The following is a 56,451-nucleotide window of genomic DNA, read 5'->3' on the forward strand; positions in this document are numbered from 1 at the left end:
TGCGCCGGGCCAAAGCTAAAAATCACAGCAAAGCAAACGGCCAGAGAAAAAAGCCAAAGCAAAGAAGCAAGGCCGAGATTCGGCAGCATAAGAACCGATAAGCATATGGGTACGGTTTGATGCCGTGAACATGGTCACATTGAGCAAGAGGGTCGCGAGTCGATAGCAACGCGAGTCGCTAAGCGATTCCTAATCGGAACGACAAACTCAGATCGACGCGTAAAGGGCGCATCAGCACAGACGAAAAATCGTCACCAGTCCGTCAGCGATCGGCTCAAGCAGGACTCAGGAATCGATCCGATACGGACATACGCCATCGATGCCGACACACCCAACGCGGAATTCACACGCGAAGCGACAACCGTCAGTTATCGAGCTCAAGCGTCTGCCGCAAAAACGGCACCGTGATCCGCCGCTGCGCCGCCAGCGAAGCCCGATCGAGCTTATCGAGCAACGCGGTCAAACCACCGAGATCGCGATCGACCCGCTTCAGCATCCAGTCCAGCGCCGCCTCTTCCAGGGCCAACCCGCGCCGCTGCGCGCGCTGGCGCAGCACCTCGCCGCGACCGGCGTCGTCGAGCGGGGTCAGCACGATGCGCGTGCATTGCGACAAACGCGAACGCAGGTCGGGCAAGACCAGGGACAACTCGTCGGGATTCTCGCGCGCGGCGTAGATGATCGCGATGCCGGCCTGACGCGCGCGGTTGTGGGTGTCGAACAAGGCGACTTCGTCGTCGCGGTCGCCCGCGATCGCTTCGATGCCGTCCAACGCCAGCAGGTCGTTGCCTTCCAGCGCGTGCAGCGCTTCGCGCAAGCGCCCGGCCGCGGCGGCCAGCGGCACATAGGCGGCGCGGCGGCCGGCGGTTTCGGCCGCGGCGCAGGCGCCGAGCAATAGATGAGTCTTGCCGACGCCGGCCGGCCCGGCCAGATACACCCAGTCGGCGCCGGTGGGATCGGCGTAACCGACGGTTTCGTGGGTGTGCGTCGCCAGCGCGCGCAGCTGCGCGATCGCGCCCGCGGGCGCATCCACATACGTGTCCAGGCTCTGATCCGGCGGATAACGCAGGGACAGCGGCAACTGCGGGACGCTCACTGCGGTGCGCGCTCCGTGGACACGTCGGCGGCGGGCGCGGCGCGGCTGTCGTCGCTCGGCGCCGACGCGGCGGCGCGCGGCGACACCGGGTTGGAGGCCGGGTCGAGCAGGATGGTCGGATGATCGCCGGCGTACAGACGGCTGTGGGTGTAGCGCTCCTGCGCATAGCGCAGCAGCACGTTCGCCACCGCCGCCACCGGCAGCGCCAGCAGCATGCCGAGGAAACCGAACAAGGTGCCGCCGGCGAGCACGGCGAAGATCACCGCGACCGGATGCAGGCCGATGCGGTCGCCCACCAGCTTCGGGGTCAGCCAATAGCTTTCGACCACCTGGCCCACGCCGAACACAGCAAGCACGCCGGCCACGTATTTCCAGTCGCCGTACTGCACCAGCGCGGCGATCACGCCGAGGATGATGCCGCTGGCCGGGCCGAGGTAAGGCACGAAGGTCAGCAGGCCGGCGATGATGCCAATCAAAATACCCAGGTCCAGACCGACCGCCCACAGACCGATGCCGTACATCACGCCGAGCGTGATCATCACCAGGAACTGGCCGCGCAGGAACGCGCCGAGCACGTCGCTCGAGGCCTTGGCAAGACGGCTCGCGGTGGCCAGGTGATCGCGCGGGATCAGCGAGGCGACCCGCTCGACCAGCACGTCCCAGTCGCGCAGGAAGAAGAACGTCAGCACCGGCAGCAGCGCGATGTTGGCGATCATCGCCATCACCGCGAAGCCCGAACGCGACAGATAACCCAGCATCGTGGTCGCCACGCCGCCGGCGCGTTCCCAGTTGCTGCGCACCAGTTCGATCAGGTGGTTGAGGTCGAGCCAGGCGCTGATCTCGAAACCGGTGCGCTGCTCCAGCCACGGAATCGCGGTGGCGGTGAACCAGTCGCGGTAACTCGGCAGCGACACGATCAGGGTGGTGATCTGGCGCTCGATCAGCGGCACCAGGATCAGCAGCACCAGCACCACCAGCAGCGCCATCAGCGCGAACACCAGGATCACCGAGGTGTTGCGCGAACGGCCGGTGCGTTCGAGCCGGTCGACCAGCGGGTCGCCGAGCCAGCCGAGCATCGCGGCGATCACGAACGGGGTCAGCACCGGGGCCAGCACCCACAACAGCCAGCACGCGCCGACGCCAAGCGCCGTCCATTGCAGGCGACGCAGGAACAGCGCGATGTCTTCCAGAGGGGTGCGCTCCATGATCAATGCAACTGGAACACGGGCGGCTGACCTTCCAGACCGTCCAGCTGCACCAGGGTGTCGCCGGCGTCGGTCATGCGCTTGAGGCCGGGCAGGCCGGACAGCAGTTCCAGGTCGTACTCCAGGGAATCGGGGGTGGCGCGGATCGGAGTGATCTTGCGGATCACCGCCAGGCCTTGCAGGTAGCCGGCCAGGCGGATGTAGTCGTCGGCGCTGCGCACGCCGCTGAACACCACGCGGTAAGTGCCCGGCGGACCGGCCACGCTGCGCTTGGCGTAGCGCTTCATCAATGCATCGGCCGCGCCGTCGGCGCCGCCGCTCATGACCTTGCGCGCGTCGGGGTCGCTGTTGGACCAGCTGGCCAGCACCTTGCCGCCGTCGACAAAGCTCCAGTCGCCTTTCCAGCCGCCGCTCTTGACCCGGTAGATCTTGCCGATCAGCTGCATCGGCGGGCTGTAGCGCGCCGAGACGCGCGCGACCGCGGCCGCGTCGCCGCGCCAGATCGCGCCGACGCTGGCCTGTTCGGCCGCGTTGCCGGTCGGCAGGCCGAGCTTGTAACCACGTTCGATCGCGCGATTGAGCGCGGCGCGCGCGGCGTTGGCCTGGGCCAGACCGACCAGGCGCGGACCGCTGCCGTCGTCGATCGCCATCCACAGCACCGGCTTGGGCCGCGGCTGCGGCCAGATCGGCAGGCCGAGGGTCGAGGCCAGGCCTTCGACCTTGGCCTGATCGAAATTGACGATCAAGGTGGTCTGGAAGGTCGGCGCGCCGGTGGACTGGGACACGCCCTCGTCCTGGCGGTAGTCGTAACCGGTGACGTAATCCTTGGCCCGGCGCAGTTCCTGGCCGACACCCGGCCGGCCGGCCGCACCGCGGTCGCCGGACAGCTTGCCCAGCACCTGGGCCAGCGCGCGCGCCATGGCGCCGTTGCGCTCGGCCTCGCCCTGCCCGGCCACCGGCACTTCGGCCGAGTAGGCGCCGTCGGCCTGGGCACGATCGCCCTCGACCCGCTGGGCGGCCGCGGCGAAACTCGCCAGCAGCAACGTTGCGACCATCAAAACCCGGATTGCCTTGCCCATCGCCATCCCTAACTGTTGTTGAAAAGCGCGCATCCCGCCCGCGTCCCAGGTCGCGGGTCGGCCACGGCGCGGATCGTCCGCGTGCGTGGCCCACCCGTCACCGGATGCGCGGACCACCGCCAATGCGATCGTCCCCGCCCCGCCGCCGCGTCCTGCGTCGGTCCGGCGATCGCGCATGCGCGACGCCGACGGTGCTCAAGGTTCGAAATGGTGCCGCAGTGGCGTCGGCGCGTCCATTCGCATGCCTGAACGGCCGAATGGGCGGCGTACAAGCGCGGCGATGAGGGCGGGATTGCGCGAAAGTCCGGTCGACCGGGCCGCGCGTTGCTGGGCTCGTCTCTATTCAAACACGTGCGGAGCAATCGCGAATCTTGTGCCCGTGGGGCCCCTGCCGGGCGGGGTTGGAGCGAGCCGGACGGTTCCGGCTTCTGAAACGACCGGGCGGGTGTGACGGCCGGGCTGCGGTTGCCTGCTAAAATCTCTCGTTTCCTTCCGCGACCGCCGGGGCCGCCGTGACCGCATCTTCTTCCGACACCACCCCCAAGCCGCTGACCTACCGCGACGCGGGCGTCGATATCGACGCCGGCAACGAGGTGGTCGAACGCATCAAACCGCTGGTCAAGCGCAGCTTCCGACCCGAGGTGATGGGCGGCCTGGGCGGCTTCGGCGCCCTGTTCGACCTGTCCGGCAAATACCGCGAGCCGGTGCTTGTCTCGGGCACCGACGGCGTCGGCACCAAGCTCAAGCTGGCCCAGCAGCTGGGCCGTCACGACACCATCGGCATCGATCTGGTTGGCATGTGCGTCAACGACGTGCTGGTGCAGGGCGCTGAGCCGCTGTTCTTCCTCGATTACTTCGCCACCGGCAAGCTCGACGTGGACACCACGGTCGCCGTGGTCGGCGGCATAGCGCGCGGCTGCGAACTGGCCGGCTGCGCGCTGATCGGCGGCGAAACCGCCGAGATGCCCGACATGTACCCGCCGGGCGAATACGACTTGGCCGGCTTCACCGTCGGCGCGGTCGAAAAGTCGCAGATCCTCGACGGCTCGCGCGTGAGCAAGGGCGACGTGCTGATCGGCATAGCCTCCAGCGGCCCGCATTCGAACGGTTACTCGCTGATCCGCCGGATCTTCGACCGCGCCGGCCGTCCGGGCGACGTCGCCGTCGGCGGCGTGCGCCTGATCGACGCGCTGATGGAGCCGACCGCGCTGTACGTCAAGCCGATCCTGGAACTGCTGCGCGCCAACGGCGGCGAACACCGCATCCACGCCATGGCCCACATCACCGGCGGCGGCCTGACCGAGAACATCATCCGGGTGATCCCGGCCGGGCTCGGCCTCGACATCCGCACCGCGACCTGGCAACTGCCGCCGGTGTTCGACTGGCTGCAGCGCGAAGGCGCGGTGCCGCGCGAGGAAATGTGGCGCACCTTCAACTGCGGCATCGGCTTCGTGCTGGTGGTGCCCGAGGACGCGGTCGCCGCGACCCAGGCCGATCTGGCCCGCCTGGGCCTGTCGCATTGGCGCATCGGTGAAGTCGTCGCGCACGGCGAAGGCGAGCGCGTCCACATCGGATGACCACCGCCACGCAGGGACGCATGAGTCCGACCAAGAAGGTCGCCCTGGGCATCGTGCTGGCGGTATTCGCCGCCAGCTGGATCGCGCCCAAGAGCCCGTTCGAGCAGGCCATGCACAGCGTGCTGACCGTGATCGGCCTGCTGTGGCTGTGGCGGCACGACCGCCGCTGGCCGCTGCGCGACGGCCATTTCGTCGCGATCTGCGTGTTCATGACCGCGCACTGCATCGCCGCGCGCTGGCTGTATTCGTACGTGCCTTACGATCAGTGGATTCAGTGGCTGACCGGCGGCTGGTCGCTGGACAAGGCGTTCGGTTTCGAACGCAATCACTTCGACCGGCTGATCCATTTCCTCTATGGCGTGTGTTTCGCGCCGGCGGTGCGCGAGTACTTCCGGCAACGCTGGCCGGCGCTGTCGGCGCGTCAGGCCTTCGTGCTCGCGGTCGCCGCGATCATGTGCACCAGCCTGATCTACGAATGGATCGAATGGGCCATCGCGCTGACCATGTCGCCGGAGGACGCGGAGTCCTACAACGGCCAGCAGGGCGATATCTGGGACGCGCACACCGACATGTTCCTGGCCACCCTGGGTTCGCTGGCGGCGTGGCCGCGCGGCCGCCGCTGAACCCGCCGGCCGCGCCGGCCTGACTCGACGCACGCCGCGGCTTGGCGCAGCATGGCCGCGAGTAGCGCGGTCCGGCCCCAGCCCCGGCCGCGCGCCCGCAACGCGCCACACAGGAGATCCACCGCGTCATGGACCACGCCCCTATTCCAGCCGAGCCGCACGCCCTTCCGGCCACGGCATCGGTCGCCGCCGATCCGTCCGCGCAGGACCTCGCCCATCTCGACACGATCGGAATTCTCTATTACGTCCTCGCCGGCATCACCGCTGTGTTCGCACTGTTTCCGGTGATCCATCTGATCGTCGGCATCAGCATGCTCACTCTCCCGGCGCAGCCTGGACAGCCGGCGCACCAGGCCGCGTTCATTGCTTGGTTGTTCATCGGCGTGGCGGTATCGCTGATCGGCTTCGGCATGATCCTGGCGGTGCTGTTCCTGATGGTCGCGCGCAGGCTGCGGCAACGGCGCGGCTATATGTTCTGCGTGGTCGCCAGCGCCGTGAGTTGCCTGTCGATGCCGTTCGGCACGGCGCTGGGCGTGTTCGCCCTGATCGTGCTGACCAAGGCGCCGATCAAGGCTTTGTTCGAATCCGCGCCCGCCGGCGCGAAGTAACGCCCGATTCGCATCCCGATCGGCGGCGCGAACGCCGCCGACACTTCAACCACCGCATCCAACCCAGGGGATCCTGTGATGTCCGACTACCAGCCCGTTTCGTCGCAACCGTATTCGCCGCCGCCCGCCGCCAATCCCGACGATGCCTCGCATCTGCAGATTCTGGCGATCTTCTACTACGTGTTCGCCGGACTGAATGCGTTTTCGGTGGTGTTGATGGCGTTCTACGGCGTGCTGATGGGCGCGGTGTTCAGCGCCGCGCCGGACAGCGGCCCCAATGCCGACATGGATGCCATGCTGCCGATGGTCATCGGCTTTTTCGTCTTCCTTACCGTGCTTTGCCTGCTGTTCGCGGTGCTGCACTTCATGGTCGGCCAGCGCCTGCGCCAGCGCCGTGGCCACAAGTTCTGCCAGATCGTCGCCGCGGTGACCTGCCTGTCGATTCCGTTCGGCACCGCGCTGGGCGTGTTCACCCTGATCGTGCTCAATCGTCCGTCGGTGCGCGCACTGTTCGGCGAGCGAGCCTGATGAGCGACGGCGCGCCCGCCGCCATCGCATTGTCCGACGGGCAGTTGCGCGCCTGGGTGGAGCAGGACAACGCGATTCATATCAAGGCGGTGAGCGGAGCGGGCGATCCGGTCGAGCTGTCGGATCGCGAGGTCGCCGCGCTGATCGATTTCCTGCGGGCGTATCTGCGCGCGGCCGGCTGATGCCGCGCATCGACAACGACTCGCCCCTTCCGATGAACGTTCCGATCCCCGCGAGCCACGAACCGATGACGATGGAAGACCCGCGCGACGCGTCGCAACTGCGGACGCTGAGCATCCTGTATTACGTTTTCTCCGCCTTCAATCTGCTGCCGCTGCTGATCGGCGCGCTGTATGCGTTCATGGGCATCGGCCTGCTCAACGGCACGTTGCCGGCCGATACCGCGACCCAGGACACCGCATCGGGCTGGGTGCTGCTGGGCCTGGCGGTGGCGATGCTGTTCATCGGAATCGTCGGCGGCATCCTGACCTTGATGGCCGCGCGACGCCTGAGCCAGCGGCGCAGCCTGACCCTGTGCATCGTCGTCGCCGCGATGTCGTGCATGCAGATTCCATTCGGCACCGCGCTGGGCGTATTCACCCTGATCGTGTTAAACCGACCGTCGGTGAAAGCGATGTTCGCGGGGCGAACCTGAGCCCGGGACGATCACCGTTTCACCTTCCGCCGAGGGCGGAATGCATTATTCATAGAGAGGATTACACGATGAGCGCTTGGGGTTTCACCACATTCGACAACGACGACGCGGCCGACTGGCTGGACGAACTGAGCGATCACCAGAGCCTGGCGCTGGTGCGCGAAACCATCGCCGCGGTGCTGGAGCTCGAGCCGGATGAGGAAGTGGACGCGCCCCTGGCGTCCGCGGCGCTGGCCGCGAGCGAACTGATCGCCGCCGCGATCGGCCGGCCCTCGGGCGCGGCGCGCAAGCAGGAAGAGCTGATGATCTGGATCTCGAAAATGCGTCCCTCGCCCGATGCGGCGCTGATCGCCGATGCGCTCGGCGCGATCGATCGCATCCTCGGCCCGCATTCGGAACTGCGCGAATTGTGGGAGGAAAGCGACGACTACGCGGCATGGACCGACGATGTGACGCAGCTGCGGGCGCGTTTGGCGTTTTGATGCGACGGGCATCGTCGATGCCCGATGTCGTCGAGGCCATCACGGAACTAGAGGTCTTTAGGTGAGTGGGGCTTTCGCCCCCGACACTTTTCGATGGGACGAAGTTGTTTTGCGGCGGGCGCGAAACCGGCCGCACGGCCATCCTGGCCAGAAAACGGAGCCGTCGATGGACTCAGTGATCCTGTATTTCGGTCAGGCCGATTGCGAACAGATCGAAGACGCGGTCCGAGCCTTCGAATTCAATCGCGATGGCTCCAGCGAAACCATCCGCTCGGGTGAACGATATTGCTATTTCGAGCGCTACTCGGAACAAGAACAGCTTGCCGAGTACGAATCCGCCGAACGCGAAGCGCTGGTGGCCTTGCTCGGCGGCACGCCCCGTAGCGCCTTTTGCCTGTCCGCGCGGCATGGCGAGAATGCGCGCCTGGCGTTGGAAGTCGCGGGCGACTTGATGCAGCGTTTCCAACCCAGCCTGCTCGATGACGATCACGACGGGCTGTGGCTGGCGCCGGTGGTAAGCGCATGCCTGCAGGCCAGCGCCACGTCCGATCTGTATGACTTGCCGCGGTTCGGTGCTATGTCGCGCGGCGAGGGCTGATCCAAGATCGTCCGCCGGCCCGAACCTGGCCGCCCTCGCCCGCTCGCGCCGGCGTCGGCCCCGGGGCCGACGCACTAGACAGGTTCACCCACTTGTCCCCGCGCTGTAATAACCGGGTTGCGCACGCCGCCCATGCTGGACGCCTGTTCCCCAGTGCGTCCCGCCGCGATGACCTTCCGCCTTGCCCTGTTCGATATCGCCGGCACCACCGTGTCGGATCCCGGCTTCGTCGCCCAAGCATTCGTCGGCGCGATGAGCGCCGCCGGCCACCCCATCGATCACGAGGCCTGCCGGCCGCTGATGGGCTATCCCAAGCCGCTGGCGATCGCGCGATTGCTTCTGGCACAAGCCGATGACCCGCGGATCGCGCCGATCCACGCCGACTTCGTCCAGCGCATGCTGGTGTGCTATCGCGAATGGCCCGGCATCGAGCCGCTGCCCGGCGCCGAGTCGGTGTTCGCGGTGCTGCGCGCGAACGGCATCCAGGTCGCGCTCAACACCGGGTTTTCGCGCGACATCGCCGACGCCATCGTCGAGCGTCTGCAGTGGTCGCGGCGCATCGATGCGCTGATCGCCAGCGACGAAGTCACGCAAGGCCGGCCGGCGCCGGACATGATCCACGCGCTGATGCAGCGCCTGCGCATCGACGATCCGGCCCAGGTGGTGAAGATCGGCGATACCGAAGTCGATATCGGCGAAGGCCGCGCGGCCCAGGTCGGCCTGGTGGTCGCGGTCACCACCGGCGCGTTCACCCGCGCCGAACTCGAACCGTACGCGCCCGACCGCATCATCGACGGCTTGTTCGAACTGCCGGCCCTGCTGGGGCTGGACGTGTCGGACTTGGATCAGTCCACCCGCGACACCCGCCACGCCGCGGCATGAACGCGCTGCGCGCTCCGTCCAGCGAACGCGCGCGCCAGTGGCAGGTCACCCTGCTCGCCGGCGGCGCGGCCCTGGTCACCTACGCCTGCATGTACGCGTTCCGCAAACCGTTCGCGGCCGCGTCGTTCGCCGGGCATCCGCTGTTCGGCGTCGACTACAAAGTCTGGCTGGTGGTCGCGCAGATCCTGGGCTACATGTGCAGCAAGTTCGTCGGCATCGGCGTAATCGGCGGGCTGCGCCGCGAACACCGCGCGCGTCTGCTGCTGAGCCTGATTGGCATCGCCTGGCTGGCGCTGCTGGGGTTCGCGCTGACGCCCGCGCCCTGGAACATCCCGTTCCTGTTTCTCAACGGCCTGCCGCTGGGCATGGTCTGGGGACTGGTGTTCAGTTACCTGGAAGGCCGCCGCACCACCGAGGCGATGGGCGCGATCCTCGCCTCGAGTTTCATCATGGCCTCGGGCGTGGTCAAAAGCGTCGGCAAGTGGTTGTTGCTGTCGGGCGTGAATGAATTCTGGATGCCGTTCGTGACCGGCCTGCTGTTTCTGCCGCTGCTGCTGATCGCGGTGCATTTTCTTGAACGCGTGCCCGAGCCCGACGCCGACGACCGGCGCGAACGCAGCGAACGCCAGCCGATGAGCCGCGCCGAACGCCTCGCCTTCGTACGCGCCTTCCTGCCAGGGCTGGTGCTGATGATCGGCTGCTATGTCGCGCTGACCGTGGTGCGCGATTTTCGCGACAACTTCGAAGCCGAGTTGTTCGCCGACCTGGGCTACGGCGGCAATGCCGGCGTGTTCGCCCTGATCGAAACGCCGATCGCGGTGGCGGTGTTGGCGTTGACCGCGGGACTGACCTGGTTCCGCGACAACCTGCGCGGCCTGATGGCCTTGCACGGGCTGATGTTCGCCGGCCTCGCAGTAGCGGGCATCAGCACGCTCGCTTTCCGCGCCGGCACGCTGCCGCCGTTGTGGTGGCTGGCCCTGGTCGGCTTCGGTCTGTATCTGGCCTACGTGCCGTTCAACTGCGTGTTCTACGAGCGCTTGATTGCGACGTTCCGGGTCGCCGGCAACGTCGGGTTCCTGATGTACCTGTCCGATGCCTTCGGCTACCTGGGCAGCGTCGCGGTGCTGTTGACCAAGGAATTTTCCGGCGTGCAGCTGTCGTGGACCCAGTTCTTCGCCCAGATCGTGCTGGCGCTGGCGGTGATCGGCGGCGCATGCCTGATCGCCTCGGCGCTGTATTTCCATCATCGCGTCACCCGCCGCGTCGCCGCGTCGGCGCTCGCGCCCGTCTGAGTCTTTCGAAGCCATCGCATGAACGCTCCTTCCGCTCTCGTCATCGGCGCCGGCATCGTCGGCCTGTCCATCGCCCGCGCGCTCGCCGTGCGCGGCCACCGCGTCACCGTGCTGGAGCGCTACGATCGCGCGGTCGGCGCATCGGTGCGCAACTTCGGCATGATCTGGCCGATCGGCGTGCCCAACGGCGCGGCCTACGAACGCGCGCTGCGTTCGCGCGCGATCTGGCAAGAACTGATCGAACAGGCGCGGCTGTGGCACGACCCCTGCGGCTCGCTGCATCTGGCCTATGCGCAGGACGAATGGGAGGTGCTGGCGCAGTACGCGCAGGCCAATCGCACCCGGCGGCCGTGCAGTCTGCTCGATCGCGATGCGGCCCTGGCGCGTTCGCCGGCCTTGGTGAGCGAAGGTCTGCGCGGCGCGCTGTTCAACCAAGACGAGATGATCGTCGATCCGCGCGAGGCGCTGCGCACGATCCCGGCGTATCTGCACGAACGCCACGGCGTCGAGTTCCATTGGCGCACGCCGGTGACCGCGGTCGAAACCGGCCGCGCGTGGTCGGGCACGCGGCGTTTCGACGCCGATCAAGTGTTCGTGTGCAGCGGTCCGGAGTTCGAACAGTTGTATCCGCAGCTGTATGCCGCCGCGCCGCTGACCCGCTGCAAACTGCAGATGATGCGTCTGGCGCCGCAACCCGACGGCTTCCGCCTCGGCGCCGCGCTGTGCGGCGGCTTGTCGCTGGTGCATTACGCCGGTTTCCAGCAAGCCGCCGACGTGGCCCCGCTGCGCGCGCGTTACGAAGCCGAATTCGGCGACCTGATCGAACTGGGCATCCATGTGATGGCGGCGCAGAACGGCCACGGCGAGATCACCGTCGGCGATTCGCACGCCTACGCCCACACCCACGACCCGTTCGACGAACAGGCGATCAACAGCAAGGTGCTCGACTACCTCGCCCGCTTCGCGCGCCTGCCCGACCCGCGCGTGATCCAGACCTGGCACGGCATCTACCCCAAGCTGACCGACGGCAGCAGCGAGTTCGTCGCGCAAGCCGCGCCCGGCGTGACCATCGTCAACGCGGTCGGCGGCGGCGGGCTGGGGATGACCTTGAGTTTCGGCCTGGCCGAGGAGATCGTCGATGGCCGCTATGCGGCCGGGAATGGGGAGTCGGGAATCGGGAATCGGAAAAGCGGGTCGCCGGCGGCCGGGTGAGGCCGGGAATCGGGAATGGAGAGTCGCGAATCGTAAGAGCGGTTCGCTGGCGGCTAGAAGCAGGCGTCGGAATCCGGACGAATTCGGCTTTGGCTTCGGCTTTAACCGATTCCCGGCTCCCGATTCCCCATTCCCGACTCTATCCAAGCGTAAGAGGCAGTTCGCCGGCGGCCGCAAGGAAATGCAGGAATCCAGACACGTCGGCGCCGGCTCTAACCGATTCCCGACTCCCGATTCCCCATTCCCGGCCCCAACCATCCAAGCGCGGGCTATGGCGTCCTGATCCGCCATAGCCCGCTGCGCCCGGTCCGCTGGCTCCCCCAACCGGACCAGCCGCTTCCCGCCAGCGGCCGCGCATGGCGCGGCGCTACCGACCGCCTCGACGTCCGTGTCGATGCGGGGCGGGCGGCATTTCCCTATGCCTTTACCGGTCCGTCGCACTGGCGCCCGGCCTCCGTCCGTGAGGCCCACAGGGGAGCCACGGAACGCCTGCGCCTGGTCCGACGGACCTGAACCTCGTTGCCGACCTCGGCGACGGCGCGCCGCCGGGTCCGCGGATCCGCCGCACCGCGCCACGACCGGGAGCGTGCCGTTCGTGACGCGATGCGGTGGAAATCTCCGACGGCTAGCGGCCGCCGCCTTGACCTTCGACGATCGCGCCGGGCATGGCCTCGATGGTCTTGATCAGCAGTTCCTGTTCACGGCTGAACTCGTTTATGCGGTAGCGCTCGCGCAGCTCGCGCACGCCGACTTCGTAGTTGCGCACCGCTTCGGTCGACCAGTTGTGCCGGACTCCGGTGCCGAGGCTGCCGGGATTGGCGATGGCATAACCGTGGAAGCCCGTGTGCTCACGGCACAAGCCGACGCCTGGGTTCGGGTTGAACTGCCAACCGTTGGCCATGAAGGCGAAGTACAAGTCCATGCAGCCTTGTTGGGTATAGGCGACGATGAAGTGATAGTCGTCGTAGCCGGCGCCATCCCAGTGCCGCAGGTAAGCGCCGTAACCGTAGAAACCGCCGCCAGGCGAGACGGTCCGCGGGCCGTTATTGTCGACGGTGAGCCCGCCGACCAGGCGCGCCTGAACCGGCGCGGCGGGAATCGCGAACAGCGCGGTGACCAGCGCGGCGGACAGCAACCAGTGGCGGATCATCGGAATGGCGACCTCGTGAGATGGATCGACCGCGTCGGCCGGCGCGGGTACCGAGTCCGGTCCCCGCGCGCCGACGCGCCCCTGTCGACGATGCCCCGTCGCCACATCGGCCGCGGCGGCCGGGAGGGGCCAAGCGCGGCGAACGGTGCAACGGGGACGCATTCCATTTACCGCCCTGGCACGCGGATTTGCGAGGAACGATCCGGGACGGAATCGGGACACGGCGGGAAGATTTCGCCGCGCCGCGGCCCTGTCATCGCGGCCGATCGCCAACCTGATCACAGCTCATTCGGGCCTGCGTCTGATTCGTGCCGAAACGTTCCCGCTTTGTGCCCGTGAATTGCTTGGACCCGGTGGCGCGCGGTTCGTAGGCTGGCCGCTCCTGATGCACTCGCCACAGGGGGCGATCATGCGTACGACACTCAAGAGTTTGGTTCTGGCCGCGGCATTGGTCTGCGGCAGCGCGAGCGCGCACAACACCGACGGCACCTGCGGCGTGGAAGGCGCGCAGATGGTGGTGGTCGGATCGTTCAGATTCACCTCGCGCGACCTGATGGCCTACGCCGAGCAGAGCCAGGCCGGCGGCGGCGTGTGCACGCCCAAGAGCTGCGGCATCGTCGACGATCATTGGTCGGTCGCGACCAAGCGTTCGTTCGATTACTGCGAACAGATCGCGCCGGGCAGCGTGGCGCTGGTGACCTCGCCGGCCAGCTACAACGACCCGCAGTTGCACCACACCGCCTACAGCTTCGGCCCGGGCACGCCCGATCTGCAGGGCGTGTGCATGATCTGCAGGCTCCCGTCGCCCAGCAGTCCGATCAAGTTGCCGGCGCGCAGCCCGTAACCGCGGGTCGATCGACCCCGCGAACACCGAGTAAACCGCGCCGCCACCCGCTGGTGGGTCAACCGCTGTCGGGGCAGGGAACGCTCACACCAGCGCGTGGCGTCGCGTATAGGCCAGCACGGCGTCGACATGGCGCTGCAGTTCGCCGCGCACCGATTCGTCCAGGCTGCATTCGGCCAGCACGTAATAGCCCGAGCGCAGCACGTCGCGCCAACGCGGCTGGCGCGGCAGCTTGGACAGACTCAGGTAGCGCTCCATAGCACGCGCGCGCAGACGGCCATCGTCGACGGTGACCCGCCAGATTCGGCTTTTCTCGGCCAGTTCCAGCCGGCCCTGGCCGGTGCTGCGTTCCCAGGCTTCGACCACCGCCAGCATCAACTCGACCAGCGCGCGCCGGAACGACTGGCGCAGTTCGTCGTCGTCGGCCAGCGCCGGCGGCTCGGTGCTGAGCGGCTCCACGCTCAGCGCTTCGTGTTCGACGCCGTCGGCCCCGGCCGAAGCGACGCCGGTGGCCGAGGCGGCCGGTTTGAGACCGAGCACGATCAGGCCCTCGCCCTGCCCGCTTTCGCTGAGCTGGGCGCTGAGGGCATCGCGGCGGGCGCCGAGGCGAAAATCGAAGCGCTGCGAGGCCGAGGATTCGTCCAGCCGCTCCAGTGCCTGGGCGAAACGGTGCGCGCCCGATTCGTCCAGCAGTTCGCCGAACGCGCGTCCCGACAACGCGCTGGCGCCGGGATGCTGTAGCAATTCGCCGGCGCTGCGATTGGCCGCGAGCACATGCCCGGCGACATCCAGGATCAGCACCGCGTCGTCGCGGCTGTCCAACGCGGCCTGCAGGCGCGCGCGATCGACGCCGAGATCGGCGGCGGCGCGGCGGTAGTACTCGACCTCCTCGGCCAGACGCGCGCGCCGCGCCGCTTCGGCCACCCGCACCCGGTGCTGGCGGCGCAGGAAGAACACGGTCAGCCCGAGCAAGGCCGCCAGCGCCGAGACCACGGTCAGCCACAGCGCCAGGGTGCGCTGCTTCAGGCTCAGCGCGCGGACTTGGTTCTCGGTGGCCAGCGCGGCGATGGTGCGGTCGCGCTCGGCGGTCTCGAAGCGCAGCTGCAGCCACTTCATCTCGCGGTCGTAGCGCGCCTCGCGCAGCGCGCGCGCGGCGGCTTCGGAATCGCGCAACGCAGCCAGCGCGCGCGGCCATTCGCCCTGGGCCTCGAAGTCGTCGGCCAGTTCGGCCAGCAACGCGGGCCGGTCGCTGTCCTGCGGCGCCAACGCGGCCAGCGCGGCCTGCACCCGGACCTGCGCGGCGCGCGCCTGCCCGCGCAGGCGGTCGCCGCGCGCGGCCTGCAATTGCAGCGGCGCCGGCACCGCGGTGCCGGCCTGCGCGGCGATCGCCAGACCGCTGTCGGTCCAGCGCTTGGCCTGGGTCAGGTCGCCGCGGGCGATCGCGGCGCGGCCGAGTTCGGCGTGTACCCGCAGCAGATAGGTACGGTCGCCGGCCTTGTCGAGCTCGCCGCGCGCCTGTTCCAGCAGGGTCTGGCCGCGGCCGATCTGGCCGGCGTCGAGCGCCAGTACGCCCTGGCTGGCGAGCACGTGCGCGGCTTCGGTGGCGTTGCCGGCGCGCAGGAATTCGGCGCGGGCCTGATCGTAATGGCGCACCGCGGCGTCGGTATCGCCGAAGTCGCGGTACAGGTCGGCGATGTTGTTCAAGGCCGGGCCCGAATCGCGTTCGGGCAGGCTGCGCTGCAGTTCCAGGCTCGACATCAGCGCCTGCAGCGCGCCGCGGTAATCGCCGAGCCGGCGCAGGGTCGAGCCGATGTTGTTCCAGATCTTCGACTGGGCCGGGCGGTCTTCACGATGCTGGGCCAGTTGCAATGCCTGCTTGAACTTGGCCAGCGCCTCGACCTGACATTCGTTGCGGTAGTCGATCACCCCGCGGCGCCGCAGCAATTCGTATTCGAGCGCGCCGCCGGCCTGGCCGCCGGCGCTGGCCTGGGCGCAGTCCAGCGCCGCCGAGGCCTGAACAAAGTCGCTGCGATGCTGGAATTCGATGCTGCGCGCGTACAGCGCTTCCAGCATCGAGGCCTCGCCGCGGCCGGGTTCGATACCGAAACGGCGCTGGCATTCGGCCGGCGCAGGCAGTGGCACCGCGGGCGCCGGCAGGCAGCGCGACGAGGAATCGACGGGCGCGGCGGCACCGGCGCCTGGCGCCATGTCCGACCCCGCCGCGGGGCCCATCGCCGCCACCGCCAACGACCAACTTCCCGCCCACACCGCAACCACCCAACGCTTCGCCCTGTGTTCGCCCACGCCCCGCTCCCGGCTGCCGCAGAGCGCAGCTTTGCCGATCCTGGCGCGGAGCGAAAGCGAGGGTTGCGCTGGTTCCGCCTTGGCCGCCGCTCCAGACCGGCCATTCCGCGCAGGCCGTCACAGTCGCGACGGCCTGCGCGGGCGGTGCGGATCGAACCGATCCGCACCGCTACAGCCTCAACGCTCCAGGCTCAGATGCACCCGATCGGCGAACGCGTCGCCGTTCGCATTGGCATGCTCGAAACGGATTTCGACCTCGGCCCATTGCGCGTCCTTCGGCACCGCGCCAGTGAACTCATAGTTGCGCAGCGCGCCGCTGCCGCCGGCCGGCGCGAGTTCGAACGCGCTGCCGGCGTACAGCGCCTGCAGCCCCGGCCAGTTCGACGCGTTGATCGCGGCCGGATAACCGGCGTCGGCGCGATCGAGCACACGGTCGTAACGCAGATACTCGCCCGGCTTGAACAGATACGACTTGCCGCTGGCGAAATTCAGCGCGCCCGACCAGTACGCCGGCCAGTAACCCGTGCCCGGCCAGGTGCTTTCCGACAGATACGCCGGGTAATAGGCATCGGCGCGATCGCTGTCGAGGTTGTAGCGGATGTACTGATCGCCCTTGAACAGATACAGCTTGGTGCGGCTGACGAACATCGCCGCGTCGAGATCGCGCGCGCCGCCGGCGAATTTCTCCAGACCCGGCCAATGACCGGCGATCGGCAGGGGATAACCCGGATCGGCCGTGCCCGCGGCGAGGTCGTAGCGCAGGTATTGCGCGTCCTTGAAGAAATACACCTTGCCGTTGCCGGCCTCGAACACCGCATCGAGATCGCGCGCGCCGCCGGCGAACCGATCCAGGCCCGGCCATTGCGTCGTGATCGGTTGCGGATAACCGCTGGCGACACGATCGGCGGCGATGTCGTACTTGTAGTAATCGCCGCCGCGGAACACATGCCCGGTGCCGCCGGCGCCGAAGCTCGCCATCCCTCGCAGGTCGTAGAAACGCAGCAGCACCCGCGCGCGATGGCCGCTGGCGGCGCCGAGGTCGGCCGACAGCTTGAAGCGCGCTTGGGTCAGATCCAGACCACGCAGATCGACGCGCTGGCTCAGCGTATTGCTCTTGCCGGTATCGCGACCGATAAACAGATTGCGCCCGGCGCCGGCCAGCGGCGCCGGCAACCACGTGTAGCGCGCGTACTCGACGACCTGCCCGCCGCGGCCCTTGCGCCAACCCGGCACGTCACTGTCGTAGCCGCGATCCTGGCGACCGACGGAATATTCCGCGTCACCGTTGGCGAGCAGATTGACCCCGAACGTCGGCGCGGCCTCGCGCGCGGGACGCTGGATCGGCCGGCCGTCCAGACCCGCGGGAATCGCCAATCCCAGATGCGCGAGGATACTCGGCGCGACATCGACCTGGCGCGGCGCCAACCGCAACGGCTCCAGACCGAGTTTCGGCACCGACTCGCCGCTGAAGGCGATCAGCGTCTTGCGGTCTTCCGGCGTGTTGTGGCCGTGATGAATCGAACCGCCGTGGTCGGTGCCGACGATGATCAGCCAATCTTCGTTGGCATAGTTCGGCCGCGCGCGCAGCGCGGTCATCAGCTTGCCGATGGATGCATCGACGCCGCGGATCGCATTGGTGTAACCGCTCGCATCGCGATTGAAATAGCTGCCGGCATGACCGGCGCCGTCGGGTTCGTTGAAGTCGAGCAGCAGCACGTCCGGACCGGCGGCCTGACCGAGCAGTTGCAGCGCCTTGCTCAACACGTTGGCATCGCTGCCAGCGTCGTAAACCGTGTCCACGCCGGTCCACGGCAGCTGCGTCGCCAACGGCGACCACGCCAGCGCGGCGGCGGTGTTCTTGGTCGGCGCGATGCGTTCGATCCGGCTCAGCACGTCCGGCCAGTCGGCGTAGTTCTTGCCGCTGAAACTGTTGTCGTAAACGCCGTGCTTGTCGCGCTCCACGCCGGTGAACAACGACGACCAACCGGTGCCGCTGATCGCGGTGTCGGCAGTGAGTCCTTCGCGACTGAGGTAGCCGTCGGCGACCAATGCATCGAGATTCGGCGTGGCGACCGTGCCGTAGACATCGCCGCGAAAACCGTCGGTGCCGATGAACAACACCTTGGGCGTCTTCGCCAGGGCCGGCGCAGCGAGCGCGCAGGCCAGGGCTAACGTGGTGAAACGCAAACTGCGACGGGACATTGCGAGGCTCCTGCGGTGAAGGGAGCCGCGAGCCTAGGCCACGTCTGCGCGCGCGCATGTGACCCAAACCGCGCAACGCGCGCGGCCGGGCCGCTGTCTGTCACGTTTCGGTCATCACCATCAACTGGACCCAGTCGCCGGCGAACGAAGTCACCCCGAACTGCACCGGCACGCCCTGCGCATCGACATTGAGCGAATGCACGCACAGCACCGGTCGTCGCGTCGATTGCCCGAGCACGCGCGCGACTTCGGCGCCGGGCAAGCGCGCCATCACCGAAGTGTGCTTGCGCAGATAGTCGTGAACGCCGAATTCGGCCAGGGTGCGGGTCACCGACAACTGCTCGGCGAACACCCGGTCCAGGCCCGGAAAACGCGAGGCCGGAAACCACGCCTCGCTGTGATCCACGGTGCGGCCTTCGACTTCGCTGGAATACACCACGCGATGCACGCGTTCGCCCGAGATCAATCCCAGCGAACGCGCGACCTGACGCGGCGGCGTCTGCAATCCGGTTTCGATCAGGCGGTAACGGCTTTCGACGTTGAGATCGTGCATCGCCTTGCCGAACCGCGTACGGCGGCCGATCGGGTAGTGATACGGATGCTCCTGGACGAAACTGCCGCGGCCGGTTTCGGTGCGCAGGAAGCCGCGTTCCTCCAGCGCTTCGATCGCGCGCCGCACGGTGTGGCGGTTGACGCCGAAACGCTTGGCCAGATCGAACGCCGACGGCAGACGGTCGCCTTCGCTGAGCGCGCCGGAGCGGATCTGCTTGAGCAGGGCGGTTTCGATCTGCTGCCACAGCGGTTGCGCGGCATCGCGTTGGGTCAGGTTCTCGCTCGCGCCAGCGGGCGTCGCTTCGACCTCGGGCGGATCGACCGACACCTTCGCGGCATTGCGCCCCTGCTTGAGCCCGGCCTGCTTCAACTCAGTGTGTTTGAACCCAGTGGCTGTCACACAACCTCCATCTGCGCTTGCTTGACTAGACAGGTCGGGTACCGCACCCGTGGCCATGAGAGCGCGTATGCGTTGCACGGCCATGACAAATTCCGCCCTTCCGCTACCGGACGCCCACCGCGATGCCCGACCTGTTGCTCGACAACGCCCGCCTGGTCCTGCCCGACGCGATCGTGCATGGCCATCTGCGCATCGCCGACGGCGCGATCATCGAGATCGGCGAAGGCCGGATCGCGCACGCCGCGGCGATCGACTGCGACGGCGATTACCTGCTGCCCGGCCTGGTCGAGCTGCACACCGACAATCTGGAAAAGCACCTGCTGCCACGCCCGGGCGCGCATTGGCCGGCCGCCGCCGCGCTGCGCGCGCACGACGCGCAACTGCTCGCCGCCGGCATCACCACCGCGCTCAACGCGATCTCGGTCGGCGAAGAGGACGCCGAGGAAGCGGTCGATCCGCTGCAAGTGTTGACCGCGCTCGCCGCTGCGCGCGCCGCCGACACCCTGCGCATCGAACACGCCGTGCATCTGCGCTGCGAATTGCCTTGCCCCGATCTGGCCGAGCGTTTGCAGCCCCTGCTCGCGACGCCCGCGCTGCGTCTGCTGTCGTTGATGGATCACACCCCGGGTCAGCGCCAGTTTCACGATCTCGAGCGTTACCGTGCCTACAGCGCGCGTCACGGCAACGCCCGCGACGACGACCAGTTCGACGCGCGCGTGCGTCATCTGCAGGATTTGCAGCGCCGCCACGCCGACAGCAACCGACGAAGGGTCATCGCCTTGGCGCTCGAACTCGGGTTGCCGCTGGCGAGCCATGACGATTCAGAACTGATCCACATCGCCGAAGCGGTCGAGGCGAACGCCTGCATCGCCGAATTTCCGGTCAACCTCGCCACCGCGGTCGCCGCGCACGCGGCCGGCCTGCAGGTGTTGGCCGGCGCACCGAACCTCGTGCGTGGCGGTTCGCACAGCGGCAACGTCGCCGCGGCCGACCTCGCCCGCGCCGGCGTGCTCGATGCGCTGTCGTCTGACTACGTCCCCGGCAGTTTGTTGTTGGCCGCGTTCCAGCTTGGCGCTTGGGAATCGATCGGTTTAGCGCGCGCGGTAGCGATGGTCACGCGAACGCCGGCGCGCGCGATCGGTTATGACGATCGCGGCGAGATTGCGACGGGGCAGCGCGCGGATTTGCTGCGCGTGCGCGTGGTCGATGGATTGCCGCAGGTCGAGGCGGTTTGGGTGCGGGGTGAGCGGCGGTATTGAGGGCAGCCTTCGCCCGCACCGCTGCGCTTGTCTCCCTCTCCCGCGTGTGGCGACCGAAGGAAGTGCAGAGCTGAGAGGGCTGGGGTGAGGGCACGAAAGCTATCGATGCATCCACCGCAACCCGTACACCCTCACCCTAGCCCTCTCCCGCAAGCGGGAGAGGGAACCGAGCGCGCTCGAAACAACCTGAACCCGCCTCCCCGAACGACCCACTAGACAGGTACGCCACGCGGTCCGTCCCGCGCGCGCAAGCCTTCATCTGCGACCGTTGTAATGCCGCCATCACGCCGCACCGTGGCGCGCAATGCACGAGACCCCGATGAATACCCCGATCCACACGCCCCTGGCGCTGGCCCTGCTCGCCGCGCTGTCGATGACGACGCTCGCGCCGATCGCGCAGGCCGCAACCGCGCCGGCCGCCAACGCCGATGCTGCCGCGCCCCACGCCGACGACACCCACGCCACCGCCAACCTCGCCGCCAGCGGCGCTCCGCTCGACAGCGGCGCCGGCGACCCGGCCACGCTCGACACGATCTCGGTGGTCGGTCATCGCGAAACCCGTCAGGTCCAACGCATCGGCAAGGCCGAACTGCAGGCCGTCGCGCTCGGCACCAACCCGGTCAAGGTGCTGGAGAAACTGCCCGGCGTGCATTTCGTATCGTCCGATCCGTGGGGCAGCTACGAATGGTCGAACCGCATCGCGATCCGCGGTTTCGCCCAGAACCAACTGGGCTACGCGCTCGACGACATCCCGCTCGGCGATAACAGCTACGCCAACAACAACGGCCTGTCGCCCAATCGCGCGATCCTGCCGGAGAACATCGCCGAACTCGAACTCGCCCAGGGCGCCGGCGCGCTGCGGATTCCGTCGACCAGCAATCTCGGCGGCGCGCTGCTGTTGCACTCCTCGGATCCGCAAAGTCAGTTCGGCGCGCGCGCCAACTTCGCCTACGGTGACAACGCGACGATGCGCGCCTTCGTCCGCGTCGACACCGGCGAGTACAACGGCTTCAGCGCTTACGTGTCAGGCATGAACAATCAGGCCGACCGCTGGAAAGGCGCCGGCGTGCAGGAACAACGTCAGTTCAACGGCAAGGCCGTGTATCAATGGGACAGCGGCCGCATCGCGGCATGGCTGTCGACCTCGCGCCGCAACGAAACCGACGACCCGGATCTGTCGCTCGACCTGATCCGTCGCTGCGGGTACGACTGGGACAATTACGCGCCCGACTGGCAGCGCGCCCTGGCCGCCGCCAACGGCAAGTTCAGCGGCTGCGTGACCACCAAGGACGATGCGTACTACCTCGCGCGCGGCCTGCGCAATGACGATCTGGCCAGCATTTCGGGCGAATTCGATCTCAGCGAAAACCTGCGCTTGGACGCGACCGCCTATTACCACCGCAACGAAGGCCAGGGCCACTGGTTCACCCCGTACATCAGTTCGCCCACGATTCCGATGGCGCTGCGCATCACCAGTTACGACATCGAACGCAGCGGCGTGAACGCGCGTGCGACCTATCAGTTGGAGCATCACACCCTCGAAGGCGGGGTGTGGTTCGAAGACAGCGTGCACGGCGCCGGCCGCAGTTTCGTCAACATCGCCGGGCCGATCGACGATGAGCGTTTCTTCGATCAGAGCGAATTCGCCCAGCGCCTGTTCCGTCAGCGCTTCGACACCCGCACCCGGCAGTGGTTCGTGCAGGACACGATGCGCTGGTTCGATGAGCGCCTGACCGTCAGCGCCGGCTTCAAGGGCCAGGACGTGGTCACTGACGGTACCGTGGTGGTCGCCGGCCGCGCCGGCGGACGCTTGCGCACCCGCGACAACTTCCTGCCGCAGCTCGGTGTGTCGTGGAGCTTGAACGACCACAGCGACGTGTTCGCCAACTACGCCGAAAACCAGGCCGCGTTCCGGCCCGGCGTCAACGGCGCCTGGTCGCTGACCCAGGCTTCGTTCGACCTGAGCCGCGCCAGCGCCAAGCCTGAACAGTCGAAGACTCTGGAACTGGGCTGGCGTTACGGCGACGACCACTACCAAGTGTCGACGACCTTGTACGGCGTCAACTTCGACGATCGCCAATTGGTGATCGTGCCCTGCCCGGGCGTGGTCAGCTGTCCGAACCAGTTCGCCAACGTCGGCAAGGCGCGCACGCTCGGCGGCGAGTTCGCCTTCGTGTGGACGCCGACCGCGCAGTTCCGCTGGCTCGCCAGCTACGCCTACAACGATTCGCAGTACCGGTCGAATTATCTGAGCAGCGGCAAGCTGGTCGAGGTGCGCGGCAAGCAGATGGTGGATACGCCGAAGCAGTTGTTCGCGACCGAAGTCAGCTACGGCGTGGGCGAGGTCGAGTTGCGCCTGGGCGGCAAGTACACCGGCCAGCGTTACTACACCTACAGCAACGACGCCGGCACCGACGCGTTCTGGCTGTGGGACGCGGGGGTGAGCTGGCAGCGCAAGGACGTGGGCCAGATTCAATCGCTGCGGGTCGGGCTCAATGTCTACAACCTGCTCGACAAGACCTACATCGCCACGCTCGGCAGCAACGGGTTTCGCGATTACGACCCGAAGGGGACGTTCCAGACTTTGCTGACCGGTGCGCCGCGGCAGTGGTTCGTTTCGGTTGAGGCGAAGTTCTGACGGGGCCCTCACCCCGGCCCTCTCCCGCAAGCGGGAGAGGGAGAAAAGCGTAAAAACCGATCGCCGGCTTTAGCCCCTCTCCCGCTTGCGGGAGAGGGGTTGGGGTGAGGGCCGCCATCCACGCAGCCCAGATCGCCTAAAATACCGGTCCGCTCCCGACCGCAGCCCGCATGCCCCAGCCGCTCCCCCGCATCGCCGTCCTCGCATCGGGCCGCGGCAGCAACCTGCAGGCCGTGCTCGACGCCATCGCCGCCGGCACCCTCGCGGCCGAGGTCGTCGGCGTGTTCTCCGACAAACCCGGCGCGGCCGCCCTGCAACGGGTCGCGCAGCCGCTGCGCTGGTCGGCCAGCCCCAAGACCTACCCCAATCGCGACGCCTTCGACGCCGATCTCGCCAAAGCGGTCGCGACGGTGCGTCCGGACTGGGTCCTCTGCGCCGGCTACCTCCGCATCCTCGGCAGCGCCTTCGTCGAACGCTTCCGCGGCCGCACCATCAACATCCATCCCTCGCTGCTGCCCAAGTTCCGCGGCCTGCACACCCATGCGCGGGCAATCGAGGAAGGCGAACGCGAACACGGCGCAAGCGTGCATTTCGTGATCCCCGAGCTCGATGCCGGTGGCGTGATCGCACACGCCGTGGTCGCGATCGATGCCGGCGATACACCCGAATCCCTGTCGGCGCGCGTACTCGGTGTGGAACATCCGTTGTTGCTAGCGGTGATGAGACTGGCCGTCGATGGCCGTCTGGCTGAACACGGCGCAACCGTGGCCCTCGACGGTCATCCGCTATTTACGCCGCTGCGTTTAGATTTCGCCGGCCGATTGACCCATCCGGCGACCGGCATCGCGGCCTGAACGCCGCGGCCCGCGCGCCGAATACGTCGGGTTCCACCACGCACTCCTAATCCCTGCGCCCTTGCGCGCCCCAGGACTCGCCCGCGTCGTCATGAAGTCCCTCCTGCCCCTGCTTTTGGCCACGCTGACCGGCGCGGCCCTCCCCGGCAGCGCGTTCGCGCTGGAACCGTTCGTGGCCAATTACCAGGTCTTCAACGGCGGCAAGGCGCTCGGCGACGCGACCATGCAGGTCAAGCCCGAGGGCGGCCACTGGCGCATCGACCTCGACATCCGCGCCGAGCACGGCATGATGGGCATGACCGGCGCGGCCGCGCAGCAGAGCACGCTGTTCGATCTGGTCGGCGAGACCTACCGGCCGTTGAGCCAGACCATGGTGCGCAAGGTGTTGTTCTCCAAGCGGATCATCACCGGCACCTACGACTGGACCCAGCATGCCGCGCAATGGACCGGCGACATCAAGGAGCACCGGCGCAAGCCGATCGCCTTGCAGGACGGGGACATGAGCGGCCTGCTGATCAACCTGGCGGTGGTCCGCGACGCCCAGCCCGGCAAGACCCTGAATTACCGGTTCGTGGATTCCGGCCGCCTGCGCCCCCATCAATACCTGGTGAGTCAAGACCTGGAAGGGGTCAAGGTCGACGATATGAGCTTCAACGCGATGCGCGTCAACCGCGTGCAGAGCGGCAACGAGGAAACATCCATTTGGGTGGTCGACGGCGTTCCCACCCCCGTGCGCATCCTGCAGCGCGAAGATGGCCAGGACACTTACGATTTGCGCCTGGTCGAATACAAAGGAGTCAACGGATCATGAGCCACAGCACCGACCGCACCGTAACGGTACGCACCTTCAAGACCGGCCTGGCCGTGCTCGCCGCGGCCCTGGCCGTCGTCAGCGCGCCCGCGCTCGCGGTCAAGCCGTTCAGCGCCGACTACTCGGCCAGCTACATGGGCATGCAGGGCAACGGCCGCATGACCGTCGCCGCCGAGGGCAACCGCTGGAAGTACAGCCTGTCGATCACCAGCCCGCTGGCCGACCTGCAGCAGTCGACCGTGTTCGAGGACAGCAACGGCCAGTTGCGCCCGGTCAGCGGCAGCGATTCGAGCAAGGTGCTGACCAAGAAGAAGTCGATCAACGCCAGCTACGACTGGTCGCGCAGCGTCGCCACCTGGACCGGCGACATCAAGCCCGAGCGCGCCGGTCCGATCAAATTGCAGAGCGGCGACCTCGACGCGCTGCTGGTGAACCTGGCCCTGGTGCGCGACGCCAACGCCGGCAAGCCGATGAGCTACCGCATGGTCGAGGACGGCCGGGTCAAGGAACTGAGCTATACGGTGGTCGGCAAGGAAGCGATCACGGTCGGCGGCAAATCGCAGCAGGCGACCAAGGTCTCGAGCAAGAACGGCGACAAGGAAACCATCGCCTGGGTCGTGCCGGGCATGCCGGTGCCGGCGCGCATTTTGCAGCGCGAGAACGGCAGTGATGCGATCGATCTGCGAGTGCAGGCGGTGCGTTGAGGCACGATTGCTGCGGCGAAAGGCCGATGCACTGGAGAAACAAAAAGCCCCGCAGTCGCGGGGCTTTTTTATTGCCGAAAACGCAGCTCACTCAACCCTGCCAGCGCTCATCCAAGCAAGCGAACCACAGGCTCCCTCTCCCGCTTGCGGCGACCGAAGGAAGTGCAGAGCTGAGAGGATCGGCGTGAGGGAATGAGCGCCGCAGGCGCGAATGCCATTGCTGTTTCTACAAGCAAGAACAAAAGCAGAAGCGCCCTCACCCTAGCCCTCTCAGCTCTGCACTTCCTTCGGTCGCCGCAAGCGGTAGAGGGGATGCTGGGCATTAGGTGCCGTTACCAAGCCGCATCAACCCGCTCTTCACGCCCGACACGCAGCAACCACACGCTGCGCACGATGTCACCCCACGCGGCGAATCTTCGCGCCCAACCCCGACAGCTTCTCCTCGATGTTCTCGTAACCGCGATCAAGGTGATAAATGCGATCGATCGTGGTCTCGCCCTGCGCCACCAGACCCGCCAAGATCAGCGAGGCCGAGGCGCGCAGGTCGGTCGCCATCACCGGCGCGCCGCTGAGCTTGGCGGCGCCGCGGATCACCGCGGTGTGGCCGTCGACGCGGATGTCGGCGCCCAGGCGCAGCAGTTCGTTGACGTGCATGAAGCGGTTTTCGAAGATCGTCTCGTTGATCACGCCCACGCCCTCGGCGATGCAGTTGAGCGCCATGAATTGCGCCTGCATGTCGGTCGGGAACGCCGGGTACGGCGCGGTCACCAGGTCCACGGCGCGCACGCGGCGGCCGCCCATGTCCAGGGTGATGCGGTCGCCGTCGACTTCGATCGTCGCGCCGGCGTCGCGCAGCTTGTCCAACACCGAATCGAGCGTATCGGCGCGGCTGCGGGTGGTGGTGACGCGGCCGCCCGTCATCGCCGCGGCGACCAGGAAGGTGCCGGTTTCGATGCGGTCGGGCAGCACGTCGTGGCTGCCGCCGTGCAATTTTTCCACGCCATGCACGATGATCCGGCCACTGCCGGCGTGCTCGATGTTCGCGCCGAGCGCGTTGAGGCAATCGGCCAGATCGACGACTTCCGGCTCCATCGCCGCGTTCTCGATCACGCTGGTGCCTTCGGCCAGGGCCGCGGCCATGAGCACGTTCTCGGTGCCGGTCACGCTCACCACGTCGAAGACGAAACGCGCGCCCTTCAGACGGCCGTTGCGGTGGGCCTTGATGTAGCCGTTCTCGACCGAGATCTCGGCGCCGAGCGCCTGCAATCCCTTGATGTGCTGGTCGACCGGACGCGAACCGATCGCGCAGCCGCCGGGCAGCGACACTTCGGCCTGACCGTATTTGGCCAGCAGCGGACCGAGCACCAGCACCGAGGCGCGCATGGTCTTGACCAGTTCGTACGGGGCGACATGGCTGTTGACCGTGGTCGGATCGACCGTGATCGTCGCGCCCTCGCTGGTCACGCCGGCGCCCAGCTCGCCCAGCAGCTTGGCGGTGGTCAGCACGTCGTGCAGTCGCGGCACGTTGCGGATCGTCACCGGCGCGTCGGCCAGCAAGGTCGCGCACAGAATCGGCAGGACGGCGTTCTTGGCACCGGAAATCTGGACTTCGCCGTTGAGCGGCTGGCCGCCTTCGACCACGATTTTTTGCATTTTGAGGGCCGGGATTCGAGATTAGGGATTAGAGATTGGACAGAGCAGAGCCGGGCGGACGATTCGAATTCGGCAAGCCGAATCACGAATCACTGATCCGGGCTACTCATGGTACGAGCGAGCCGATCGGATTGAATGAGGTCGCGGTGAAGTCGAGGCAGCGGTCGAACCGCTGTACGAATCCCGAATCACGAATCCCCAATCCCGGCCTCTTCAGGCGTCAACGTCTTCAACGCCAACGCATGAATCTCGCCGCCCATGCGCTCGCCCAGGGTCGCGTAGACCAGGCGGTGGCGGGCCAGCGGCAGCTTGCCGCGGAAGGCTTCGGCCACAACCGTGGCCTCGAAATGGACGCCGTCGTCGCCCTGGACCCGCGCTTGCGCGCCGGGCAGGCCGTTTTCGATCAGGGTGCGGATGGTTTCGGCGTTCACGTATCGGGAGCCTTTGGACTGACGGACCGGCGGGGCCGGACGGTGGGCGGAGCGGCGACCGGGCCGGCCCAGACGCGCTGGACGGGACGGAAGCCTGCTGAATGGGCGATGCCCCGGTCCGGCGCGGATCTGCCGTGGGGCACGGCGCTGGACGGGCGAACCGCTTAGAATTGACGGATTAGCCTAGCGGAAAGCCCTCCGGTCCGAAATGGCGACCTTCGAAACGGCGATTTCTATGACCAGTCCCGCACCGTCCCTGCTCGATCCCAGCGGCGCCACCGAGGCCGGCCTGGCCACCAGCGGCCGGCGCGTGTTCGAGATCGAGGGGCAGGCCCTGGCCGCTGTCGCCGCGCGCATCGATGGCGACTTCACTGCGGCCTGCAAGCTGATTTTGCGTGCCAAAGGCCGCGTGGTCTGCACCGGGATGGGCAAGTCGGGCCACATCGCGCGCAAGATCGCCGCCACCCTGGCCTCGACCGGCACGCCCTCGTTCTACGTCCATCCGGGCGAGGCCGGCCACGGCGACCTGGGCATGATCACCGACACCGACGTGGTCCTGGCCCTGTCCTACTCGGGCGAAAGCGACGAAGTGCTGATGCTGCTGCCGGTGCTCAAGCGCCAGGGCAATGCAGTGATCGGCATGACCGGGCGGCCGCACTCGACCCTGGCCCGCGAATCCGACGTCCACCTCGACGTCAGCGTCCCGGCCGAGGCCTGCCCGCTGGCGCTGGCGCCGACCTCCAGCACCACCGCCTCGCTGGCGATGGGCGACGCGATCGCGGTCGCGCTGCTCGAGGCGCGCGGCTTCACCGCCGACGACTTCGCCCGCTCGCACCCGGCCGGCGCGCTAGGCCGCCGTCTGCTGCTGCACATCACCGACGTCATGCATGCCGGCGACGAAGTGCCCACGGTCGGCGCCGACGCCAGCGTCAGCGAGGCCCTGGTCGAGATGAGCCGCAAGCGCCTGGGCATGACCGCGGTGGTCGACGACGCGCGGCGCCTGATCGGCCTGTACACCGACGGCGACTTGCGCCGCACCCTCGACGACCCCGGCGTGGACCTGCGCACGACCCATATCAAAGAGGTCATGACCCGCTCGCCCAAGACCATCGGTGCCGACGCGCTCGCCGCCGAAGCCGCGCAGATCATGGAAACGCACAAGATCAGCGGCCTGCTGGTCGTGGACACTGAACGCCGCGTGGTCGGTGCCCTGAACATTCACGACTTGTTGCGGGCCAGAGTGGTTTAACGGCCGGGATTGGGGAATCGGGATTCGGGATTCGCAACAGCGGCTCTCTTGGCCCAGCCCGCATCCCTCGATCTGCTTTCGCTCTTTCGAATCCCAAATCCCGAATCCCCAATCCCGTGCCATACAGCCACCTAAACGACTACCCCGCCGCCATCCGCGAACGCGCCGCGCGCATCCGGCTGGCCTGCTTCGACGTCGACGGCACCCTGACCGACGGGCGGCTGACCTTCGACAGCACCGGGCGCGAGTACAAGAGCTTCCATGTCCAGGACGGCCAGGGCTTGGCGCTGCTGCGCAAGGTCGGCATCGCCGTGCATTTCGTGACCGCCCGCGGCGGCGCGATCGCCGCCCACCGCGCCGCCGAACTCGGCGCGACCTCGCACGGCGACGTCAAGGACAAGCTGGTCTGCGTCAAGCTGATCGCCGAAAGCCTGGAGCTCACGCTGGAACAGGTCGCCTTCATGGGCGACGACCTCGCCGATCTGCGGATCCTGCCGCACGTCGGCCTGGCGGTCGCGCCGGCCAACGCGCACCCGTGGGTGCGCGAGCGGGTGCACTGGCGCACGGTCGCGCGCGGCGGCGAAGGCGCGGCGCGCGAACTGTGCGATCTGCTGCTGGCGGCGCAAGGCCACGCCGAAGACGCCCTGGCCGGAGCGCTGGGATGAGCTGGCGCGGCATGCTCACCCTGATCCTGCTCGCCGCCGCCGCGCTCAGCGGCTGGGCGCTGTGGTCGCAACGCGAAAAGCCGGTATCCGGCCCCACCAGCGCGCGTCCGGACTACGTGCTCAACGATTTCGAAGCGGTCGTGCTGGACAAGCAGGGCAAGGAATCGTTCACCCTGCGCGCGCCGAAGCTGACCCGCGATCCCAACGTCAAGACCATGGACATCACCACGCCGGTGTTCCTGATCCCGGCCAAGCCCGGCGCCAACGGCGGGCCGTGGGAAGTGAAGTCGCAGCGCGGCTGGGTCAGCGCCGAGGCCGACGAGGTGCGCCTGCGCGGACAGGTCCATGCCGACAGCACCAACGCCGAAGGCAAGCCGATCAACATCACCACCGAGGAACTGAACGTGTTCCCCGACGCGAACAAGGCCACTTCGGCCGTCCCGGTCAAGATGCTCCAGCCCGGTATTACAATGAACGGCTCGGGATTGCAGGCCGATCTCGAAACCAAGAACGTCATCATTCCCAACGTCAAGGTCCGCTATGAAGCGAAAGCTCGCTAATTTGCTGGCGCTGTGCCTGGTCGCCGTTGCACTGGCGCCGGCGGTAGCGCTTGCGCGCTCTTCGGATCGCAATCAGCCCACCGACATCGACGCCGACAGCAGCAACTGCTCGGTCAGCAACGACACCGCGCCGTGCGTGATGACCGGCAACGTCAAGATCGTCCAGGGCACCTTGGTCATCAACGCCGCCAAGGCTGATCTCAAGCGCAGCAACGGCGAGGTCACCTCCGTGACCATGACCGGCTCGCAGGTCACGATCAAGCAGCAGCTCGACGACGGTTCGCCGTTCGCCGGCCGCGCCAACAAGGTCGACTACGACATGCCGAAGGAAATCATCATCCTGACCGGCAACGCCTTCGTCGACAAAGCCGGCGACACGATCAAGAGCGAACGCATCGTCTACAACTCCAAGACCGGCCAGATCGAGAGCGGCGGCACCGGCAGCCGCGTCAACATGCGCCTGCAGCCCAAGAGCAAGACCGCCGCGCCGGCCAAGGGAGGCGGTTGATGCTGGTCGCCCAAGGCCTGCGCAAGGCTTACCGCCAGCGCGAAGTCGTGCGCGACTTCGGCCTGACCCTCGAAGCCGGTGAAGTGGTCGGCCTGCTCGGCCCCAACGGCGCCGGCAAGACGACGTGCTTCTACATGATCGTCGGCCTGGTGCCGGCCGATGCCGGTTCGATCGTGCTCGACGGCAAGGACATCACCGCCGAGCCGATGTACGCGCGCGCCAAGTACGGCGTGGGCTATCTGCCGCAGGAACCCTCCGTCTTCCGCAAGCTCAGCGTCGCCGACAACCTGCGCCTGGTGCTGGAACTGCGCGACGACCTCGACCGCGCCGGCATCGAACGCGAACTGGGCAGCCTGATGGACGAACTGCAGGTGACCCACGTCGCCGACCAGCTCGGTGCCAGCCTGTCCGGCGGCGAACGCCGTCGTGTGGAAATCGCGCGCGCTTTGGCTGCACGCCCGCGCCTGATGCTGCTGGACGAACCCTTCGCCGGTGTCGACCCCATTTCGGTCGGCGAGATCCAGCGAATCGTGCGCCACCTCAAGAATCGCGGGATCGGTGTCCTCATCACCGACCACAACGTGCGCGAAACCTTGGGCATTTGCGATCGTGCGTATATCCTCAACGACGGCGGCGTGCTCGCGCAGGGGGCTCCGGACGCGCTGCTGGCCAATCCCGATGTCCGTCGCGTCTATTTGGGCGAAACGTTCCGCTTGTAACCTGTTGGTTGCCGGGCGCGTAACGACGCCCGCGACGCGCGACTCGGCCGCCGTCTCTGGTCGCCTATTCAGGTCGCGTCTGCAATCGATGATGAAGCCCCGCCTCCAAGCCTCACTCGGACAACAGCTGGTGATGACGCCGCAATTGCGTCAGGCGATTCGCCTGCTGCAGTTGTCGGCGGTGGAACTGGAGGCCGAGCTCGCGACCGCCGTGGAAAGCAATCCGCTGCTCGACTGGACCGAACCGTCCGCGGCCGAGGACGAGCCGCGCGTGGTCGTGCCCAGCGGCGAGGAAGGCGGCGGCAGCGAGGCCGGCAGCAGCACCGAAGCGCCGGTCGCCGAGCCCGAATGGACCATGGACGACGGCGAGACCTGGTACGAACGGGTCGGCCCCTCCGATCACGACGAAGACTCGCCCGCGGCCGAACAGGTCGCCGATGCCGAGACCCTGCTCGATCACCTGCTGTGGCAATTGCATCTGAGCCCGCTGTCGCAGCGCGACCGCAGCATCGGCGTGGCGCTGATCGAAGCGATCGACGACGACGGCTACCTGCGCGAACCGCTCGATGCGATCGCCGCTTCGCTCGCGCCGGAACTGAGCGTCGGCGAAGACGAGGTGGCCACCGTGCTGCATCAGGTGCAGCGTTTCGATCCGGTCGGCGTGGCCGCGCGTTCGCTCGGCGAATGCCTCAACCTGCAACTGGGCACCTTGCCCGACGACACCCCGGGCAAGGCGCTGGCCGCGCAGATCGCCAGCGGCCCGCTCGAACGCCTGCCGCGCGTCGGCGTGGCCGGGCTGGCCAACGAACTCAAGCTCGACACCGCCCAGGTCGACACCGCGGTGCAGTTGCTGCGCTCGCTCGACCCGCGTCCGGGCGCGCAGATGGGCGCGATTTCCACCGACACCTACGTCACGCCCGACGTGGTGATCTGGCGTCAGCAAGGTCTGTGGCGGGTCGCGTTGTCGGAATCGATGCGTCCGCGCATTTCGATCCATCGCGGCTACGAAGGCATGATCCGCCACGCCAGCGCGTCGGATGCGAGTTACCTGCGCGGCCATCTGCAGGAGGCGCGCTGGCTGCTCAAAAGTCTGGAAGCACGCGGCGATACGTTGCTGAAAGTGGCGCGCTGCCTGCTCAAGCAACAAGCCGCGTTCCTCGAATTCGGCGACAGCGCGCTGCGGCCGCTGACCTTGCGCGAAGTCGCCACCGAAGTCGGCCTGCACGAATCCACGGTCTCGCGCGCGATCGCGCGCAAGTACGCGCGCACGCCGCGCGGCACCATGCCACTGCGCGCGTTCTTCGCCTCGGGCATCGACACCGGTTCCGGCGGCGAAGCGTCCAGCACCGCGATCCAGGCGATGATCCGGCGCCTGATCGAAGCGGAGAATCCGCGCAAGCCGCTGTCGGACGCGCGCCTGGCCGAAACCTTGAAAGCTACCGGCGTGCCGGTCGCGCGCCGCACCGTCGCCAAGTACCGCGAAGCGATGAGCATTCCGTCCTCGCAGGATCGCGTGCGCATGGCCTGAGGCTCAGGCATGCGCGGCCGTTTTCGCACGGCCGTAACTTCGGCTTATCTCGACCAGTCACTGCCCGGCCAAGCGTCGGGCCGCGGCCGCGCGCGCCTCGAAAAACTGCGCAATCTTTATCCGCCAAGGCTTGCAGCGCTCGCTCACCCGATCTCACCGGCCCTGCGCAAACGCCCGACCTTGCCGAGTTGAGCCATTTCAAAACTTTTACATCCCTTGAAAACGCTTGGCCGATCAAGCATTTCCGCCCGGGATAAGACCAAAGGGCTACGCCGGCCTCTTGCGCCGCAGGCTCAGCGTGCGATGCTGGACTCCCTGGTCGGTGGTTCAACGGCCAGGGCGTCACCCGGTTCCGTTTCGGTCCGGCAAGACCGGTCGGAACACGTTTCTGCATTCACCCGCGACGTGAAGGAGGTCCCCGATGCGTATCGAAACCCACGGCCAGCAGATTGAAGTCACCGCTCCGCTGCGTGATTACGTTGAAACCAAGCTGGCCCGTCTGCAACGCCACTACGACCAACCCTTCGACGTGCGAATCCAGCTCAGCCTCGACAAGCCCGATCATCGAGCCGAAGCCACCGTCCTGATCGCCGGACGCACCCTGCACTGCGACGCCGCCACCATCGACATGTACGCCGCGATCGATCTGCTCGCCGACAAACTCGACCGCGCATTGATGAAGCACAAGAGCAAGCAGGTCGATCATCATCGCGGCGAAAGCCTCGCCCGCAGCGGCGAATTCGGCTGACCCTTCCCGTCCTTCCGCGCCCGCTTTCCGCCAGCCACTCAAGCACGCCGCCATGCCGCTTTACGATTTGTTGAGCGCACAGCGCGTTGTCATCCTGGAACGACCCGGCGATCGCAACGCAGTGCTTGATACCGCCGCGCAGCTGCTTTGCGAAGGCCATCCGCAAATGACCGCCGCGCTCAGCAAAGGCCTGCAGGAACGCGAAGCACTGGCCAGTACCGCGATCGGCCATGGCGTGGCCATCCCACACGGCCGCACGCCGCTGTTCGAACACAGCCGTGCGGCCTTTTTGCGACTCGCGCAACCGGTGGATTTCGGCGCGGCCGACGGCCAGCCGGTGGATCTGGTGCTGGCGATGGCCGTGCCCGAGCATCACGTGCAACAGCATCTGCAATTGCTGGCCGAACTGGCCGAACGCTTCGCCGACGAAGCGTTTCGCGAACGATTGCGCGGCGCGCCGAACGAGGCCGAGTTGAGTTATCGGTTGCTGGATTATTGTCGACGTAGCGCGGCTTGAGTTTCAGGCAACTCGACGCACTACAAGATCGCGTTACCCCAACCTACCGATCCCCCCTTTGCAAAAGGGGGGCCAGGGGGGATTCGCTTTTGCTTTTGCTTAGCACCTGACTCAAGAGCAAAAGCGAATCCCCCGCGCTGTGGCATCGACTCGACTTCGAACCCACGCCGGGCGCTCGCCCCCTTTTGCAAAGGGGCATGAGTAACGCGCACGAACGGGCGGATGGGTATCGCGCATCTCAGCGTGAAATCACATGTCTGTCCTCCGCTCCTGGCTGTTCCCCCCCTTTGTAAAAGGGAGGCAGGGGGATTCGCTTTTGCTCTTGCTTGGCGACTCGCCGAAGAGCAAAAGCGAATCCCCCGCGCTGAGGTATCGACTCGACTTCGAACCCACGCCGGGCGCTCGCCCCCTTTTACAAAGTGGGCATCAGTAGCGCGCATGAAGGGGCAACCGGTAGCGAGCACCTGGAGTGAAACAACTTACCTACCTGCCCCGCTCTGGCTGTTCCCCCCTTTGTAAAAGGGGGGTAGGGGGGATTCGCTTTTGCTCTTGCTCAGCACCTCGCCGAAGAGCAAAAAGCCAGTCCCCCGCGCCACGGTATCGACCGATCTTCGAACCCACCCCGCCCGCTCGCCCCCTTCTACAAAGCGGTCATGGGCAACGCGCACTGAGATCTCCCCGATGCGACACCACCGCCCTTTGCTCGTAAACTTGCCCCATGAGCAAAAGCATCCGTGCAGGCGAACTGTTCGAACAGCAGCGCGACCGGCTGGCGCTGCGCTGGCTGGCCGGCCAACGCGGCGACGGGCGGCTGGTCGAGGCGGTCAATACGGTCGCGCGCCGGCCTTCGCTGGCCGGCTATCTCAACGCGATCTACCCGAACAAGGTCCAGATCCTCGGCACCGAGGAACTGACCTGGCTGGACGGGCTGGATTCGCGGCTGCGCTGGGAAACGATCGAGAAGATCATCCAGTTCCGGCCGCTGGCGCTGGTCATCAGCAAGGACCAGCCCTGCCCCGAGGACCTGCGCATCGCCGCGGAGGAAACCGACACCCCGCTGTGGGTGTCGCCGCGGCGCGGCCACGAGCTGCTCAATCATCTGCAATACCACCTGGCCCGCGCGCTGGCGCCGCAGATCACCCTGCACGGCGTGTTCATGGAGATCTACTCGATCGGCGTGTTGATCACCGGCGAATCGGGCTCGGGCAAAAGCGAGTTGGCGCTGGAACTGGTGACGCGCGGCCATCGCCTCGTCGCCGACGACGCGCCCGAGTTCACCCAGATCGCCCCCGACGTGCTCGACGGCACCTGCCCGGACATGCTGCAGGACCTGCTGGAAGTGCGTGGCCTGGGCGTGCTCAATATCCGCCAGATGTTCGGCGACACCGCGGTCAAGAACAACAAGTACCTGCGCCTGATCGTGCATCTGACCAAGCCGATGAGCGAGCCCAAGCCGGCCGGCATCGAGCGTCTGACCGGCGACACCGGCCTGCGCCGGGTGCTGGACCTGGACGTGCCGATGATCACCCTGCCGGTCATGCCCGGCCGCAATCTGGCGGTGCTGACCGAAGCGGCCACGCGCCTGCACAGCCTGCGCATGAAAGGGCTCGACCCGGCCGCGGCCTTCATCGCCCGGCACAGCAACTTCCTGGAGCGCGGCGAATCGTGAGCACGACATCCTCCCAAGGCCCCGGCCCGAACACCGCGCCCGCGCTCGAACCCAGCCTGCTCGAACCCAGTATGTTCACCCTGGTGATCGTCAGCGGCATGTCCGGCTCGGGCAAGTCGGTGGCCTTGAACACTTTCGAGGACCTGGGCTTCTACTGCGTCGACAATCTGCCGGCAGAACTGCTGCCGCAGTTCGTGCAGAACGTGATCAAGGCCGAAGACGGCATGCCGACCAAGCTCGCGGTCGGCATCGACGTGCGCAACCGCCACAGCGATCTGGCCAATATTCCGGAATGGCTGTCGGCGGTCGGCGCGCTCGGCGCCGATCCGAAGCTGGTGTATTTCGAATCCAGCGACGCGGTGCTTCTGAAGCGCTACGCCGACACCCGCCGGCGCCATCCGCTGAGCCAGTTCGGACTGGCCCTGGCCGATGCGATCTCGCTCGAACGCCAAGTGCTCAAGCCGCTGCGCCAGATCGCCGATGCGATCGTCGACACCAGCGAGCTCAACATCCATCAGCTGCGCCGCCACGTCATCACCGAATTCGGCCTCGGCGGCGAAGCGGGCATGTCGCTGTTGTTCGAATCCTTCGCTTATCGTCGCGGCGTGCCGGCCGATGCGGACTTCGTGTTCGATGCGCGCGCATTGCCCAATCCGCACTGGAATCCGGCATTGCGCCCGCTGTCGGGCCGCGACGGCGGCGTGCGCGACTACATGGAAGCGCAGGCCGACGTGAATCTGTACGTCGAACAGATCAGCCAGTTCCTCGACACCTGGCTTCCGCGCCTGCAGGCCGACAGCACCCGCAGCTACGCGACCATCGCCTTCGGCTGCACCGGCGGCCGCCATCGTTCGGTATATCTGGCCGAACGCCTGGCCGAGCACGCGCGCACCCGCGGCTGGAACGAAGTCGCGGTGCATCATCGCGAGCTGGATTGAGGAAAACGCGCGGGTTGCCGCGATCGCGCGGCCCGATAGCTTGAGCGTGCGCACGCGCGTCGCTCGCGCCGCGCTGCGCGCGCTCATGTGCACACGCAACCGCGGGCTGAATCGTCGATAAGCCGTTCGCCCGCCGCGCGCGTCGACTTACGAAATTTTCCCATCGTCATGCCGCGATGCTTGCATGCCGCCACGTAGGGTCGGAATCGCACGGAGACCCGTTCTCCGGCCTTCCCCCGCTACGGAGCCGCGACATGAATCCCATGACCCGCAGCCTCAGCCAGACACTGAGACCGCTGATGAGCGCGTCCCTGCTCGCGCTTGCAAGCCTGAGCCTGAGTTCGACCGCGTTCGCGCAACACAGCCCGACCACCCCGGCCGATGCGTCGATGCAGCGCACCGAGCCGCCGGTCAACGATCAGCGCGGCGACAGTCGCATTCCGCCCGCGCCCGACAACGCGGTCGGCACAGCCACCTTCGCCGAACTCGACGCCAACGGCGACGGCAAGATCAGCCGCGACGAGGCCGCGCTAGACGCGTTGCTGGCGGCCAATTTCTCGGTCCGCGACCTCGACGGCGACGGCGCGCTGTCGCCGAACGAGTACCAGGCCGGGCAGAACAAGCCGGCCGAGCGCGGCAAGGTGGTCGACGAAAAATAACTCCGCGATGCGAGCCCGCGTTGCCCCATCTCCACACAGCGCTGATCCGATCAGCAAAGGATTCCAACTCCGATGAACATTCCCCTGCCCCGTCCGCGTCCGCTCGCCGCGGTGCTGAGCGCGCTGCTCGCCGCCGGCCTGCTGAGCGCCTGCAACAAGCCGGCCGAACCGACCGCCGCCGGCCCCGCCGCGACCGCGCCCAGCGACACCACCGCGCCGGCCACTACGCCGCCCGCCGACACCACGCCTCCGGGCGAGCTGCCGCCGCCGGCCGATACCCCGCCGAACGACATGCCGCCGTCGAATCCGCAACCCAACGATCCGAACGCGCCGCCGCCGGCGGACAGCCAGACGCCGCCCAAGCAGTAACGACGGTTCGATCCACCCCGACGGGCAGCCACATGGCTGCCCGTTTTTTATGCTCGTTCCAAAACCCCGCGGGAAGCCTCTCGGACTGGGCGGCCAGTCCCCATGCATGGACTCGCACATCCAGCCCATATGCATCCGACACGCTGTTCCAGTGGCGCAACAACGCCGCCGACCCGCCCGCCAATCCAGCCATGCCCAGGCGCCACGGCGCATTCACCGGACCGACGCCCGCACGAGAACGCGGCCGGACGCGCAAACACCGCACAGGGAGCTTCCGGCCTGTCACCGTGCTCTGCTAAGTTGGAGCCATGTCCGTCGGCGTCCTGCTCATCACTCATTCCGGAATCGGCAGCGCCCTGCTGTCGGTGGCCAACCGTCTGTTGAATCCGCTGCCGCTGCGCACCGAAGCGCTGGAGGTGCCGTTCGATGCCGATCTGGACAGCCTGCTGCCCGCGGCGAGCGCGGCCCTGCGCCGGGTCGACGACGGCGACGGCGTGCTGGTGCTCACCGATCTGTACGGCGCCTCGCCAAGCAACCTGGCCGCGCGGGTCGCGCGCCTGGGCACGCCGGTACGGCGCGTGTCGGCATTGAATCTGCCGATGCTGCTGCGGGTCATGAACTACGCCGAGCTCGAACTGGATCAATTGCCCGCGGTCGCCGCGGCCGGCGCCCGTAACGGTGTGATACTCGACGATGCCTGAGCGCAAGCCCCCGACCACCACACCGTTGGAAGCCCCCTGTTTGGAAGACCTGAAACCGCATGACGCGACCGCGACAACGCACACCCGCACCGCCACGCACGATGCGTTTGACCATTGCCTGAGGACCCCGACATGATCGAACGCGAACTCACCGTTTCCAACCGACTGGGCCTGCACGCCCGCGCCACCGCCAAGCTGGTGCAGGTGCTGTCGGGTTTCCGCAGCAACGCCACGCTCACCGCCAAGGGCCGCGAGGTCAACGCCAAGAGCATCATGGGCGTGATGCTGCTCGCCGCCGGCCAGGGCACCCACGTCAAACTCCGCGTCGAAGGCGAGGACGAAGCCAACGCCGCCGAGGCGGTGACGGCGCTGTTCGATCGTCGCTTCGACGAAGACAGCTGAGCCGGGGGCGCGCATGCGGCAGCTATTCCAAGGTCACGGCGCATCCAGAGGCAGCGCGCTCGGTCGCGCCCGGGTCCGCCTGCCGCATGCACTGGAAGTCGCCGAGGAGCGCATCGGCGCCGATCAGGTCGAAACCGAACTCGCGCGCCTGCACACCGCGATCGACATCGTGCGCAGCGAGATGCACGCGCTGCGCGATCGCCTGCACGGCGCGCTCGCGCATGAGGTCGGCGAATTCCTCGACCTGCACACGCTGCTGCTCGATGACCCCGAACTGTTGCAGGGCCTGGACGAACTGATCCGCACCGGCCATTACGCCGCCGACTACGCCCTGCGCCTGCAACGCGACCGCATCGCCTCGGTGTTCGAGGCGATGGACGACGCGTATTTCCGCAGCCGCGTGGACGATATCGATCAGGTGATCGGACGCATCCATGCGGCGTTGCATCGCCGCGATCACGACACCTCCGGCGTGGCCGGCGAGATTTTGGTCACCGACAACGTCGCGCCGGCCGAACTGGCGCAGTTGCAGGCGCAAGGGGTCATGGCGATCGTCACCGCCGCCGGCAGCACCCTGTCGCACAGCGCGATCCTGGCGCGCAGCCTGCATCTGCCGCTGATCGTCGGCACCGCGCATGCGCTGCTGAAGATCAACGACGGCGATGCGCTGGTGGTCGACGGCAGCACCGGCACGGTGATCCTCGAACCCAACGCCGAGGACCTGCGCGCGCACCGCGCGCGCACCCGCGAGCTGGCGCGCGAACGCAAGCAGTTGCACCGCCTGCGCCGCGAACCCACCCGCACCCTCGACGGCGTCGACATCAAGCTGTACGCCAACGCCGAATCGCGCGAGGACGTGGCCGAGGCGCACGCGCTCGGCGCGGCCGGCGTGGGCCTGTACCGCACCGAATTCCTGTTCCTGCAGCGCAACGAACTGCCCGACGAGGACGAACAGTTCCGCGTCTACCGCGACGTCGTGCTCGGCATGACCGGCCGCACCGTCACCATCCGCACCCTCGACCTGGGCGCCGACAAGGCCGACAAGACCGGCCTGGCGCTGCGCGACGAACCCAACCCGGCGCTCGGCGTGCGCGGCGTGCGCCTGTCGATGGCGCGCGAAGGCCTGCTCGAAACTCAATTGCGCGCGATCCTGCGCGCCTCGGGCTACGGCCCGGTGCGGATCCTGGTGCCGATGATCAGCTCGACCGAGGAAGTCAGCACGGTCCGCAAGCTGCTCAAGAAAGTCGGCGCCGACCTGCGCAAGCAAGGCCACGAGATCGCCGAGCACACCCCGCTGGGCGCGATGATCGAAGTGCCGGCCGCTGCGATCGCCCTGCCCGGCTTCATCGGCCTGATCGATTTCCTGTCGATCGGCACCAACGATCTGGTCCAGTACCTGCTCGCGGTCGATCGCAACAACGAAGCGCTCAGCGATCTGTACACCCCGCTGCATCCGGCGGTGCTGCGGGTGATCCGCGACGTGATCCGGCTGGCCAAGGCGCGCGGCAAACCGGTCGCGGTGTGCGGCGAAATGGCCGGCGATTCCAACTTCGCGCCGCTGCTGCTGGCGCTGGGGCTGGAAGAATTCAGCCTGCATCCGGCGACCTTGCTGGAACTGCGCCGGGCGATCCGCGGCCTCGATCTGGAATCGCTGCGCAAGCGCGCACCCGCGCTGTTGCGGGCCAAGGACCGCGCCGGCATCGAAGCCTGGCTCAACAAGTCCTGACCTGAGCCCGCCGCGCGATGCGCGCGGCCCTCGCACCGCACGCGACAACCTCCGTGAACGAAAACGGGCCCGAAGGCCCGTTTGCGTTGCATCTCACTGCATCGGCGCTTACTGCCAGGTCACATTGAGATTGCTGAAGTAGATCGAGTAATCGTTGAGGGCCATCGTCGCCGGCACGATGAAATAGCCGGTGTCGCCGCTCGGGAAGGTGTAGTTCTTGCCAGTGAACAGCGCACCGCCGTTGACCACGTCGCTGGCGACCTGGGCGATGATCAAACCGCTCGGGCTGATCGTATGCACGGTGTAACTGATCATGCCGCTGTCGGTGACCGCGATGCGGAAGCGATAGGTCTGGTTGTTGAGCATGTTGCCCTGTCCGTTACAGGGCGACAGGTTGTTGCCGGTGGGCCAGAACGCTTCCACCCGCACATTGAGACCGCACGACGAGGCGCCGATGATGATACCCAGCGCGTGATGGTTGTTGGCCGGGTTGGAAACGTTGTCGATATTGCTCAGATCGATGTTCCAGTGTCCGTGCAGACCGATCGCGATGTGTTCCTGCTGACCGGCGCTGAACAGGTCCGGACTGAACAGATCGAAGCTCATGACCTGGGTGGTCGTGCCGGCCGGCTTGGTGGTCGAGTTGACGAACTTGTAACCGTTGTAGCCGTCACGGAACGATGCGCCGCCCGGGCATTGCGCGCCCGCCGCGCAACGGCGGGTCATGACGTGGCCACCGGTGAAGGTCGGAAATCCGCCGATGAACTGCGCGTTGATCGTCCACTTGGGCACATAGCCTTCGAGGTGATCGAGCGTCCAGCCTTGATTGATCAGTGCGTTCTTGTCGGTCTCGGTAATGACGAACTTGTGCTGCAAATCGTTGTTGGCACCGTTGAACTTGACCAGGCGATACAACGGATGCATCCCGGCGAGCAACTGCGGCGCCAGATTGTCGACCAGCGACTTGGGATAGATGTAACCGGCGATGCCCTGGTAGGTGTAGCCACCGTTGACGACGTTGCTCAGGTCCTGCGGGTACTGGTCGGGGGTGATGTAGACGTGCTCGGTGCTGGGCGCGCCCTTCCAGTAGCGGTGCAGCGGGATCGTATGCGCCTGCGGGGTTTGTTCGATGTAGAACGGGGTGCCCTGGCTGGTGTAGCCGTTGGCCAGCGAGTCGTAGGATTCGGGGTAGTTGGTCGTATAGAAGTAGTCGGTGATGGTCGGGTTGTAGGACAGGTACACGGCGGCGTACGCCGGACGCGGGACATAGGCCGTCGCCGAGGCGAGCAGCGGAGCCCCGAGCAGCAGAGCGGCGGCGATCAACAAAAGCTTGTTCATGACATCGTCCTTAGGCAGTGATTCGAATCGGCGACCGGCCGGTTCGAGATGGATGAGCAGGTGTCTTCAATGACGGTGGGCAACTGGGCGGGTCCCTCCCGGGCAAGGCCTCATCGGCGGCGCGCATCTGGGCTGCCTCACATGACTCGGAAAAGGGGAGCGGACCGGCTCATCGTTCTGGCGAGATTTTTCGCTTGAGGCGCCGACCGGATGAATGCGATCACTCAACGCGTGCCGGCATGGCGATGCGACCGCCGCGAACGTCGGCGTTCTGCGTCGACAGGCAGGCCTGGATCGCGCACGCGGCCCAAGTGCTCGACGCAGCCACCTGCGCGGGGCGCGCAACCGCCCGCGCCCGCGCGTCGTCACCCTGCATAGCGCGCCCGCCTTCTAGACTGGGCTTTGACAGCGCCACAAGAGATAATGGCGGGGTGATCGTTTGACCCCCGCCGGCTTCGTGGCCGCGTCCGTCACCCGCCAGGAAGTACCGCATTGGCCGAAGCCGTCCGCCACGACAAGACCGCACGTCAGCTGCGCCTGCTTTCCGACGCGCTCGACAGCGGTCGGCTGGGTCCGGTGCGGCGGCTGGTCAACACCCTGTCGCCGGCCGAAATCGGCAACCTGCTCGAATCGCTGCCCCCAGGCAAGCGCGTCATCGTCTGGGGCCTGGTCGATCCTGAGGACGACGGCGAGGTCCTGGTCCACGTCGGCGAGGAAGTGCGCGAGAGCCTGCTCGCGGACATGGACACCGACGAAATCGTCGCCGCGGTCGAAGACCTCGACATCGACGACTTGGCCGACCTGGTCGAAGACCTGCCCGACACGGTCATCGACGAAGTGCTCAAGTCGATGGACCGCGAGAACCGCGAGCGGCTCGAGCAGGTTCTGTCGTACCCGGAAGACACCGCCGGCCGCCTGATGAATCCCGACGTGGTGACGGTGCGCGCCGACACCACCATCGACGTGGTGCTGCGCTACCTGCGCCTGCGCGGCGAACTGCCCGAACATACCGATCATCTGTACGTGGTCAGCCGCCGCCATCAATACCTGGGCCGCATCGCCCTGGCCGCGCTGCTCACCCACGAACCCGGCAGCGCGATCAATAAACTGATCGACGACGAACAGCCCGCGATCGACGTCGGCGAAACCGCCAGCGAAGTCGCGCGCCAGTTCTCCGATCACGACTGGATCAGCGCCCCGGTCGTCGACGACAACAACATCTTGCTCGGCCGCATCACCATCGATGACGTGGTCGACATCATCCGCGAAGAGGCCGAACACCAGGCCCTCAGCGCGGCCGGCCTGGACGAGGACGAAGACCTGTTCAGCCCGGTGCGGCGCGCGTTCCGCCGCCGCCTGATCTGGCTGTCGATCAATCTGTGCACCGCGTTCCTGGCCTCCAGCGTGGTCGGCCAGTTCGAAGACTCCATCGCCAAGCTGGTCGCGCTGGCCGCGCTGATGCCGATCGTCGCCGGCATGGGCGGCAACGCCGGCACCCAGGTGCTCGCGCTGATGATCCGCGGCCTCGCCCTGGGCCAGATCGGCGCGTCCAACCTCGGCGTGCTGCTGCGCAAGGAACTCGCGGTCGCGCTGATCAACGGTCTGGTGCTGGGCATCATCCTCGGCGTGGTGGTGCTGATCTGGTTCCGCCAGCCCGGCCTGTCGCTGGTGATCGGCGCCGCGCTGACCATCAACATGCTGACCGCAGCCGCCGGCGGCGTGCTGGTGCCGATCACCCTCAAGCGACTGGGCTTCGATCCCGCGCTGGCCGGCGGCGTCATGCTGACCACGCTGACCGACGTGATGGGCTTCCTGAGCTTCCTGGGGTTGGCGACGCTCATCTTGTTGCATTGAGGCCACCGGCTTCGATCGGCGCGATGTGGTGCAAACGACGACGCGGCCTCGCGAACCGAGCGAATCGCGCTATTGATCGAAACTCCGAACTCATCATTCCGCGCGCGCTCTTCAAAACCGTCATCCCCGCGAAGGCGGGGATCCAGGGCTTCACCGCGACAGCACTCTGAAGTCTCTGGATCCCCGCCTTCGCGGGGATGACGGAAACAAGAACGTTCGAATCATCGCGTCGCGCAATCGTCGCAACCACTCGCACCCGGACCAACGGCATCGCCGCCCGCAAAGCCGCGTACTAAGCTTGCGCGCATGTTTCAATCCGACACTCTCGAACACGCAGTCGACCTGCAGGCGCGCAGCTACGCTCTGCTGCGATGGATGGCCGACGGCATCCAGCGCGGCTTCATCGCATTCGACGCCGCCCACGCCTACGCCGACGATCCCCGCGCCGCCGCCGCATGGATCGAACACCACTACGCCGAATTCCCGCCCGACGCGCGCCCGCGGCGCGAGCATCTGAGCGAATTCTGCAACCTGTTCGCCAGCTATCTGAGCGACGGCCATCGCTTGGTCGCCGAGCCGGGCCTGCGTCGGTATTCGCCGGACGCGCATTGTTTCTGCCAGATGTGCAGCTGGTTCATCCACGCACCGAGCCTGCGCTCGCGCCCGCTAAGCAGCGGCGATCAGCGCCGCGCCGACCGACGCATGCGCGACTGCCTCGATGCCCTGGCTCTCGAACACGAACGCCTGCTCGAAGACGCCGAAGTGAGCGCGTTGATGCGCGACGCCGACCTGCGCGAAGCCCTGGCCCTGTACGCCTACACCGAAACCCTGCTGCGCCGTCTGCAAGGCTGGAGCGTCGAAAACGGCGTACCGCTGGCGCTGTGGCGTCGCTTCGCCTGGACCGCGAACAGCGCGCCGAAGCGCAAGTTCCAACTCAGCGCCGAAGCGATCCTGGCGGCGCAGCGCCTGTTGCATGAACGTCTGGCCGCGCCGGTCTGAATCGGCCGCGCCGTTGCGGATCGCGGCCCATTGCCGCGACTGATCAACGAGAGTCAACCGGCATGCGCTTGAATCGTTGACGCCCCCAACCGATGATGCGGATATCCCGCCCCGGAGGATGCCGATGCGCCGTTGCCGCCCGCTGCGATTCGCCGCCGCGCTGTTGTGCTCCGCTTCGATCGCGCTGATCGCCGCGTGCAGCCATGCGCCGTCGCCGCGAACCCCGCCCCCGGAGCCCACCGCCATGACCGACTCACGCGAACACGGCCGTTTCCTCAGTCGCGAACTGGTGCTCGACCACGGCGTCGTGCATCGCTATCAAGTGTTCGTGCCCTCGCTCAAGGCCGGCGGCGAACGGCCCGCGCTGATCGTGTTCCTGCATGGCTCGGGCGAACGCGGCGACGACAACCGCAAGCAGGTCGAGGTCGGGCTCGGCCCGATCATCCGCGAGCGCATGGACGACTTCCCGGCGATCGTGGTGTTCCCGCAGATGCATACCGACCAGATCGACGCCGACCGTTTCGCCGGCACCGTGCTGAAAATTCTCGACCGCGCCGAGGCTGAGTTCAACGCCGATCCCAAGCGCATCGTGCTGACCGGCCTGTCGATGGGCGGCTATGCGAGCTACGAACTGGCCCTGATGCAACCCGACCGCTTCGCCGCGGTGGTGCCGATCTGCGGCGGCTACGACCCGCCGAAAGCCTACGACGCCGAACGCATCGCCGCGCTGGGCGGCGCCCTGGACCTGGACGCCGCCGCGCGCAAGCTGCGCGGCATCCCGTTCTGGATCTTCCATGGCGCGCAGGACGACGTGGTACCGCCGCGTTACTCGCGCGACATGAGCGCCGCGCTGAAACGCGCCGGCGCCGACGTGCGCTACACCGAATTCCCCGACGCCGACCACAATTCCTGGGACCCGGCGTATTCGACGGCTGAGTTGTGGCCGTGGTTGTTTGCGCAGCGCCGGCCGTGAGTACTTGCTTTGATCGGGTATACGCAGCGCTGTTTCAGCGGGACAAGAAATAATTCATCCGAGCAGACTTGCACATTCGATGCGGTGCCGAGGCAAGCCGAAGACCACTAAAAGGCCGCCTATTGTTTCGCCATGATTCCATCTAACATTTCGTTATCGCCGATCTTTATTCGCTGACGACTAACGCTGGATTGCAGATGAATCGGGGGCATGCAATTAAAGACGCACTGATGATCGGCGGCCAGGTCATGTTGTCCTGCGCATTATCTTCATGCGCCACCACGCAGCCAGCCACGAAGGTTGCAGACGGTGGCCTGTTGCTCGACGCCCTGACCGCCATCACTACCCAGCGCGGCGACGGCTTCGACGACATCGTCAAGGCCTTGCGCAAGAACGGCGAGTTAAAGGCCAGCGAAGGCCCCGTCACGCTGGCGGACGGCACCCGGCTATCGAAGTGGGCAACCCACGAGAAAAACGGCGGCGTCACCAGTCTGACACTGACGGTTGCGCCATCGGACTGTATCGCTCTGAACGAGGTCGTAGCCAAGACCTATGCGAGACTCGCGTTCGCGCACGGCGACGGTTTCGCTTTCGAAGCGATCGGTGTGCGCGGCGGGTTCTCGGCTCACGACCATGACAGGGCTTGCCTGGGGCATCTCACCCTCAACCGCGCTACGCCCGCCGAATCGCAATCCGACGAAGCCGAGCGAGCCACCGGTCGCGTCGCCTTTTCGCGGGTGCTGGATCTGCTTTTATCGAGCGAGCCCGCCGATCTGGAAAAAGCTTCGGCCGAACTGGAACAGTCGCGCAACTCCGGGCTGGAAAGCGCGAACAAAGCCTCCGGCGACGCGCAACTGCTCCGGCTTCGTTCGCATTCCGCGGGCGGCAAAATTTTCGGAATCAGCCTGACCCTGGCGGCGAAGCCGTGCTTCCCGATCGATCAGGCGGCCGCCCGTACCGATGCCCGCGCGTTCCCGAGGCAAGACCAGGCCGTCGTATACGAGGCGCATTCACCGGGAAGCTTTACGACGATCTATCCCCATGCGCTTGATGGCGCTTGCATGGGCAGCTTCGTTCACTATCGCCAGGAGATGAAACGGCGATGAGCTTGCCCGGCGTTGAAAGAGTCCAGCGGAGACGGATGCACACGGTTTACCGGGTGAAGGCGTACCGGCAATCAGCAGCCACCATCACATGCATCTTCGGTGTCACCGCTTGCCTTCGCTTTTATTAAGGGAGCGCGGGGGATTTGCTATCCCCCGCGCCGCTACGCCTTCTTCAAAAACTCAGTCCGCAACACCAGTCCCTTGACCTTGTCGACATTGCACTCGATCTCGTCTTCCTCGTCGGTCAGGCGGATGTTCTTGCACAGAGTGCCGCGCTTGAGCGTCACCGAGGTGCCTTTCACTTTCAGGTCCTTGATCAGCAGCACCGAATCGCCATCGGCGAGCACGGTGCCGTTGCTGTCTTTCACGATCATGTCGATATCCAAGTAAGCCGTCGCATCGCGCCGATGCGACGAAGTCAGCCCTTCAGCAGGGTTTCCAGCACCGCCATCCGCATCGCCACGCCGTTGGCGACCTGAGTCAGGATCAGCGACTGCGGACCATCAGCCACTTCATCGGTGATCTCGACACCGCGGTTCATCGGCCCGGGATGCATCACCACCGCATCGGCGGCGGCGCGGCGCAGGCGCGTCGCGGTCAGGCCGTAATCGCGGTGGTAATCGTCCAGCGACGCGACCAGGCCTTCTTCCATGCGTTCGCGTTGCAGACGCAGCATCATCACCGCGTCCACGCCGTCGAGCGCGGCATCGAAATCCTGGGTGACCACGCAGCCGTCCAGGGTGCCGTCGTCGGGCAGCAGCGAGGCCGGGCCGCACACACGGATCTCGCCGGCGCCCAGCGCGCGCAGCGCCTGCAGGTCCGAACGCGCCACGCGCGAATGCTTGACGTCGCCGATCAGCGCCACGCGCAGCGCGGAAAAATCCACGCCCTTGGCCTGGCGCAGGGTCAGCATGTCGAGCAGGCCCTGGGTCGGGTGCGCGCTGCGTCCGTCGCCGGCATTGATCAGGCAGGTGCCTTCGCGCGCCTGCTCGGCGAGCGCGGCGACCGCGCCGTCCTCGCGATGGCGAATGACGAAACCGCGCACGCCCATCGCTTCGATGTTCTTGAGCGTGTCCAGCGCGGTCTCGCCCTTGCTGGTCGAGGAGGTCGACGCGTCGAAATTCAGCACATGCGCGCCGAGTTGCTGCGCGGCCAATTGAAAGCTCAGGCGGGTGCGCGTGGACGGTTCGAAAAACAGCGTACACACCGCGATGCCGGCCAGCGCGCGGCTGTCGTAGTGGCCTTCGGCGAAGGCCTGCGCGCGGATCAACAAGGCGTCGAGCGATGCGCGCGTGCTGTCGCGCAGGCTCAGCAGATGGCGCGAACCGGCGGGGGAAACGGAGGAGTTCATGGGAGCGGACTGATAAGTGCGGGCGGTTGGATCAGGGCGGAAGCAGGTCGATATCGGTGGCGTCGCCGGGCGAAGCCGCCCAGCGCTCGACGATCACCGCCGCGGCCACCGCATCCAGGGCTTCGGCGTCGCGGCGGCGCTTGCGGCCTTCGGCGCGATCGGCGGCGAAACGGTGCGCGGCCTCGACCGAGCTGGAACGCTCGTCGACCATCACCACCGGCAGTTTGTAGCGCTGGCGCAGTTGCCGCGCGAAGCTCAGCGCGCGCAAGCGCGCGGGCTGATCGCCACCTTCCAGCGTCATCGGATCGCCGACGATCAGTCCGTCGGGGCGCCATTCCTTGAGCACGCGATCGATCGCGCCCCAATCCGGGCCGCCGCCGTGTACATCGATCACCGCCAGCGCGCGCGCGCCATAGCCGAACGCGCTGCCCACCGCGACCCCGATCCGGCGCGAACCGACATCGAATCCGAGCACGGTGCCGTCGCTGCGGATGGTCGAATGGCTCGCGTCCGAGCTCATGCGTGCCCGGCGTAATCGGCCAGATGGGCGAGATCGACGCCGATGCGCCCCGCCGCGGCCTGCCAGCGCGCGTCCAGCGGCAATTCGAACAGCAGCTCGGCGTCGGCCGGCGCGGTCAGCCAATCGTTCTCGGTGATTTCGTGTTCGAGCTGGCCCGATCCCCAACCGGCGCAACCCAGCGCGACCACGGCGTTGTCCGGGCCTTCGCCGGCGGCCATGGCCTCGAGGATATCGCGCGAGGTGGTCAGGTACAGGCCGCTGCCGATGACCAAGGTCGAATCCCAGCGGGTGCCGCCGTCGTGCAGGACGAAGCCGCGCTCGGGATGGACCGGGCCACCGGCCAGCACGACCTGCGCGCGCAGCGATTCGTCGCCGCCGTCCACGCCCATCTGTCCGAACACTTCGCCTAGCGTGTATTCGGACGGACGATTGACCACGATGCCCATGGCACCGTCGTCGTCGTGTTGGCAGATCAAGGCGACGCTGCGCGAAAAATTGGTATCGGCCAGCGCGGACAGCGCGATCAGGACCTGATTGGCAAGGGGAGTCGGCATCACGGGCATGACCCCATTCTAACGTGCCGGGCGCGGCTGCGGGCCGTGAAAACGGGTGCTCGCGCGCAGCTTCGGGTTCGGCCGCGGGCCGATGTCCGCCCCGAGCGGGATCTGGCCCGATCCGGTCGAATCCGGCCAGGCCTTGATAGACCGCGCCCGAGCGGCGCGTGAGCCGGCGTGAGCGACCGGCGTTCAGCCGCGCGGCGGTCCGCGGCCCACCGCCGATCCGCGCCGCCACTGGATTCGCCCGCGCGCCGCGCCGACAATCCAGTGCCGCGCCGGTTCGAGCGCGCTCCTTCGAGGCTTTCAATGTCGGGCTACTGCAACATCGCCCCAAACCATCCCGTCCATGGCGAGTACCACGACCGCGAGTACGGTTTCCCGCAACGCGACGAATCGGACCTGTTCGAGCGCCTGATCCTGGAAATCAACCAGGCCGGGCTGAGCTGGGAAACCATCCTGCGCAAGCGCGAGGGCTTCCGCCGCGCCTACGACGGCTTCGCGGTCGACAAGGTCGCCGCGTACGGACAGGCCGAGCGCCTGCGCCTGCTCGAGGACGCCGGGATCATCCGCAACCGGCTCAAGGTCGATGCGGCGATCCACAACGCCCAGGTGATCCAGGGCCTGCGCGCCGGCCACGGCGGCTTTGCCCAATGGCTGGACGCGCATCAACTGCTCGACGGCCGGCCGCGCGAGAAGGCCGACTGGATCAAGCTGTTCAAGAAGACCTTCCGTTTCACCGGCGGCGAGATCACCAACGAATTCCTGATGAGCCTGAGCTACCTGCCCGGCGCGCATCGCGAAAGCTGTCCGGCTTATCAGCGCATCGACAAGCTCAAGCCGTATTGGCGCCGTGCGCGCGAACAAGCCGCGGCACTGAAGCCCGCTTCGAAGTCCGCGGGAACGACTGCGGGAAAAGCCGGCGAGACGAAGGCCGCGCCCACCAAGACCGTCAACAAAACTGTCGCCAAGAAGAACGTCAGCAAGCCGGCACCAGCCAAGAAAGCAGCCGCCAAACCAGCGGCAAGCAAGAAACCCGCCGCAAAGAAAACCGCGAGCGCCAAGCCTGCGGCGAAGAAAACCCGCTGACCGACACGCCCCTCCCATCGTCATGGACGACATCGCGATGCGCGCCGCCCCGGCGCGCGCCGCGCGATGCTTCGCTCACCAAGCTCATCGCAAAGGATTCCGCATGACCCCGCCTCCCGCCCTGTCCTCCGCCACGCGATCGTTCATCGTCCTGATCGCGCTGTTGCAGGGCCTGCTGCTGTATCTGCTGCGGATCGGCCCGTTCGCCGACAGCGGCCTGGAAGTGTGCGGCTACGTCATCGTGCTGTCGGTGCCGACGATGATGATCCTGTCGGTGCAGCGCTTGAACGATGCGCGCTTCTGGCAACACGCGGCCGGCATCGGCGCGATCTATCTGCTGCTGGCGTGGTGGGCCGGCTGGAGCGCGACCGGCGCGCCCGATATCAGCGCCAGCGCGGTGCTGTGGCCGTTCGGCGCGAGTCTGGCGATCGCCTTGTTCATCGCCCTGCCCTATCTGCAATGCCGTCTGGACAGCGGCCGCTGGCGCGCGTCCTACGATCAACTGTTCGAGCACGGCTGGCAGAACGCGCTGACCCTGCTGTTGACCGCGGTGTTCGTCGGCATCTGCTGGGCCGTGCTCGGCCTGTGCGCGGTGCTGTTCAAGCTGATCGGCATCCAGTTCTTCGCCGATCTGTTCACCATGCGCAGCTTCGTCCATCTCGCCAGCGGCATCATGATCGGCCTGGGCGTGCTGGTCGGCCGTACTCAGCAACGGCCGGTGCAGGTCGCGCGGCAGATTCTGTTCGCGATCTTCAAGGGCCTGCTGCCGCTGGTCGCGGTGATCGCGATCCTGTTCGTGATCAGCCTGCCGTTCACCGGCCTGGACGCGTTGTGGCGCACCCGTTCGGCGACCTTGATCCTGATGTGTCTGATCGCGGTGATGGTGTTGTTCGTCAACGCGGTCTATCAGGACGGCAGCGGCGAACCGCCGTACCCGCGCTGGCTGCGGCGGGTGGTCGAAGCGGCGCTGTTGATCCTGCCGATTTACGCGATGCTGGGGTTGTACGCGCTGGCCTTGCGCATCGGCCAGTACGGATGGACCGCCGAACGCCTGTGGGCGGTGCTCGCCTCGGTCGTGCTGAGCGCGTACGCGTTCGGTTACGCCTGGGCCGCGCTTCGACCGCGACTGGGCTGGCTGCACGGGTTGATGCGGGTCAACGTGACCGTCTCGCTGGTGGCGATGGCGTTCGCGGTGGCGGCGAACTCGCTGCTGCTCGACCCGCACCGCCTGACCGTCAACGATCAACTCGCGCGCCTGCGCGAAGGCCGCACCCCGGCGGAAGAATTCGACCTCAGCCACCTGCGTTTCCAGAACGGCCGCCGCGGCTACGAGGCGCTGCAAAGCCTGCGCAGCGATCCGCAATTCGCCGGCGATAAGCAAAGCGCCAAGCTCGAACGCGTGCTCAAGATGAAAAATCCGTGGGAGTACACCATGGACGATCGCGCCCAGGCCCAGGCCGATACCGTCGCGGCCGCGCTGCGGCATATCCAGATCGCGCCAGGCGCCGATCAGCCCGATACGGTGTGGCTGCAGGCCCTGATCGCGCAACGGCTGCCCACGCCGGACTGCCTGAATGCCGATTCGCAATGCGTGCTGATGACGCCGGACCTCGATCGCAACGGCCGCAACGATTACCTGCTGTGCAACACCGTGCAATACGGCGCGACCTGCTTCGTCTACAGCCTAGAAGACGGCCTGTGGGACAAGATCGGCCGCAGCTATCTGGGCGATCGCGCCGAAACCGTGGCCCCGGCCATGCGCGCGGGCCAAGTCAAGGCGGTGCCGCGCCGCTGGTCGGATTTTCAGTTCGGCGACGACGGCAAGCTGGTGCAGTTCGAAATGGATTCGGAAGAGGAACGCGCGAAGACGCTGCTGGCGATGAAGTCGGACAAGACCGCAGCGCCGGTCGCGGCGGACAAGAAGCCAACGACGGACTCGCACTGAACTAAGCCCAGGCACCGGCCTTACAGCAGGATCCGCACCTCGCGGGCTTGCTCCTCGGCCGGTGCCTCGCCGGTCTGCCAGAACGCCTCAACCCAAGGCCGCACCAGATCGAGTTGCGTGGAGGCGCCGCGCGCGCCGGGAAAGCGCCGCATATTGGCCGACTGCATCGCCAGCATGCGCGCGTCCTGATCGTTGACGCGCTTGAGGAACGGCCACACCAGACGACGCACCAGCCATGCGGGCGCCCAGCGGTTTTCCACGTGCAAGGTCGCGAATACCGAAGTGATATCGCGGGTCTGCGGGGTGAAATGCAGGCTGATGCGGACGATTCCGCCGTTGACGTAGCGGTACTCGATCTGCGCACTGCCCGGTGCGTCGAAGATGGCCTGCTCGCTTTCGCGCGGCGATTCGAACAGGCGGTACAACAGACCCGATTGCTGCGGCTGATCGCGATAGATCACCCTGAAGCCGGCATCATCGGATTCGAACCGCGCCGTCATCGGCTGCCGTTCGCCGCTGCGCACCAGGCCGGGATGAATCCAGTGCGTATGCATCGGATCGAGGAAGTTCTCGATCGCGTCGACGACATGCGCCTGCCACTGGGTCTGCCACAGGAAACGCCGCGAACCCTCGGAGTTCTCGTTCAACATGCGCGGCAACGCGCCTTCGTCGCGCCCGTCCAGCCGCAGCCAGATCAGGCCGTCATGCTCGCGCGCCGCGATGTTGCGCACCCGCACCTGTGGCAGCGGACAGTCCCCCGGCATGCCGGGGATTTCGCACAAGCGGCCATCGGCGTCGAAGCGCCAGCCGTGGTACGGACAGGCGATTCCCGACTCAGTAACGGTCCCGGCCGACAATGGCGCGTGCCGATGCGGGCAGCGATCCTCCAACGCGAACAGTCGCCCATCGCGCGCCCGGCCGAGCACGACCGCGCGATCGAGCACGGTCACCGCCACCGGCTTGTGGCCGAGGCGGTCCGCGCACAGCGCGGGAAACCAGCGTGCGTAATGCGAGGCATGCCAGGTCGTCATGCTCCGATTATCCCGCGATTTGCCGTTGCCGCGCAGATTGTCCGTCCAGTCTGCGCAGGCGCGGGTCGACCCACCGCCCTCACAACTCGAACCTGCGCATGATCGGCACCCCGGCTCGCCGCGTCAGCGCCGAGATGATCGTCAGAATACGCCGCGTGTGGCGAGGTAAATGCCGCATGTACACCGCGCTGTACTCGATGCTCGGTACACCACCGCGCAGGCGCTTGAACCCCGCCGCGCCCGCGCTGAAGTTGATGTCGAAGCCGTCGGCGATCGCGTGTTCGAACGTGCAGGCCGTCAGCAATCGATACAGCCCCATGCGCTGCGGCAAGTCAGTGTCGTAACCGACGATCGGCGTGGTCAGGGTGTGGCCCTGACGGAACTGTCCGGCGATGCAGAGCAGGCGACCGGCGTCGTCGCGATAGCCGTCGAATTCCAGCAGACCGGCGCGATGCCACTGGCGCATGAATTGCGCGTTGTAATGCGGGTTGCAACGCGAATACTTGTCCATGTACAGCCGCTCGTACAACTCGGCGATGCGCGGGTAGTCGGCATCGACGATATCGCCATTGCGCGCGCGGCCGGGCTGTTTCGCGGCCAGTTTCAGATCGACCTTCAGATTGTGCCGCTCGCGCGCCAGACGCGCGACGTCGTGGAACAGATACACCTGCCGGCTCGGGATCAGCGCGAACCCCAGCCGTTCGCACTCGGCCAGCCAGTCGCGATGCTCGACATCGTTGAGCGAACGCAGCCAGATCGCGTGCCCGGGCCAGCGCGCCAGCGACTGTTGCAACAGCTTCGCCAGCGGCACGCTCTGCAAGGGCGGATACAGATTGGTCGACAACAGCCAGTTGTTGATCGCAACCGCGCGATCGATCCGCGCCGACTCCAGCCAGGCCTTGCTGCCGCGGCCCAGCAGGTTCAACGCCGGCGACAGCCAACGCGGCGCGTAGCGGATCGCCTCTTCGAGTGCGTAGTTGCCATAGGTCGTATGCGGCGAACAGACCCAGGCATTGTCGGCCTGTGCATCGTTCACCGTGACCGGAAATATCACCTCACCCGCCGTCAGCATTTCGACTTGGGTGTGCAGGTTGGCTGCGAAGGCGGCCGATGGCGCCTTCGCGTGAATCCGCGCGAACGCCTGCGCGCGCGCGTTGAACGATTCGATCCCGCTGGACGCCGAGGGCTTCATAGCTCCGGCAAAGGCTCGCCGTCCCACTCGATATCGCGCGTCGCCGCCTCGCGCAGATTGCAGCCCTGGCGCAAGGCGATCGCCGCGTACGAGCCCATGTCGACCAGACCGCCGAGCGGCGGGCGTCGATCGCCCGGCAACGCCAGCACATCGTCGGCGCGCCGATAATCGCGCCACCATGTCCGCACGTTGCCCTGCGCGATCGCCTGCAGCAAACCCGCGCTGACCATCACCCCGGCCAGCATCTTCGGCTTATGCAGACCGGGCTCGATGCACTCCATGATGTCGCCCATCAGTGCCGCGGGCAGCGCGTCGTCGTCGGCGAACAGGTGCACGCCGCTGGTCGCGCGCGGATTGCATTCCAGCACGGTGGCCAGGCCGTCGTCGCCGACGATCCAATCGAAGGAGATCTGTCCGGTGAAGCCGATCTTGGCCACGAAGCGTTCGACGAAGCCACGAATCGCCGCGTTCGGGCTCGGCTCGAAATAGAAACTGGAACTGCGCCGCAATCGGTAGCTTGGGCGGTACACCGAATGCGCGAGCAAGCGGCCGCGGTCGGCGACGCTGTACGAGCACAGCTCGGTGCCGTGGTAATAGCGCTGCGCCACCCAATCCTGCGCCAATCCCAGCGGCGCCGCATCGGCCGGCATGCCGCGCGGATACAGCCGCACGTGCACGCCGAAACGCGAGTACTCGGGCTTGAGCACCAGCGGCCCACCGGCGGCCCATGCGCGCGCTTCGTCGATGCGGGTGACGATCGCGCTGTCGGGCACGTTGGCGCCGCAGTCGCGCGCCAGCTCGAGGAAGTGGCGCTTGCTGTGCAGCGCGCGCAGGGTTTCGAAATCGTCGGCCAGCACCCGCACGCGATCGGGCAAGGCCGAGCGATAGCGCGAAAGGAAGAACACTTCCTCGCAGGTCGGCACGATCAGATCGATGCTTTCGGCGGCGACGATGCGCGCCAACGCCGCGACGAATTCGCCGGCGCGCGAACGCGGCGGCGGCAGTCGATGCGCGCGCGTCACCGAGCGCGACCACGCGCTCAAGCGACAGGACACGCTGTCGGCGACATGGACGCTCCATCCCGCGCGATCGAATCGACGCGCCAGCTCCAGCGCCGCGGGGGCTCGGGGGCCCAATATGAGTACCTTGGCCATGCGTCGTTCGATCCGGCGATGCGCCGACCTCGTTGCCCTCTCGCGTTGCGGTGTCGTCGTTGCAATCGGGTTATTAGGCATCACCGCCGGAGCAAAGGGAACGTGGCGGGCATCGCGACGGCTTGCCGATCGGGTCGGTCGGTCGCGATCGCTGCATGCATGGTGGCTTGCGGCGCTTCGCGCGGATCGGCGATCGCGCCCGACGCGGGGCGTCAAGCTTGAACCGCGCGAGGCGATCAGCTTGCGCGCGCTGACGCGGGAACGGTTCGAGTAAGTGACTGCGACGCGGGCATGCGTCCGACGATCCGGGGTCGGACGACAGTCGCCGGGCCGCGAACCGGCCTCGCCTCGGCGCCAGCCACCGCCGGCATCGCCAGACGACCCGGTCAAGCCCCGGCTAGGGCAGCCCCCAGGTTTCTGCGCCCCCCGCGGCTTGCTACGGTGCACTGACTGAAACCGTTTTCATCAGGGCTGATTCTCACGGGACCCCATCCCAAGGAGCACTCTCATGGCAGACGCAAGTTCCGGAGTCTCGGGCTCCTCGCAGAATTCTTCGGCCTCCGCTCAACAGAGCCAGGCCGCCAACGAAGCCGCCGAAGCGCAACGCGCCGCCGAAGCCGCCGCGGCCGCAGCAGCGGTCAACGCCACGCCGACGCCCGCGCTGACCACGGTCGAAGCCGCGCCGGTAGACCTGAGCGTGCCGATGAGCGCGCTGTCGCAACTCAACGCAATGCAGGTCAACACCCCCGCG

54 protein-coding genes and 2 pseudogenes (1 of these 56 only partly in view) are annotated in these 56,451 nt (G+C 66.9%); 39 read left to right on the top strand and 17 right to left on the bottom strand.

The genetic code is table 11. The annotated features are described in order from the left end of the window. Positions 1-364: 364 nt before the first annotated feature. Genes hda through ASD86_RS24810 form a run of 3 tightly spaced genes read right to left on the bottom strand, consistent with a single transcriptional unit; the run spans position 365 to position 3,377 of the window. Positions 365-1,093 carry a DnaA regulatory inactivator Hda gene (hda, locus tag ASD86_RS24800; RefSeq protein WP_056117069.1) on the bottom strand — a complete coding sequence of 243 codons (729 nt, stop codon included), beginning with the start codon at positions 1,091-1,093 and terminating at the stop codon, positions 365-367. After that, entirely contained in the window at positions 1,090-2,298 is a 1,209-nt protein-coding gene (locus ASD86_RS24805) for an AI-2E family transporter (RefSeq protein ID WP_056117072.1), read from the bottom strand. Before ASD86_RS24805 ends, hda begins: the two co-directional genes overlap by 4 nt. 2 nt (positions 2,299-2,300) lie before the next feature. Next, positions 2,301-3,377, bottom strand: coding sequence for a DUF2066 domain-containing protein (locus ASD86_RS24810; protein WP_056117454.1), 1,077 nt, complete (start codon positions 3,375-3,377; stop codon positions 2,301-2,303). Between the two features lie 512 nt (positions 3,378-3,889). On the opposite strand from ASD86_RS24810, the gene purM reads away from it, so the two are divergent. The 11 genes from purM (at position 3,890) to ASD86_RS24865 (ending at position 11,834) form a co-directional block, all read left to right on the top strand. After that, entirely contained in the window at positions 3,890-4,954 is a 1,065-nt protein-coding gene (purM, locus tag ASD86_RS24815) for a phosphoribosylformylglycinamidine cyclo-ligase (RefSeq protein WP_200957309.1), read from the top strand. 20 nt (positions 4,955-4,974) lie between these two features. Further along, entirely contained in the window at positions 4,975-5,577 is a 603-nt protein-coding gene (locus tag ASD86_RS24820; protein ID WP_056117458.1) for a DUF2238 domain-containing protein, read from the top strand. Between the two features lie 128 nt (positions 5,578-5,705). Further along, complete coding sequence (locus ASD86_RS24825; RefSeq protein ID WP_056117075.1) at positions 5,706-6,185, top strand: hypothetical protein; 480 nt, start codon at positions 5,706-5,708, stop codon at positions 6,183-6,185. Positions 6,186-6,263: 78 nt separating this feature from the next. Next, positions 6,264-6,713, top strand: a complete 450-nt coding sequence (locus ASD86_RS24830; RefSeq protein WP_056117077.1) for a hypothetical protein — start codon at positions 6,264-6,266, stop codon at positions 6,711-6,713. Beyond that, positions 6,713-6,895, top strand: coding sequence for a hypothetical protein (locus ASD86_RS24835; protein WP_056117080.1), 183 nt, complete (start codon positions 6,713-6,715; stop codon positions 6,893-6,895). Before ASD86_RS24830 ends, ASD86_RS24835 begins: the two co-directional genes overlap by 1 nt. A gap of 32 nt (positions 6,896-6,927) precedes the next feature. Continuing rightward, entirely contained in the window at positions 6,928-7,368 is a 441-nt protein-coding gene (locus tag ASD86_RS24840) for a hypothetical protein (RefSeq protein ID WP_157477107.1), read from the top strand. A gap of 68 nt (positions 7,369-7,436) precedes the next feature. Beyond that, on the top strand, positions 7,437-7,850 hold the full coding sequence (locus tag ASD86_RS24845; RefSeq protein WP_056117084.1) for a DUF4259 domain-containing protein: 414 nt from the start codon (positions 7,437-7,439) through the stop codon (positions 7,848-7,850). Positions 7,851-8,016: 166 nt separating this feature from the next. After that, on the top strand, positions 8,017-8,448 hold the full coding sequence (locus tag ASD86_RS24850; protein ID WP_056117085.1) for a hypothetical protein: 432 nt from the start codon (positions 8,017-8,019) through the stop codon (positions 8,446-8,448). A gap of 168 nt (positions 8,449-8,616) precedes the next feature. Beyond that, positions 8,617-9,330, top strand: a complete 714-nt coding sequence (locus ASD86_RS24855) for an HAD-IA family hydrolase (RefSeq protein WP_056117088.1) — start codon at positions 8,617-8,619, stop codon at positions 9,328-9,330. Continuing rightward, entirely contained in the window at positions 9,327-10,622 is a 1,296-nt protein-coding gene (locus ASD86_RS24860; RefSeq protein WP_056117089.1) for a DUF5690 family protein, read from the top strand. The genes ASD86_RS24855 and ASD86_RS24860 overlap by 4 nt, the downstream gene beginning before the upstream one ends. A gap of 18 nt (positions 10,623-10,640) precedes the next feature. After that, complete coding sequence (locus ASD86_RS24865) at positions 10,641-11,834, top strand: TIGR03364 family FAD-dependent oxidoreductase (RefSeq protein WP_056117091.1); 1,194 nt, start codon at positions 10,641-10,643, stop codon at positions 11,832-11,834. Positions 11,835-12,459: 625 nt separating this feature from the next. Here the strand turns inward: ASD86_RS24865 and ASD86_RS24870 are convergent. After that, positions 12,460-13,257: a hypothetical protein gene (locus ASD86_RS24870; protein ID WP_157477109.1), complete on the bottom strand. Its 798-nt coding sequence runs from the start codon at positions 13,255-13,257 to the stop codon at positions 12,460-12,462. A gap of 136 nt (positions 13,258-13,393) precedes the next feature. On the opposite strand from ASD86_RS24870, the gene ASD86_RS24875 reads away from it, so the two are divergent. After that, complete coding sequence (locus tag ASD86_RS24875; protein WP_157477110.1) at positions 13,394-13,828, top strand: hypothetical protein; 435 nt, start codon at positions 13,394-13,396, stop codon at positions 13,826-13,828. Positions 13,829-13,912: 84 nt separating this feature from the next. Here the strand turns inward: ASD86_RS24875 and ASD86_RS24880 are convergent, their stop codons facing one another. The 3 genes from ASD86_RS24880 to phnF form a co-directional block, all read right to left on the bottom strand. Then, entirely contained in the window at positions 13,913-16,036 is a 2,124-nt protein-coding gene (locus tag ASD86_RS24880) for a tetratricopeptide repeat protein (protein ID WP_056117097.1), read from the bottom strand. A 273-nt stretch (positions 16,037-16,309) separates the two neighbouring features. Further along, a complete protein-coding gene (locus ASD86_RS24885; RefSeq protein WP_056117099.1) occupies positions 16,310-18,334 on the bottom strand; it encodes a hemopexin repeat-containing protein in 2,025 nt (674 codons plus the stop codon). 100 nt (positions 18,335-18,434) lie between these two features. Continuing rightward, complete coding sequence (gene phnF, locus ASD86_RS24890; protein WP_162253739.1) at positions 18,435-19,286, bottom strand: phosphonate metabolism transcriptional regulator PhnF; 852 nt, start codon at positions 19,284-19,286, stop codon at positions 18,435-18,437. Positions 19,287-19,408: 122 nt separating this feature from the next. Here phnF and ASD86_RS24895 point away from each other — a divergent pair, with 122 nt between their 5' ends. From ASD86_RS24895 to ASD86_RS24915, 5 genes are all read left to right on the top strand, one after another. Beyond that, a complete protein-coding gene (locus ASD86_RS24895; protein ID WP_056117103.1) occupies positions 19,409-20,545 on the top strand; it encodes an alpha-D-ribose 1-methylphosphonate 5-triphosphate diphosphatase in 1,137 nt (378 codons plus the stop codon). Positions 20,546-20,864: 319 nt separating this feature from the next. Further along, positions 20,865-23,183, top strand: coding sequence for a TonB-dependent receptor (locus ASD86_RS24900; protein ID WP_157477115.1), 2,319 nt, complete (start codon positions 20,865-20,867; stop codon positions 23,181-23,183). 170 nt (positions 23,184-23,353) lie between these two features. Continuing rightward, a complete protein-coding gene (gene purN / locus ASD86_RS24905; protein ID WP_056117107.1) occupies positions 23,354-24,037 on the top strand; it encodes a phosphoribosylglycinamide formyltransferase in 684 nt (227 codons plus the stop codon). Between the two features lie 91 nt (positions 24,038-24,128). Then, positions 24,129-24,848: a DUF3108 domain-containing protein gene (locus tag ASD86_RS24910; RefSeq protein ID WP_157477117.1), complete on the top strand. Its 720-nt coding sequence runs from the start codon at positions 24,129-24,131 to the stop codon at positions 24,846-24,848. Then, positions 24,845-25,552 carry a DUF3108 domain-containing protein gene (locus tag ASD86_RS24915; RefSeq protein ID WP_056117109.1) on the top strand — a complete coding sequence of 236 codons (708 nt, stop codon included), beginning with the start codon at positions 24,845-24,847 and terminating at the stop codon, positions 25,550-25,552. The genes ASD86_RS24910 and ASD86_RS24915 overlap by 4 nt, the downstream gene beginning before the upstream one ends. 396 nt (positions 25,553-25,948) lie before the next feature. On the opposite strand, the gene murA is transcribed toward ASD86_RS24915, so the two are convergent. Both murA and ASD86_RS24925 read right to left on the bottom strand, forming a co-directional pair. Then, positions 25,949-27,205, bottom strand: a complete 1,257-nt coding sequence (murA, locus tag ASD86_RS24920; RefSeq protein ID WP_056117111.1) for a UDP-N-acetylglucosamine 1-carboxyvinyltransferase — start codon at positions 27,203-27,205, stop codon at positions 25,949-25,951. A gap of 188 nt (positions 27,206-27,393) precedes the next feature. Continuing rightward, positions 27,394-27,636, bottom strand: coding sequence for a BolA/IbaG family iron-sulfur metabolism protein (locus ASD86_RS24925; protein ID WP_036102289.1), 243 nt, complete (start codon positions 27,634-27,636; stop codon positions 27,394-27,396). A gap of 235 nt (positions 27,637-27,871) precedes the next feature. Between ASD86_RS24925 and ASD86_RS24930 the strand changes: the two genes are divergently transcribed. From ASD86_RS24930 to ptsP, 15 genes are all read left to right on the top strand, one after another. Further along, positions 27,872-28,885 (top strand): KpsF/GutQ family sugar-phosphate isomerase, encoded by a 1,014-nt coding sequence (locus ASD86_RS24930; RefSeq protein WP_056117463.1) that lies wholly within the window; start codon positions 27,872-27,874, stop codon positions 28,883-28,885. A gap of 116 nt (positions 28,886-29,001) precedes the next feature. Beyond that, positions 29,002-29,550 carry an HAD hydrolase family protein gene (locus ASD86_RS24935; RefSeq protein ID WP_056117113.1) on the top strand — a complete coding sequence of 183 codons (549 nt, stop codon included), beginning with the start codon at positions 29,002-29,004 and terminating at the stop codon, positions 29,548-29,550. Then, positions 29,547-30,110, top strand: coding sequence for an LPS export ABC transporter periplasmic protein LptC (gene lptC / locus ASD86_RS24940; protein WP_056117116.1), 564 nt, complete (start codon positions 29,547-29,549; stop codon positions 30,108-30,110). The genes ASD86_RS24935 and lptC overlap by 4 nt, the downstream gene beginning before the upstream one ends. Continuing rightward, positions 30,091-30,618 carry a lipopolysaccharide transport periplasmic protein LptA gene (gene lptA, locus ASD86_RS24945; protein ID WP_082578697.1) on the top strand — a complete coding sequence of 176 codons (528 nt, stop codon included), beginning with the start codon at positions 30,091-30,093 and terminating at the stop codon, positions 30,616-30,618. Before lptC ends, lptA begins: the two co-directional genes overlap by 20 nt. After that, positions 30,618-31,337 (top strand): LPS export ABC transporter ATP-binding protein, encoded by a 720-nt coding sequence (lptB, locus tag ASD86_RS24950; protein WP_056117120.1) that lies wholly within the window; start codon positions 30,618-30,620, stop codon positions 31,335-31,337. The genes lptA and lptB overlap by 1 nt, the downstream gene beginning before the upstream one ends. A gap of 91 nt (positions 31,338-31,428) precedes the next feature. Beyond that, complete coding sequence (locus ASD86_RS24955) at positions 31,429-32,865, top strand: RNA polymerase factor sigma-54 (RefSeq protein ID WP_056117122.1); 1,437 nt, start codon at positions 31,429-31,431, stop codon at positions 32,863-32,865. Between the two features lie 421 nt (positions 32,866-33,286). Further along, entirely contained in the window at positions 33,287-33,613 is a 327-nt protein-coding gene (gene raiA / locus ASD86_RS24960) for a ribosome-associated translation inhibitor RaiA (RefSeq protein ID WP_036102305.1), read from the top strand. 52 nt (positions 33,614-33,665) lie between these two features. Beyond that, complete coding sequence (locus tag ASD86_RS24965; RefSeq protein ID WP_056117124.1) at positions 33,666-34,130, top strand: PTS sugar transporter subunit IIA; 465 nt, start codon at positions 33,666-33,668, stop codon at positions 34,128-34,130. Between the two features lie 718 nt (positions 34,131-34,848). Next, a complete protein-coding gene (gene hprK / locus ASD86_RS24970; protein WP_056117125.1) occupies positions 34,849-35,799 on the top strand; it encodes an HPr(Ser) kinase/phosphatase in 951 nt (316 codons plus the stop codon). A 71-nt stretch (positions 35,800-35,870) separates the two neighbouring features. Then, positions 35,871-36,737, top strand: a complete 867-nt coding sequence (gene rapZ, locus ASD86_RS24975; RefSeq protein WP_036102735.1) for an RNase adapter RapZ — start codon at positions 35,871-35,873, stop codon at positions 36,735-36,737. 254 nt (positions 36,738-36,991) lie between these two features. Then, positions 36,992-37,396 carry a hypothetical protein gene (locus tag ASD86_RS24980; protein ID WP_162253740.1) on the top strand — a complete coding sequence of 135 codons (405 nt, stop codon included), beginning with the start codon at positions 36,992-36,994 and terminating at the stop codon, positions 37,394-37,396. Between the two features lie 72 nt (positions 37,397-37,468). Further along, a complete protein-coding gene (locus ASD86_RS24985) occupies positions 37,469-37,765 on the top strand; it encodes a hypothetical protein (protein WP_056117129.1) in 297 nt (98 codons plus the stop codon). A 308-nt stretch (positions 37,766-38,073) separates the two neighbouring features. Beyond that, positions 38,074-38,466 carry a PTS sugar transporter subunit IIA gene (locus ASD86_RS24990; protein WP_056117131.1) on the top strand — a complete coding sequence of 131 codons (393 nt, stop codon included), beginning with the start codon at positions 38,074-38,076 and terminating at the stop codon, positions 38,464-38,466. Between the two features lie 132 nt (positions 38,467-38,598). Continuing rightward, positions 38,599-38,868, top strand: coding sequence for an HPr family phosphocarrier protein (locus ASD86_RS24995; RefSeq protein ID WP_036102321.1), 270 nt, complete (start codon positions 38,599-38,601; stop codon positions 38,866-38,868). Between the two features lie 13 nt (positions 38,869-38,881). Beyond that, entirely contained in the window at positions 38,882-40,594 is a 1,713-nt protein-coding gene (gene ptsP / locus ASD86_RS25000) for a phosphoenolpyruvate--protein phosphotransferase (protein WP_056117133.1), read from the top strand. 108 nt (positions 40,595-40,702) lie between these two features. Here ptsP and ASD86_RS25005 read toward each other — a convergent pair whose 3' ends face one another. Continuing rightward, positions 40,703-41,932: a hypothetical protein gene (locus ASD86_RS25005; protein WP_056117135.1), complete on the bottom strand. Its 1,230-nt coding sequence runs from the start codon at positions 41,930-41,932 to the stop codon at positions 40,703-40,705. Between the two features lie 492 nt (positions 41,933-42,424). Here ASD86_RS25005 and mgtE point away from each other — a divergent pair, with 492 nt between their 5' ends. The 4 genes from mgtE (at position 42,425) to ASD86_RS25030 (ending at position 46,864) form a co-directional block, all read left to right on the top strand. Then, positions 42,425-43,786 (top strand): magnesium transporter, encoded by a 1,362-nt coding sequence (mgtE, locus tag ASD86_RS25015; RefSeq protein ID WP_056117139.1) that lies wholly within the window; start codon positions 42,425-42,427, stop codon positions 43,784-43,786. A 306-nt stretch (positions 43,787-44,092) separates the two neighbouring features. Beyond that, positions 44,093-44,785: a hypothetical protein gene (locus tag ASD86_RS25020; RefSeq protein WP_056117141.1), complete on the top strand. Its 693-nt coding sequence runs from the start codon at positions 44,093-44,095 to the stop codon at positions 44,783-44,785. 244 nt (positions 44,786-45,029) lie between these two features. Beyond that, on the top strand, positions 45,030-45,758 hold the full coding sequence (locus tag ASD86_RS25025; RefSeq protein WP_162253741.1) for a prolyl oligopeptidase family serine peptidase: 729 nt from the start codon (positions 45,030-45,032) through the stop codon (positions 45,756-45,758). Between the two features lie 197 nt (positions 45,759-45,955). Continuing rightward, complete coding sequence (locus ASD86_RS25030; protein ID WP_157477119.1) at positions 45,956-46,864, top strand: hypothetical protein; 909 nt, start codon at positions 45,956-45,958, stop codon at positions 46,862-46,864. A 161-nt stretch (positions 46,865-47,025) separates the two neighbouring features. On the opposite strand, the pseudogene ASD86_RS25035 reads toward ASD86_RS25030, so the two are convergent. From ASD86_RS25035 to ASD86_RS25050, 4 genes and pseudogenes are all read right to left on the bottom strand, one after another. Continuing rightward, positions 47,026-47,235, bottom strand: a pseudogene (locus ASD86_RS25035) (alkylphosphonate utilization protein); the annotation flags it as partial. A gap of 47 nt (positions 47,236-47,282) precedes the next feature. Next, complete coding sequence (locus ASD86_RS25040; protein ID WP_056117146.1) at positions 47,283-48,215, bottom strand: aspartate carbamoyltransferase catalytic subunit; 933 nt, start codon at positions 48,213-48,215, stop codon at positions 47,283-47,285. Positions 48,216-48,246: 31 nt separating this feature from the next. Further along, a complete protein-coding gene (gene ruvX, locus ASD86_RS25045) occupies positions 48,247-48,735 on the bottom strand; it encodes a Holliday junction resolvase RuvX (protein WP_056117148.1) in 489 nt (162 codons plus the stop codon). Further along, entirely contained in the window at positions 48,732-49,298 is a 567-nt protein-coding gene (locus tag ASD86_RS25050) for a YqgE/AlgH family protein (protein ID WP_036102347.1), read from the bottom strand. Before ASD86_RS25050 ends, ruvX begins: the two co-directional genes overlap by 4 nt. Before the next feature lie 300 nt (positions 49,299-49,598). Between ASD86_RS25050 and ASD86_RS25055 the strand changes: the two are divergent. Both ASD86_RS25055 and ASD86_RS25060 read left to right on the top strand, forming a co-directional pair. After that, a pseudogene (locus ASD86_RS25055) lies at positions 49,599-50,159 on the top strand (DNA-3-methyladenine glycosylase I); the annotation flags it as partial. A 322-nt stretch (positions 50,160-50,481) separates the two neighbouring features. Continuing rightward, entirely contained in the window at positions 50,482-52,323 is a 1,842-nt protein-coding gene (locus tag ASD86_RS25060) for a DUF4153 domain-containing protein (RefSeq protein WP_082578724.1), read from the top strand. 20 nt (positions 52,324-52,343) lie between these two features. Here the strand turns inward: ASD86_RS25060 and ASD86_RS25065 are convergent, their stop codons facing one another. The 3 genes from ASD86_RS25065 to ASD86_RS25075 all read right to left on the bottom strand — a co-directional run bounded on the left by ASD86_RS25065 (position 52,344) and on the right by ASD86_RS25075 (position 55,700). Further along, on the bottom strand, positions 52,344-53,354 hold the full coding sequence (locus ASD86_RS25065) for a Rieske 2Fe-2S domain-containing protein (protein WP_082578700.1): 1,011 nt from the start codon (positions 53,352-53,354) through the stop codon (positions 52,344-52,346). 79 nt (positions 53,355-53,433) lie between these two features. After that, positions 53,434-54,546 carry a GNAT family N-acetyltransferase gene (locus tag ASD86_RS25070; protein WP_056117150.1) on the bottom strand — a complete coding sequence of 371 codons (1,113 nt, stop codon included), beginning with the start codon at positions 54,544-54,546 and terminating at the stop codon, positions 53,434-53,436. Further along, the gene (locus ASD86_RS25075) at positions 54,543-55,700 is read right to left on the bottom strand and encodes a hypothetical protein (RefSeq protein WP_056117152.1); all 1,158 of its coding nucleotides are present in this window, start codon (positions 55,698-55,700) and stop codon (positions 54,543-54,545) included. The genes ASD86_RS25070 and ASD86_RS25075 overlap by 4 nt, the downstream gene beginning before the upstream one ends. 508 nt (positions 55,701-56,208) lie before the next feature. Between ASD86_RS25075 and ASD86_RS25080 the strand changes: the two genes are divergently transcribed. Then, a protein-coding gene (locus ASD86_RS25080) for a hypothetical protein (RefSeq protein WP_056117154.1) crosses the window boundary here: on the top strand, positions 56,209-56,451 show its 5' portion. Its footprint extends 681 nt past the window's final position; the window shows 243 of its 924 coding nt (coding positions 1-243); the start codon lies at positions 56,209-56,211; the stop codon falls past the right edge of the window.

It is taken from the genome of Lysobacter sp. Root690 (assembly GCF_001427785.1).
In the GTDB taxonomy this organism is placed as follows: domain Bacteria; phylum Pseudomonadota; class Gammaproteobacteria; order Xanthomonadales; family Xanthomonadaceae; genus Lysobacter.

Coding starts and splice junctions, on each gene's coding strand:
- ASD86_RS25050 (WP_036102347.1), bottom strand. CDS start 49,298: ATGCCCGTGATGCCGACTCCCCTTGCCAATCAGGTCCTGATCGCGCTG.
- ASD86_RS25020 (WP_056117141.1), top strand. CDS start 44,093: ATGTTTCAATCCGACACTCTCGAACACGCAGTCGACCTGCAGGCGCGC.
- rapZ (WP_036102735.1), top strand. CDS start 35,871: ATGTTCACCCTGGTGATCGTCAGCGGCATGTCCGGCTCGGGCAAGTCG.
- lptA (WP_082578697.1), top strand. CDS start 30,091: ATGAAGCGAAAGCTCGCTAATTTGCTGGCGCTGTGCCTGGTCGCCGTT.
- ASD86_RS24830 (WP_056117077.1), top strand. CDS start 6,264: ATGTCCGACTACCAGCCCGTTTCGTCGCAACCGTATTCGCCGCCGCCC.
- ASD86_RS24985 (WP_056117129.1), top strand. CDS start 37,469: ATGAACATTCCCCTGCCCCGTCCGCGTCCGCTCGCCGCGGTGCTGAGC.
- ASD86_RS25065 (WP_082578700.1), bottom strand. CDS start 53,354: ATGACGACCTGGCATGCCTCGCATTACGCACGCTGGTTTCCCGCGCTG.
- ASD86_RS24965 (WP_056117124.1), top strand. CDS start 33,666: ATGCCGCTTTACGATTTGTTGAGCGCACAGCGCGTTGTCATCCTGGAA.
- ASD86_RS24805 (WP_056117072.1), bottom strand. CDS start 2,298: ATGGAGCGCACCCCTCTGGAAGACATCGCGCTGTTCCTGCGTCGCCTG.
- ASD86_RS24835 (WP_056117080.1), top strand. CDS start 6,713: ATGAGCGACGGCGCGCCCGCCGCCATCGCATTGTCCGACGGGCAGTTG.
- ASD86_RS24860 (WP_056117089.1), top strand. CDS start 9,327: ATGAACGCGCTGCGCGCTCCGTCCAGCGAACGCGCGCGCCAGTGGCAG.
- ruvX (WP_056117148.1), bottom strand. CDS start 48,735: ATGAGCTCGGACGCGAGCCATTCGACCATCCGCAGCGACGGCACCGTG.
- ASD86_RS24865 (WP_056117091.1), top strand. CDS start 10,641: ATGAACGCTCCTTCCGCTCTCGTCATCGGCGCCGGCATCGTCGGCCTG.
- ASD86_RS24930 (WP_056117463.1), top strand. CDS start 27,872: ATGACCAGTCCCGCACCGTCCCTGCTCGATCCCAGCGGCGCCACCGAG.
- ASD86_RS24980 (WP_162253740.1), top strand. CDS start 36,992: ATGAATCCCATGACCCGCAGCCTCAGCCAGACACTGAGACCGCTGATG.
- ASD86_RS25070 (WP_056117150.1), bottom strand. CDS start 54,546: ATGAAGCCCTCGGCGTCCAGCGGGATCGAATCGTTCAACGCGCGCGCG.
- lptC (WP_056117116.1), top strand. CDS start 29,547: ATGAGCTGGCGCGGCATGCTCACCCTGATCCTGCTCGCCGCCGCCGCG.
- ASD86_RS24820 (WP_056117458.1), top strand. CDS start 4,975: ATGAGTCCGACCAAGAAGGTCGCCCTGGGCATCGTGCTGGCGGTATTC.
- purN (WP_056117107.1), top strand. CDS start 23,354: ATGCCCCAGCCGCTCCCCCGCATCGCCGTCCTCGCATCGGGCCGCGGC.
- ASD86_RS24840 (WP_157477107.1), top strand. CDS start 6,928: ATGAACGTTCCGATCCCCGCGAGCCACGAACCGATGACGATGGAAGAC.
- hprK (WP_056117125.1), top strand. CDS start 34,849: ATGAGCAAAAGCATCCGTGCAGGCGAACTGTTCGAACAGCAGCGCGAC.
- ASD86_RS24900 (WP_157477115.1), top strand. CDS start 20,865: ATGAATACCCCGATCCACACGCCCCTGGCGCTGGCCCTGCTCGCCGCG.
- ASD86_RS24895 (WP_056117103.1), top strand. CDS start 19,409: ATGCCCGACCTGTTGCTCGACAACGCCCGCCTGGTCCTGCCCGACGCG.
- ASD86_RS24845 (WP_056117084.1), top strand. CDS start 7,437: ATGAGCGCTTGGGGTTTCACCACATTCGACAACGACGACGCGGCCGAC.
- ASD86_RS25030 (WP_157477119.1), top strand. CDS start 45,956: ATGAATCGGGGGCATGCAATTAAAGACGCACTGATGATCGGCGGCCAG.
- lptB (WP_056117120.1), top strand. CDS start 30,618: ATGCTGGTCGCCCAAGGCCTGCGCAAGGCTTACCGCCAGCGCGAAGTC.
- ASD86_RS25075 (WP_056117152.1), bottom strand. CDS start 55,700: ATGGCCAAGGTACTCATATTGGGCCCCCGAGCCCCCGCGGCGCTGGAG.
- ASD86_RS24955 (WP_056117122.1), top strand. CDS start 31,429: ATGAAGCCCCGCCTCCAAGCCTCACTCGGACAACAGCTGGTGATGACG.
- ASD86_RS24910 (WP_157477117.1), top strand. CDS start 24,129: ATGAAGTCCCTCCTGCCCCTGCTTTTGGCCACGCTGACCGGCGCGGCC.
- raiA (WP_036102305.1), top strand. CDS start 33,287: ATGCGTATCGAAACCCACGGCCAGCAGATTGAAGTCACCGCTCCGCTG.
- ASD86_RS24995 (WP_036102321.1), top strand. CDS start 38,599: ATGATCGAACGCGAACTCACCGTTTCCAACCGACTGGGCCTGCACGCC.
- murA (WP_056117111.1), bottom strand. CDS start 27,205: ATGCAAAAAATCGTGGTCGAAGGCGGCCAGCCGCTCAACGGCGAAGTC.
- ASD86_RS25005 (WP_056117135.1), bottom strand. CDS start 41,932: ATGAACAAGCTTTTGTTGATCGCCGCCGCTCTGCTGCTCGGGGCTCCG.
- ASD86_RS24915 (WP_056117109.1), top strand. CDS start 24,845: ATGAGCCACAGCACCGACCGCACCGTAACGGTACGCACCTTCAAGACC.
- ASD86_RS24880 (WP_056117097.1), bottom strand. CDS start 16,036: ATGGCGCCAGGCGCCGGTGCCGCCGCGCCCGTCGATTCCTCGTCGCGC.
- ASD86_RS25025 (WP_162253741.1), top strand. CDS start 45,030: ATGACCGACTCACGCGAACACGGCCGTTTCCTCAGTCGCGAACTGGTG.
- ASD86_RS24825 (WP_056117075.1), top strand. CDS start 5,706: ATGGACCACGCCCCTATTCCAGCCGAGCCGCACGCCCTTCCGGCCACG.
- ASD86_RS24855 (WP_056117088.1), top strand. CDS start 8,617: ATGACCTTCCGCCTTGCCCTGTTCGATATCGCCGGCACCACCGTGTCG.
- ptsP (WP_056117133.1), top strand. CDS start 38,882: ATGCGGCAGCTATTCCAAGGTCACGGCGCATCCAGAGGCAGCGCGCTC.
- ASD86_RS24990 (WP_056117131.1), top strand. CDS start 38,074: ATGTCCGTCGGCGTCCTGCTCATCACTCATTCCGGAATCGGCAGCGCC.
- ASD86_RS24875 (WP_157477110.1), top strand. CDS start 13,394: ATGCGTACGACACTCAAGAGTTTGGTTCTGGCCGCGGCATTGGTCTGC.
- ASD86_RS24885 (WP_056117099.1), bottom strand. CDS start 18,334: ATGTCCCGTCGCAGTTTGCGTTTCACCACGTTAGCCCTGGCCTGCGCG.
- ASD86_RS24810 (WP_056117454.1), bottom strand. CDS start 3,377: ATGGGCAAGGCAATCCGGGTTTTGATGGTCGCAACGTTGCTGCTGGCG.
- ASD86_RS25060 (WP_082578724.1), top strand. CDS start 50,482: ATGACCCCGCCTCCCGCCCTGTCCTCCGCCACGCGATCGTTCATCGTC.
- ASD86_RS24850 (WP_056117085.1), top strand. CDS start 8,017: ATGGACTCAGTGATCCTGTATTTCGGTCAGGCCGATTGCGAACAGATC.
- ASD86_RS25040 (WP_056117146.1), bottom strand. CDS start 48,215: ATGAACTCCTCCGTTTCCCCCGCCGGTTCGCGCCATCTGCTGAGCCTG.